We start from the raw sequence: 57,671 nt of genomic DNA on the forward strand, positions 1-57,671 counted from the left end.
GAAAGCCTTCAGGTCATGCCTGAAGGGAATAAGGGATATACCCTTCTTTTTCTATAGATGTGTTACTGTCTTTGGTTAGGCAGCGGCATCTGCCCGCCACGGACAATCCCCCTTGGGCCGACAAGTCTTGAGCCTTTGCTTAACGGACTGACTGACACAGAACTCAACTTTGGCACTAATAATGACTTCTATCATTTGATGTATGTCTTTGATTCGTCCCAAGTTACATCGCAGGTGGTAACTTTGCATTTGTGTGTCCTTGGGCAGCCATACACTTCGGCTTATCGTGTCGAACTTTTCTCGCTATCGCCGGAGTTTTATCAAATACTGAAGTCTATCAATGACATAAACAATAATGATATAGGAGAGCATGGTCTTGCCTTCATCCAACCGACATATACTAATATCTACGGTGGTTACGGATGCGTGGCTGGATACGGATGCGTTAAATCTCAATGGCTGAAATGAAAAGTCTCATTTGCCTCATTTTCAAGCGAGCGTTTTGAATCTGTAAAAAGAGGAAACTTCCGAAATGTTTCTCAAATGTTTCCCAAGAGGAAATGAAAAATCCCGTAAGTTCTTTATATGAAAGGACTTACGGGATTTATATTGTACCCAGACTCGGGGGCGCGAATACTGAATTGGAGCAAATGATAATGTATTTAGAAACGTTCAGAATCATCTATTATCGTTTGATTATCAACATGTTGCGTATATCATAACTTTCAGAGTCGTTCAGCCTTATTTGAAAATATTTGGGAGATATGGAGCAAATATGGAGCAAATTATCTATCTTTGCAACCGTAATCATAACCCCTTATCACAACGACGATTATGACAATTAGATTTCTTATCCGCACATCGGTAAAGTTCAAGCCAACAGATTTGGAATCCAAGGTGCCACTGTCGCTACGCTTCAAGGAAGGCACATCCATCGACAAGTTCCTTGTCACGAAGATCTTGGTCAATCCCAATCTCTGGGACAGCAAGAACCAGCAAATCAAAAGTCGCATGGTCTGCGATGAGGAGATGCGGCAGATGGTCGACACGGAAGTAACCGCCATCCGCCGTTTCTTCGAGGACGCTTACCAGCACGACCGCGACAATATCGACAAGAACTGGCCGAAGCTCATCCTTGACAAGTATTACAATCCATTAAAGTACAAGCAGGAGACCGTAGAGGAAAAGAAAACGCTGCTGTCGCTATACGACTATTACCTTGAGATGCATCCGCTGTCGGACATTCGCATACGGAACAACCGTGTAGTCATGCGCGTGCTGCAGCGTTATGAGCTCTTCGTGCGCCTTACCCATCCGCGTAAGCGGAAGTTCACCTTATATATAGATGACGTTGACCAGACGATGCTTCACGACATCTGGAAGTATGTGAAGAACGAGCATATCTATCGCGACAACTATCCTGAGTTGTTTGAGGCCGCACCAGAGAAGCGACCGTCCAAGCCACGTGGCGAGAACACGCTCATCGACTACTTCTGCAAGATACGCACGTTCTTTCGCTGGTGCTACGACAACGGACTGACACAGAACCGTCCCTTCGATAAGTTTCACCTCGATGAGCCCGTCTATGGCACTCCCGTGTTTATCACCCTTGAGGAAAGGGACAAACTGCTCGATACCGACTTCTCTGATGATGCCCGGCTCGCCCTGCAACGCGACATCTTCGTTTTCCAGACACTCATAGGCTGTCGCGTGAGCGATCTTTATGCACTGACCCGTGACAACATCATCAACGACGCAGTAGAATATATCGCGGGCAAGACGGTTGACGGCAATCCACGGACGATCCGCGTACCACTGAACAGCATCAGTCATGCCATCCTTGACAGATACAAGAACAGAGAGGGAAAAAGTCTGTTCCCATTTACTACACAGCAGGACTATAACGAGGACATCAAGGAGGTATTTAAGCGTGCGGGGCTTGACCGTATGGTAACGATTCTCAACCCTACAACACGCCGGCAGGAGCAGAAGAAACTCTACGAGGTGGCATCGAGCCACATGGCGCGTCGCACTTTTGTAGGTAACCTCTATCTCGAGACCAAGGACAAGGGCTTGGTGGCAACGCTCTCCGGTCACGACCCTAACAGCGATGCCTTCAACCGCTACTGGGCTCCCAACGAAGAAGTGAGGCAAGAGATGATGGAGAAATTGGAGAGGGTAACCGACAAAAAGCCAGTGGAGCCCAATACGACTAAGCAGGCTTTCACCCCCGTTCATCCCGGTTCAATCCTCAAGCGACAGTTGGAATCCCATGGTTACAACACCAGGGACCTCTCCATGCTCATTGGCAGTACACCGGAGGCCCTTGAAAGCATCATCGCAGAGCAAAAGGCGATGACGGACAATATAGCGCAGGGACTTGAAATGGTACTCGGTGTGTCGGCTGGTATGTGGATGAACCTGCAAAGAGCATACGACCAAGCAATAAAATCGGAATGAGACGATAGAGTTAGCCATACCTGGCAATGAAAAGGCACACTTTCTTTTGCCGTTTCGCGTATTTCCATTATTTTTGCAACAGATACATACAGGCAGAACAGACGATTATGATAACGAAGGAAGAATTACGACAGCTCTTGAAGAGCACTGAGACATACCGAATAGAGCGTACAGTGTCCACTGGTAATAAAGACAAGTTCAGTGAGGCTATCTGTGCGTTCTCCAATGATCTGCCCGGCTCTCACAAGAACGGCTATCTGATAATAGGCGCTGAGGACGACGGTGAAATAAAGCCCAGCTTCAAGGTCACGGATGCCTTGCTGAAGAACATAGCTGCCCTTCGCTCGGATGGCAACATACTGCCGATACCGACCATGAGCGTTGACCGCTATGAGTTTCCCGAAGGTGAACTGCTTGTCTGTGAGGTGCAGCCGTCGCCGATGACACCGGTCCGTTATCGTGGTCGTGTGTTTGTGCGTATCGGGCCCCGACGCGACATCGCTTCCGAGGACGAGGAACGAATACTGACAGAGCGACGTACGGCCAACATGGCTACATTCGATGTCACTCCGTGTCTGCGCGCCAAGCTGTCGGATTTGAATGTTGACATGATACGCAATGGCTACCTCCCCAAAGCCGTTGACGCTGACGTGTTGGCTGCTGACAACAGAAGTCTGGAAGAACAGATGGCATCGGTAGGCTTGTACGATATGGACAGTCATTGCCCGACAAACGCTGCTGTGATACTCTTTGCTCACCGTCCGAAACAGTTTATACCCGGTGCATACGTGCAGTACGTGAAGTTTGGCGGCAACGACAAGGCCTCCGACATACTCAATGAGCGTATGTTCACAAGCTGCTTGTTTGACTTGTTGCCCAAGCTCGACACCTTTACGGAGAACAGTGTCGTAACGACGAGGCCGGTGCCAGTGACTGCCTTTCGCGAGGAGCAAGTCGTCAACTATCCGCGGGAAGCTATCAGGGAGCTGCTACTGAATGCTGTCATGCACCGCGACTACAGTTCCAACATGCCGATACGCTATTACGAGTTCAGCGACCGTTTGGAGATAATGAATGCAGGCGGACTATATGGCAAGGCACGCCCCGAGAACTTCCCCCATGTCAACGACTACCGCAATCCCATCATAGCCGAGGCATTGAAGAACCTTGGATATGTGAATATGTTCAACCGTGGCGTGAGCCGCGTGAAGGAGCTGTTCAAGGAAAACGGCAATCCGCCTATAGACTTCAATGTAGACAAGATCACAGTGTTTGAAGTGGTGGTGAAGCCGAACAATGAAGTTAAGAAAGTAAAGGCTGGACATAAGGGGCGTAAGAAACTTATACCGAGCCAAACAGAATTCAACAAGTTGTTGCAATACTGTTCTGTACCAAGAACAATGCCCGAAATACTTGGATTTATGGGATATAGTGACAGAACCAAATTCAGAAACAAGTATCTTAAGCCTTTGCTTGATGAAGGCAAAATAGAAATGACGAACCCAGAACATCCGAGAAGTAGTATACAGAAATATAAAACTGTTTAAACTTAGTGCCGAAATAACTTGGTGCCTGATTTTATTTAGGCACTAAGTTTAAGATCTTGATTTTGTTTCTTAACTAATTATCACTCAATACATTATCCCCGATTTATGCCTTATCCTATCTTGGTCCCTAAATTCTTTTTAGGCACCAAATTAGGGACCAAGTTGAAAAGAACCGATTAACTTTCAACACTCTTATTATCAGTAAATTAGCCTATAATCATCTTAGCCCCTTATCTATAAATGAATTTAGGGACCAAGTTAAGGCGCCAAGATAACTGGCACCAAGTTGGAGCAGCGGCATTGCCAATCACCCTCTTTCCAAGAAAGGTATGGTTGCGGCAACATGTAGCAGTGGACATTGCGGCAACCGGGAGCTTGCTATAGGTATACTCGTTTCCGAATCTTTGTGAACAAGTTTTAATTTAGTGTCTATTTTGTTAATATCTGTTCATTTTGACGCTTTCTCCGAAAATTTATTCCGAGGAAACGGAAAAAACATCCTAACTTTGCGGCTGTAAGGGGTCAAGACAAGCCCGACCATTTGCACATTATTGTCTTTTGGAGTCATTAGGCTCCGTTCATTTTAAAAATGTGCATATGGCAAGAGATCGAGTTTACATCACATCAACCTTATCATGGGTGCGGGCAAGACCGCCACCATGAAATTTGAACTATGGGCATACCGAACACAATGGGAGTGCCCACAAATGTCAGACTACTACTTACCACCTATTGCATGGCACATAAGTCCATGCAGCAGGATAATCCTAACTATCAATACCATATATTTCTTTATGAATACACCTGCCAATTTCAAAAACACAAGTCATGCCGGCGAGCGTGACTACGAAGCCTTACTACTGGCCCACGGCCTTGTCGATACTATTGAGAAACACAACGGCAACGTCCAGTTCATCATCTCCGCCAAGGGTGTGGAGACCCTTTGCCGTCTCGGCACGGCAGTACTGGCGATGATATCCTCTGCCCCAGGTCAGCAGGCACCGTCTGCCAACACGAAGGAAAAGCAAGACAGCGAAAAACTCGTCTCCAAGGGCGAGGTGAAGCGCATGCTCAAGGTTTGTGACACAACTCTTTGGACGTGGGCCAAGCGTAACTATCTTGTACCGGTGAAGATAGGCAGCCGTGTCAACTATCGGCTCAGCGATGTGAAACGAATCATGGAGGGATAGGATATGAATGATATGAGCAATCCCACATCCTGGCAGAAAGCCAGTCTGATAGGTGCTGAATTGCAAAGTGCCGAGCAGACCAGTGCAGGCGTTCCCACATCCGTAGGCATGCTCTCCATCAAGAGTGCCAACCGCACGCTGACGGAGGCAAGCATGACGGCGAATCCCAAGCAGCTCTACGGTGAGTTTTGGTTTGAGCATGAGATAGGCTGTCTCTTTGCAGACAGCAATGTCGGCAAGAGCATCCTTGCCATACAGATTGCCGAAGACATCGCCAAGACGGGTGAGACGGTACTCTATTTCGACTTCGAGTTGTCGGAGAAGCAGTTCCAGCTCCGTTTCACCGATGAGCAGGGCAACCTCCATCACTTCCCGTCCACACTCTACCGCGTGCAGCCCGACATGAATCTCATTGCGTCTATAGACGAACCTTTCGAAGACGCATTGATGAGGAACATCGAGAATGCCGCGGTGGAGACAAAAGCGAGAATACTCATCATCGACAACATCTCTATTCTCTGCATGCAGATGGAGAAAGGCGAGGACTCCGCGGCACTGGTACAGCGGCTGCGGACATTGAAAAACAAATACGGCTTCTCTATCCTTATCATCGCTCATACACCCAAGCGCAACATGAGCATGCCAATCACCCAGAACGACCTCGCGGGCAGCAAGAAACTGTTCAACTTTATCGACAGTTGCTTTGCCATCGGACTCAGTGCGCAGGGCGGCAATATGCGTTACGTCAAGCAGGTTAAGGTGCGCAACTGCGAGATGCGGTACGGTGGCGACAACGTGATGGTCTGCCATATTGAGAAAGTCGGCACTATGGTGCAGTTCATCAACATGGGAACGGCACCAGAGCACGACCACCTCCGGATGGTCAACCGTGAAGAGCAGGTACAGGAGGCACGACTGCTCTCGGCATCGGGACTCTCGCTTCGCGATATTGCCAGCCGCATGGGTGTCTCCAAGTCCACCGTGGATCGTATGCTGCGTGAGGTCAGTGGCGTCCCAGACGGACAGACAGGACAAGTGGGACAGACGGGACAGGACGGACTGTCCCAAGTGTCCCAACCGTCCCATCTGTCCAATGGGACAGCCGGTGGAAATGCCATAACCTGTAAGACGAATGATGATGGCACAGCATAATGACAGTATAGAGCCGATGTTTGTTCCTTTCGACTACGTCGTCAACTCATTCAGCCGAGAGAACAACTTCTTCCGCTTCTTGCGCACCGAGTGCCATGTCAGCGAGGATGACCTGATACGGCTGCAGTGCCGCTACCTCATCGGCTCCGCTAAAGACGGCAGCATCATCTACTGGCAACTGGACTTCAACGGCAATGCCCGTTCGGGTAAGATCATGCAATATGATGCCACAACGGGGCATAGGGTGAAGACCGCCCATGCTGTCAACTGGGTACACTCCAAACTCATTCAGACGGGAAAGCTGACCGGAGACTTTGTCCTGAGCCAGTGCCTCTTCGGGGAGCACATCCTCCACAGCGACCCTATAGATAATGTGGTGGCCATAGTGGAGTCGGAAAAGAGTGCTCTGCTCGGCTCGCTGGTCTATCCCCGATATACGTGGCTGGCAACGGGAGGGAAATGTAATCTGACCCCGCATAAGACAAGTGCGCTTGTCAACCGCACCGTCATTCTACTCCCCGACGTGGATGCCTATGATGAGTGGAAGGAGCGTGCAAGACTTCTTTTCTTGCCCAAGCGCGTCATTGTTTCCGACCTTCTCCAAAGGATTGCCACTGATGATGAGCGTGAGAAGAAGATCGACATTGGTGACTGGCTCATTGACTTCTTGAAGGCAAGAGCCTCTGAGAAAGGTGTGGACACTGACAAGACAAGGCCTCCTTAGCATCTTCTGGGAAAGCCTCGCAGAGCTACCCTGCCCCAGCAGGGTTATAGCACACTATGACCCTAAAGGGACATGTGTGCAAGGGAACACATTTCCCTTGACCCTTTCGGGGGCGTTGCCCCTCGACCCCATTTTAAGAAGTATGACTATCCTAACCATTTCAACCATTTCTATACTATGGAAAAAACAAGTATCAACATCCAACCTATGAAAGCAGGCAGTGAGCGTCACAACCTGCGCCACAAGGAACTGAGTTACATCCGCAAGGACCTTTCCCATTTGAACGAGTCGTGGTTTGATCCACGCTACGAGGGAAAGAGTATGAATGAAGTCCGCGAAGACATAGCACATCGTTACAAGACCGCCGTCGGACAGAAGATGCAGAAGACCGCCCAACCGCTTCGTGAGGCTGTCGTCGTCATTGGAGACTCCACCACCATGGAGCAGCTGCGACAACTCGCCACGGCCATGGAACGGCAGTTCGGCATCAAAACCATGCAGATCCATATCCATTGTGATGAGGGACACAGCACTGCTCATCCGTCACAGAAAGGCGAAGAATGGAAGCCGAATCTTCATGCCCATATGTGTCTCGACTGGACAAAGCCCAACGGCAAGAGCCTTGCGCTGAACCAGCTCCACATGTCGCAGTTGCAGACTATGACTGCTGAAATCCTCGGCATGGAGCGTGGCGTCAGTTCCGATGTCAAACATCTCAATGCCGTACAATACAAGAACAAGAAAGAGGCGGAGCGCAGTCTTGCCTTGCAACAGCAGAACGAGAACCTGCAGGCGGAGATAGCGCAGTGTCAGGAGAGCAACGACCAGCTACGCTCTGAGAATGAGGAGTTGCTACAGAAAGCGGACCTCATCCGCAAGACAGTTGCTGAGCTCCAGTCGGAAGTCAGGAAGCTCAAGATTACGAAGAAAGGCAAGCAGGCCATGCTCATGGGACTCAACAAGGTCACCGACATCTTTGGCAAGTCCGACCTGCTCTTGGAGAAAGAGAAACTGCAAGGCAAGGTCAAAGAGGCTGAGGATACGCTTGCGCTTTGGCAGGGGAAGGTGGAGAAACTGAAGACCGATCTTGCACGGCGCACCGCCGAACGCGACAAAGCTTTGCAGGAGCTTGCGGAATGCAAGGAGCAGCTTGCTAAGGAACAGGAGGAGAACTATCGTCAATTCCTCTATATAAATAATGTGTCTTCCGAGTTGAGACAGATGAAGCGTGAGAAAAGTGCGCAGGAACGTGCCAAGCAGCCTCGAATGTATGGCATTCCCTCTGTCGTTGATATGAGCAAGTTCAACATCATGGAGGCATACCAAGCTCCTCCCAGTCTGTTCATTGGCATCGAGGGGTACGGTCGCATATCGAAGCGTGCTGAGCCTGAGGACGTTCGTGCCTGGCGTGCAGACGAGATTTCTAAGGAGGAGCTCATCGCCAAATATTTCTCACGAGAGATAGAAGTTGCTCTCACCCGTCGGCTTTCTCGGTTGAAAGGTGCCCGTCTGACGGCAGAGGTGAAGAATATCGAGAACACCATGTTTTTCCGCCTGCCCAGCATTCTCCGCATCCCTTGTTCGCAGAACATCCCGGCAGGCTCCACCTGTGGCGAGAACCCGAATGTCCGTCACCGCAGCCGTGAGGAGCTCCTCCGTGAGCTTGTCGACCAAGGTTATAACGTCAACCAGTATAAGCTATAACAAATGTTACAACTCACACAATCACATTCTCATAGAATGGATTGTGTGAGTCGTCTAATCCTTTGTCTATTCAAGTTAGTTGCACAATAGCCAACCAAGTAGTGCTATGAATGGCGACATTGCAATTACAAGCAGAACCATGCAGCCGCTAGATGCTGCAGGAGGAGTGACACTGGGATCCAACTGTTGAATTTTAGATCTGTATTGTTCCGCTATAGAATTTTGAGGCTGAAGGATATTTCCTCTTGCCATCGAGTAAGCACTACTTGAATTGCGATTGCAGTCAATGCCTTGTGACCATGCCTTGATAATCAAGTCCTTGTATAAGGAACTATCAAAATTGGCGTATATTTCATCACCTATAGTATACGCTATCTTTCCACATGCATATAAGGTATTTGCACTTTCGTCAGCTTGACCTTGGACAGACATGAATTGCTGGAAGTGGTTTAAGGCGGCATTGTAAAGCATTTGAGCCAACGATAATGTTCTGATCGCAACTTCAACAACAGCTTTCTGCTGTTCATTAGCGTCCTTTACATTAGCCTTTATGAGTTCAAATACAGGTTTGATGCAATTATTAACATTGTCCGCTTCTCCAAATATCTGACCAATCTTACATGACATAGCCTTAAAGTATACCGTGTAGAAGTTCGCTTCCCAGCTATTAGGGTCTTTTACGAGTATCATCTCGTAATATTTCGCGGCATTTTCACTGTTGTTAGAATCTTTAGCTCGTCTTGCTATTTGATATAGATTTGCGAGTTCATCAGATGAATCTACTTTGACAGTTCCTTGAATTGTCAGTTTCTTTGCTTCTTCCAATCTTACTTTGGAGCCACAGTATGAGCAGAATCCTTCTGCCCTGCTATCGTCCAGTTGTATGGAAGCTCCACAATTAGGACATTTTACATTTACTAAGCTCATTTTATTTAAGTTTTAATTATTCGGTATTGGTGGTGGTACAGAACCACTGCTTGTTGAAGTCGTAAATTCAGCAAAAGTTGACAATTGAGCCCATGTACTCATCCCCTTTTTCCATGCTAATATGCTTAAGACAGAATTATCTTGATCTATTGCACTTTGAATTTGAGTTGCTGTATATGGCCCTTGTTGCTTTCCATTTATAGCCAAATAATATTCGATTTTAATTGGTATTGGCGGCGGTTCGTTACTTGAGTCGGAATTTGGAATGAACTGACTAGCCATTTGCTTACCCATATTCATGGACGCTCCCATTCCTAATCCAGCATTAATGAATGCGGCTCCTGCTCCGCTTTCATTCTCGGCAGCCTTATCCATTACGTCAAAAGAACGTTCCATCTTATAGTTCTCTTTGCCAGCAATCTTCAACCGTGCAGACAGATTCTTAGCCTTCTTTATTTCGTTTAGGCTCGGGTCATTCTCTGGAATGTTAATTGAGATGAAATTAAATAGCAAGAGATCTAACCCATAATCTTGGAAATAAGGTTTAAGAACGCTTTCACTATAGTTGGATAGTTCACTGATATGTGTAGGTATGTCAAGAACCGACACTTTATCTGATGTAATTTTAGATGCAATTACCTCTGTTAGTTTTGACAACAATATACCACGGAAGTAAGCTTGCAACTGGTATTCTTTGAAATCCGACCTGTTGCCCACCAAACCATAAACGAATTGCTCGGGGTTGCTGACCTTGAAGCCATATTGACCATATGCTCGTACAGGTACTATAATATCATACTTTGGATCCTCTAACAAAATCGGAGTCTCTGTTCCCCACTTGAGATTAAGGCGATTTAGCGTACTAACAAACCAAACATCCGCTTGCCAAGGTGAGTCTCCACCAAATGGTAAATTGATTATCTTGTTCAGAAGTGGGAGGTTGTTCGTTTTGAGAGTATAAGTACCTTCCGTGAATTTGTCGCAAACCTTACCTCCTTTTACGAAAAATGCCACCTGACCAGGGTAGACAACCAATTGAGATCCCCATCGCAAATCACAAGAAGGGAACTTGTGCACGATGACCCCGTCTTGTTGTTCGTATTTTACAATATCTATTATTGCCATTGGCTTCATGTTTTTAATCTATTCAACAGCAAATTTAGGAAAAATTTAGCAATAAAGAAAAAAATGTTGCAGAAAAAAATTTGGATTATCGTAAATTTTCAATTAGAAGATAGGCTCTTATCGCATTGCAAAGCTATTTCTATTAGACTGGCTTGTTTAGATGCATAAGGGCTTTTTTATTTCTTCTTCACGTAGATGCACCTTGGGTATCGCCCCAGCACGAACAGCGTGACGGGGCATATCCATACGCTTCGATGGAAGCTTCTGAAGCTAGTTACGTTATAATCCGTTCCATAGAAGAGGTTGCTGTAGGTCTTGGTCAAGAGACCATAACCTGAGAGGGAAAGGGGATGCTGGCTTGCAACGACCTCAACGCGAACGGTCTGTTTGCCATCCGCCAAGTAGCTGCACAACTTGTCGGCACCACCGACCATCGCAAGGTTGTGGTGCGCGAACGGCCAATCAGGGAAGTCCACATACCATACTCCATCGTCCTCATGGTAGAATATTAAGTCGTGCTTACTCCGTCGAATTATCGCATTTCGGAGCAAGTGCCAAATCAACTTTATTACATGAAGAACCATCATCATTGCATCTTGCCGTACTCTATTTCCTTGTCAAGGAAATCATAGACATAACCGGGAGCCTGAAAATAGAGGCCGGAGCGCGGGTCGGACAATTTCTCGTATGTCTCAGAGTTATAGAGCGTGTCCAAAGCATCGGTCATTGGCATCTTTCTCCGCTCCATAAGCAAGACAGTGAGGTCGCGAGTCATCCCTTCTAACATATAATCAAAGTCAGTCATAGTTTTCTTAGATATTTGATTGCCTTCTCAGTGCCGAAGAAATACTGAAAAGTAATACCTTTCATATATTTCAAATTCTCGAGAAACGTTTCCAGTGTGATTTCCTTGTCAAAGTATTTACGCACCTGTACACCGACCTTGTCGTTGGCTATGGGGCCAATGACAACATCGTAGTCGTGAACGCTTTCTCCGGTTTTTGATTGTCTGTTAGCGAAGATGAATTCTGCCCAATCCTTTGAGTAGCTATCAAACCTCCTTACCTTCAGCGTTCCATCCGTTAACAGTCGCTCGTCAAAGTCATAGACATTGACAACTGGATTGCCGCCAATTTGATAAGCCTTATACTCCGCAAGCCTTTGCGCCTGTAGCCTGTCGGCACTGAGGTAGAAGCCACGTCCAAAATCTTTGTTCGGTTTAGACTTGGCAATGTCAATTTCCTTTATCTCCACTGTCGAACCGTGATATAGCTTCATACCAATGCCCCTCCGTGGCGATGGCAGAAAGCGGTTAGGTCGTCAGTGACGTCTTTGAAGCTCAGCGTATGCATGACGTCGTAGAATTTGTCGAGCATATCCATCCCCTGAAACCGTTTGAGATAGCGATATGCTTCAACATGCGATAGTCCGTGGCGCTTGCCGAATTCGCTGATAGCGGCTATCACATACTCTACCTTGTCACTGATGTCTGCTTTATCCATAGTTGCTTATTTTTCGACAAAGATAAAGGAATATTTTCAAAGAAGCAAAAGTAATGGCGAAAAACGAATGAAAACGAATGAGAACGACCATTATCGAACGGCACTATATGCAGTCAAATTCAATAGAAATGGAGCAAATATGGAGCAAATCGGGAAAAGAAAAATCGCTAAAGTCTTTGTTTATAAGGCTTTAGCGATTATCATGATGTAATAAAAGTACCCAGACTCGGGCTCGAACCGAGATGCCTTGCGGCACTGGTGTTTGAGACCAGCGCGTCTACCTATTCCGCCATCTGGGCATGCGCGTAAGAATACGCAATGATGTAAATAGTGAGTGCAAAGGTACAACATTCTTGGAGAAAATCCAAATTTTTTAGGTTAAAAGTTTAAAGGAACTACAGAAGGAAGAATCGGAAAAGCAAAGAAAAAGGAATTTTTCTTTGCTATTTCACTCGTTTGCAGTATCTTTGCAATGTATAAACAACTAATATGACAGATATTTGCTGCATCGGGCATATCACCCGCGATAAGATCATCACGCCGGAGAGCACCGTCTATATGGCCGGTGGCACCTCTTTTTATATGTCTTACGGCATTAGCCGTCTGCCGAAGATGGTGAGCTATGAACTGGTGACAAAAGTGGGGAAAGGTCAGTTTCCGGAGGTAGAGAAGCTGCGTCAGGCAGGCATTGACGTACGTTGCTATGACAGTCGCCATACGGTGTATTTTGAAAACAAGTATGGTGCTAATTCCGACAACCGTACGCAGCGTGTGCTGGCCAAGGCGGATCCATTCACCCTGGAGGAGATGAAGCCGTTGGAGGCGAAGGTGTTTCATCTAGGCAGTTTGTTGGCCGATGACTTTTCGCCTGAGGTAGTGGAGTATCTCTCTACCAAGGGTCAGGTGAGCATCGATGTGCAAGGCTATCTGCGCGAAGTGTCAGGCGAGCAGGTGCGTGCTGTGGACTGGAAGGACAAGGAGCGCATCCTGGCCTGTACTGACATTCTGAAGCTCAACGAGCATGAGATGGAGGTGATCACGCATTCCAGAAATCCACGAACGGTGGCCTTACAGTTGGCAGACATGGGTGTGAAGGAGGTGATCATCACGCTGGGCAGCTATGGCTCGCTGATCTATTGTGAGGGGCGATTCTATGAGGTGCCGGCCTACAAACCTCAGGTGCTCGTCGACGCGACAGGCTGTGGTGACACCTATTCCACGGGTTATCTGTGGATGCGCTTGCAGGGTGCGAGTTGCGAGGAGGCTGGTCGCTTCGCTGCTGCTATGTGTACGCTCAAACTGGAGCATAGCGGTCCATTTGACAAGACCCTGGCTGATATCCACCGCGTCATGCGTCGGAAGTGATGAGGGCGTAGAAGGTGACGTTCGACTATCGTTTCATGAATTGTTGATAAAACTGACAAAAAACATCCATTTTCCAGGCGATTTTCTCGACCAAAGGGTTGTTTGCTCTCAATTTCGTGATTTTTGGAAGTATTTCTGTAACAAGCTGATATTCAGACGATTACCATCTTTGGCTATATTTTCTTCATTTTGGCTCTATCGAAATCGGAAAGATTCATGGCAAAAACAATGGCTTTTTCTTGTAAAAGTACCGTTTTTGTGCTGTCATCTCAGTAGTTTGACGAAAAATTCTCTAGAGAATTTTCCATCAAAACACAGTTTTCTCATCGAGAAACAACTGAGATGACCAAGAGAAATCACTGATTTCATCCATAAAAGCCACATTTTTGTCGTCGAGTAGCTACTTTTTCATTCATCCGAGAACGATACGCATCCATTTTCATCTCATGGTTTCTCTAGAATGAAGTTTAATCCTGATGCACTTTTGTCAATAAATATACTCAAGCAAATCACAACATTCATCCAACTACCATACGATCTCTTGGCATTCGTAAGGCTTTTGTAGTCGAAGAAAAACCAACTATCTCACGCTGAGCAGCCCGTAAGCGCCAGTAGTGACGACTGGAAAGCGTGTCATCTTCTTGCCCCCACTGCCGGAAGCGATAATGCCGCCGTTGTTGAGATCATAAGTTCTGTGGCAGTTGGAGCAGGACGCAATACCCGCACTGTTCACCTTGAGCGGATAGCTGCGCAGTGGCAGCGCGTTGGAGTCGAAGCAGTTGGGGCACTCACGGTCGTAGGCGTAGAACGTCTCGGAGAAACCATATCCCACAATGATCGCGCCGTTCAGACCAAGGATGAGTTGTCCGGCCTGCTGCCGTTGCTTATCCTTGGCATCGAAGACAACCTGACTGCTGCTGCCCTGATTGTTGGTAAACACGAAATATTGCGCGCCACTCTTTGAAGTGGTGGTGATGGTGACAAAAATACCGGAAAACGGTGTCATCGCCTCGGCGAGCGTGGCATTGTTGTGGGTCTGATTGTCGAAGTACAGCGCGCAGGGGGCTGTACTGAATTCACTCTCCACATCGCCACAAGCCACGAAGAGAGCAGCAGACAGCAGTCCCGTCATGGCCAGCATAATGATTCTGAATACTTTCTTCATTGCGACTATTCTATATAATAATAATGTGGGGCGAGATTTATTCCCGACCCGCCATCATTGACAGTAATTAGTAAGTGCTCTGCGGCATTAGGGCAGCCATGGTGCCCCACCTACACTAAGGCCACAGGCTTTCCCTTGTTCCGGCACCCAACATGACACATGGTTCCAGCCAACAGTCAACATTCACCATTGGGCTCACTCAACATTCATCATTCTTCATTCAGCAATCTTCTCTCTGCTTCCTCCACCCTCTCGAAGTGGAAGCCGTCGAGCGTGTTGTCCATGAGTTCCTGGATACGGTCGTTGCAGAGATTGCCAATGGAACCCTCATGCGTGTGATGGATGTGGTGGTCGGCCTTGAACGTCCCAGCCTCGATCTCCAACCCCACCTTCTTATAAGCGTCGCGGAACGGCATGCCATTAGCGGCCAGCCGGTTCACCTCCTCCACGGAGAAAATAGGATCGTACATCGGGTTGTCGAGGATATGCCGGTTCACCTCTATCTTGTTGATGATATAGGCCGCCATGCTCAGGCAGTCCTTCAGCTCGTCGAAGGCAGGCAGGAACACCTCCTTGATGATCTGCAGATCGCGGAAATAGCCCACGGGCAGATTGTTCATGATGAGCATGATCTGCTGCGGCAGGCTTTGTATCTTGTTGCTCTTGGCACGGATGAGCTCAAAGACATCGGGGTTTTTCTTGTGCGGCATGATACTCGATCCCGTGGTACACTCCTTGGGCAGATGCACGAAACCAAAGTTCTGGCAGTTCATCAAGCAAGCGTCGAATGCCATCTTGGCTAGCGTGCCGGCCACCGTAGCAAGGGCGAAGGCCACATTGCGCTCCATCTTTCCACGTCCCATCTGCGCATAGACCACGTTATAGTCCATCGAGTCGAAGCCCAGCAACTCTGTCGTCATCGTGCGATTCAACGGGAAGGAAGAGCCATAGCCCGCTGCCGAGCCGAGAGGATTGCGGTTGGTCATCTTATAGGCCGCCTGCAGGAAGAGCATGTCGTCGGCAAGGCTCTCGGCATAAGCACCAAACCACAGGCCAAAGCTCGAAGGCATGGCGATCTGCAGATGGGTGTAGCCGGGCATGAGCACGTCCTTGTATTCGTTGCTCTTCTGGATGAGTTCGTCAAACAGACTCTTCACCTCGTCAACGACCTCCATCAGCTCATGGCGCGTGAAAAGCTTTAGGTCGACGAGCACCTGGTCGTTGCGTGAGCGGCCCGAATGGATCTTCTTGCCCAGGTCGCCGAGCTTGCGTGTGAGCATCAGCTCCACCTGGGAGTGCACATCCTCCACGCCGTCCTCGATGACAAACTCGCCTTGCTCGCACGTGCGATAGATGTTTTTCAGTTCAGCGAGCAGTTTTGTCAGCTCGTCTTTTTCCAGCAGACCGATGCTCTCAAGCATGGTGATATGTGCCATCGAGCCGAGCACGTCGTACTTAGCGAGGTACATATCCATCTCGCGGTCGCGTCCCACGGTGAACCGCTCTATTTCTTTGTTGACTTCAAATCCTTTCTCCCACAGTTTATTGGCCATAATACGAATTTAGTATGATGAATTTAGAATGATGAATATTGAATAATGCAAATGATGAACCAGAGTGATGAATGAAGCGTAATGAATGAAGAGTGACGAATCAAAACAATGTTGAGTGATGAATATCAACATTCACCACTCAACATTCATTATTCATACTGTATCATTTGCAGCGCGTCGGCGATCTTCTCGATACCTTCCTGCAACGGTTTTTTCACCATGCCGCTGATAAAGGGGTTGAGATCCGCCTTAATGGTGAGCTTCATCTTGCACGTGGTGTCTGTCACGGGCAGCAGCTGAATCCAGAAGTTGAAGGGCAGCGGACTCTCCTGTGTCTCGAACTTTATCGTCTTCGGTGCCTCACGCTCCACGATGACGAGCTTCACTGTGCCCATCTGCGTGCTGACCGAGATGCTGTCGGCATCAAACGACAAATCCTTGATCTTGTCCTCAGGCAGGCGGTCGCGCACTCGGTCGATATTGCTCAGATCGCTCAGCATCGCATAAACCGATGCCTGTGGATAGCCGATCTGTCGGATCGTGCTTTCTATCTTTGTACTCATATTATATATGTGCGTATAGATAAGGTATGTCTCAACTTATTTCTTCCAATTGGCGGGATCCTTGCGCCACTCATGCAGTGTGGCGATGTCCTCAGCCTTGATATAACCCGTTTCCTCAGCCTTCTCCACGACGTGCTCATAGTCGGTCAGCGTGACGAGCTTCACCTTGGCATCCTCAAACGCCTTTTGGGCAATCGGGAATCCGTAGGTGTAGCTGGCTACCATGCCCACCACATCGAAACCGGCCTGGCGCAGTGCGGCAACAGCCTTCAACGAACTGCCGCCCGTGGAGATGAGATCTTCCACGACGACCACTTTGGAGCCCTCGGGCAGCGTGCCTTCGATGAGGTTGCCCATGCCGTGGTCCTTGGGTTTCGAACGGACGTAGCAGAAAGGAAGGTTCAGCTCGTCGGCCACCAACGCCCCCTGGGCGATGGCTCCCGTAGCCACGCCGGCCACAGCGGTAGCCTCGGAGAAGTGCTCCAGCACAGCATGAGCCAACTCCAATTTCACGAAGCTGCGCAAGTCGGGATAGGACAGCGTCTTGCGGTTGTCGCAATAGAAAGGCGACTTCCAACCCGATGCCCATGTAAACGGATCGTTGGGCTGAAGTTTAATGGCTTTGATCTTCAGCAGTTTCTCTGCAAATACTTTCTGTAAGTTATCCATAGTTGATTTTGTTTATGCTTGTAACAGTTGACGCTACAAAGTTAATGAAAAAAAGGCAAAAGGCATACTTGTCACCTTGTTTTTCTTTGTCATTTGGAAAAATATCCGTAACTTTGCACGCGAGTTTTATAATATGTTTCATCAATGTGGAAGAATTTGGCTGCTTGCAACCACACTAAAAAATGCTAAAACTGCAAAATCACCCTCAGATTTTACGGTTACTTGGCGTTATTCCACGCTTAAAAAGTAATGGAAAAATGAGTTATCTATTTTCTTCAGAATCCGTTTCGGAAGGACATCCCGACAAGGTGGCCGACCAGATTTCCGATGCCATCCTCGACCAGTTCCTGGCCTATGACCCTAAGGCTCACTGCGCCGTGGAGTCGTTTGTCACCACCGGACAGGTAGTGATCATGGGCGAGGTGCACTCCAACGCCTACATCGACCTGCAAGCCATGGCGCGCAAAGCCATCAAGCGCATCGGATACAGCAAAGCCGAGTATCAGTTCGACTACAACTCCTGCGGCATCCTCACGGCAATCCATGAGCAGAGCGGCGACATCAATCAGGGCGTCAGCCGCGAGAAAGAGGAAGAGCAGGGCGCCGGCGACCAGGGCATGATGTTTGGATATGCCTCCAATGAGACCGACAACTACATGCCCGCCACCCTCGACCTGTCGCATCTGATCATGTACACCTTGGCACAGATACGCAAGGAAGGCAAGGTGATGACCTATCTGCGTCCCGATGCCAAGAGTCAGGTGACCATGGAATACAACGAGCAGAACGAGCCCGTGCGCATCGACACCATTGTGGTCTCGACACAGCACGACCCGTTTGTCGAGCCTAAGGACGACAGCCGCAAGGCTCAGAAAGAGGCTGACGAGCAGATGCTTGCCAAGATCCGCGAGGATGTCATCAACATCCTCATCCCTCGCGTCAAGGAAGCCGCCGGCGACAAACTGCGCCGACTCTTCGACAACAGTCTGGCCAACGCTGCCGAGACAGAGGCCAACGCCAGCGAACGTGAGCGCAAGCTGATGCACGACGGCATCAAATACTACGTCAACCCGACGGGCAAGTTTGTCATCGGCGGTCCTCACGGCGACACCGGACTGACCGGACGCAAGATTATCGTCGACACCTACGGAGGACGCGGCGCACACGGCGGCGGTGCCTTCTCGGGCAAGGATCCCAGCAAGGTAGACCGCAGCGCAGCATACGCCGCCCGCTATATCGCCAAGAACATGGTGGCTGCCGGTGTGGCCGACGAGATGCTTGTGCAGTTGGCCTATGCCATCGGTGTGGCTGAGCCCGTGAGCGTCTATGTCAACACCTACGGCCGCAGCCATGTCAGCCTGAGCGACAGTGAGATCGCACGCAAAGTGAAAGACCTCTTCGACCTGCGCCCCAAAGCCATCGAGGACACGCTCAACCTGCGCCAACCGATCTATTTCGAGACTGCTGCCTACGGCCACATGGGACGCCAGTGCCAGAAAGTCAAGAAAACTTTTGAAAGCCTCTATCACGAGAAAAAGACGATGGAGGTGGAGCTCTTCACCTGGGAAAAGCTCGACCAGGTAGAGCGCATCCGCAAGGCCTTCGGCTTATAATATCGCAGGGGCGGGGACTTCGCCAATGCTCTGCTCCTGCCACTCCACACAAGGACGGCCTCCGGGCCGTCTCTTGTATTTTTGATTAGCAAATGATACAGCAAAGCGATTCTACGGCAGTTGCCACACCCGTGCAAACCAAGCAGCACACTGCCACAAACCACAAGAGTGGCTACCGATCTCCATGGGATATCATCAAGACATTGCCCGCCACGGCAACGCCTTGGCAACAGGACTCGGCCATCAGGGCTAACTATAAGTTTCCACAAGTCGACTGGGCTCACTACCACAATCCACTGCGCACGCCGACCACCAAGCCCACAGGCTTCGGAAAGATGAACCTCAACCGGCCGCTGTACTACAGTCATTCGCTCGTACAGCCCGACTCCATCTATCGTCCGGAGTACGCTACTTACCGGCAGGGAGTGGCGGGAGATCCCGTGCCCTACTCCATCGCCAGCGACAACCTCATCTCTTCGGTGCTCATCGCCTGCTTTGTCTTTGCCCTCATCGCCATCGCCAAGTCCGGAGGTTTCATCCGCCGACAATTCAAGAACTTCTTCTATACACAACGCGAAGGCACCACCGAGATCACCGAGACCAGTAGCGAGCTGCGCTTCCAGCTATTCTTGCTGTTGCAGACCTGCCTGCTCTTCTCGTTGGTATTTTTCTTCTATACCGGCAATTATGCCGGTACCTCCTTCACCGTGCCGCAATACCTTACGGTAGGCATCTACACAGGCATACTCCTTCTCTACTTCGGCGTCAAGGCTCTGCTCTACGCTTTTGTGAACTGGATCTTCTTTGATAAGAAAAAAAACGAACAATGGAACAAGAGTATGCTCTTCCTTTCTTCGGTCGAAGGTATCGCTCTTTTCCCGATGGTCATGCTGTCGGTCTACTTCAACTTATCGCTGCAAACAACCATAGTTTACACCTCTGTTGTCGTCATTTTAGTTAAATTGTTGGCCTTCTATAAGTCCTACTTGATATTTTTCCGCAAAACGAGCGTTGTTGTGCAAAGTTTTTTGTACTTTTGTGCACTTGAACTCATGCCACTGGGCTCCCTGTGGGGTGTACTGGTGTTGACGGATAATTATTTAAAAATAAACTTTTAGGACACAATGATTAAGAAGATCATGATTTCCCTGCCTAAACCGGCGGGCGAGAAATCCCCGTATTACGATATCGAGAAAGAATTCGGGGTAGAGATCGTCTTTCGCCCTTTCATCAAAGTAGAAGGGCTCACTGCTAAGGAATTTCGCCAGCAGAAAGTAAGCATTCTTTCACATACGGCCATCGTCTTCACCTCACGGCATGCCATTGACTTCTTTTTTCAATTAGCCAACGAGCTTCGGCTTACCATTCCGGAAGACATGAAATATTTCTGCGTCACCGAGACGATATCTCTCTATATACAGAAATACGTGCAGTATCGCAAGAGAAAGGTGTTCTTTGGAAACACCGGAAAGATCGATGATCTCATCCCCGTGATGATGAAGCACAAGCAGGAGAAATATCTCGTGCCGCTGAGCAGCGTACACAACGACGACATCAAGAATATGCTCGATGCCAAGGGACTCAACCACACCGAATGTGTCATGTACCGCACGTTGAGCAACAACTTCACCCCCGAAGAGGTGAAGAACTTCGACTGCGACATGCTGATCTTCTCAACTCCTACCGGCGTAAACTATCTTACACAGTCTTTCCCCAACGTCAAGGAAGGCTCACTCAAGCTCGGTGCCTTCGGACCTGCCACAGGAAAAGCCATCGAAAAAGCTGGACTACCCGTCTCGCTCATGGCGGGCACCAAGGAATATCCATCGATGATTGCCGCTCTCAAAGCTTTCCTGAAAAAAGAGAACGGCGAGGACTAATCACACACATGACACAGTTTAGACCGACACTTGGCAAGAGTGAGCGCATCTATCACCGAAAAGACATAGACGCACTCTTCAAGGAGGGCAACAGCCACTCGATGTCTGCCTTTCCGATCCGAGCTGTGTACATGCTGATTCCTACCACAGACAGCGACGAACAGCAGGACGAAAGGCCGCAACGACCACAGGCCAAGTTCCTCATCAGCGTGCCCAAGCACTGCTTCAGAAGAGCCGTGAAACGCAACCGCATCAAGCGACTCGTCAGAGAGGCTTACCGCCACAACAAAAGCCTTGTCGCGCAGTGGCCGCTCGCCATCGCTTTCATCTGGATGGACAGAAGGATGCCTGACGCTGCTACGGTCAACAAAAGCGTGGTCAACCTTCTCGCGCGCATTCACGAGAAGATGGCCGGCACCAATAAGGAACAGCCAACTCCTAACTCTTTGAGTAGCAACGAATGAAGAAACTGTTGCTTTTCGTCTCACATGGCCTGGCATGGCTGCTGGTGCAGCCAATCGTGTTCTACCAAAAGTTCATCACGCCCTACACGCCACCTTCGTGCCGCTTCACGCCGACATGTTCGGAATATGCGCGTCAGGCAATCCTTAAGCACGGCCCCGTCAAGGGACTGCTCCTGGCCATCTGGCGCATCCTGCGCTGTAATCCATGGGGAGGCAGCGGCTACGACCCGGTGCCATAATTCCCCCTTCATCTGTTGTTGATGACATCATCGGCTCTATGAGCCCTAAACATATAAAAATGAAAAACTTCGTAGAAGAACTGAAATGGCGCGGCATGCTCGCCCAAATCATGCCGGGCACTGAAGAGTATCTCAATACTCATCTCGTTTCGGCATATCTGGGTACCGACCCTACTGCCGACTCTCTGCATATCGGACACCTTTGCGGCATCATGATGCTGCGTCACCTGCAGCGCTGCGGACACAAGCCTTATCTGCTCGTCGGCGGTGCCACGGGTATGATCGGTGATCCTTCGGGAAAGAGCCAGGAGCGCAACCTCCTCGACCAGGACACGCTCTATCACAATCAGGAAGCCATCAAGAAGCAGGTCAGCAAGTTCCTCGACTTCGACGGTACGGAGCCCAACAAAGCAGAACTGGTCAACAACTACGACTGGATGAAGGACTATAAGTTCCTCGACTTCGTGCGTGACATCGGCAAACACATCACCGTCAACTATATGATGGCTAAGGACAGCGTGCAGAAACGTCTCAACGGCGAGGCTCGCGACGGTCTGTCTTTCACCGAGTTCACCTATCAGTTGCTCCAAGGCTACGACTTCCTCTATCAGTATGAGCACTATGGTGTGCGTCTGCAGCTCGGCGGCAACGACCAGTGGGGCAACATGACCACCGGCACAGAGCTCATCCGCCGCACGCTCGGCAACGATGCCGAAGCCTTCTGCCTCACCTGCCCACTCATCACCAAAGCCGACGGAAAGAAGTTCGGCAAGACCGAGAGCGGAAACGTCTGGCTCGACCGCAACCGCACCACTCCGTACGCTTTCTATCAGTTCTGGCTCAACGTCAGCGACGAAGACGCCGAACGCTATATCAAGATCTTCACCGACCTCGATAAGGAGACCGTCGACGCGCTCATCGCTGAGCACCGTCAGGATCCAGGCCGCCGTGTGCTGCAAAAACGACTCGCCGCTGAGGTCACCACGATGGTACACTCCAAAGAGGACCTCGACATGGCCATCGCCGCCAGCAACATTCTCTTCGGTAAGGCCACCAAAGACCAGCTCACTCAGCTCGACGAGGCTACGCTCGTAGATGTCTTCAAGGATGTACCTCACTACGAACTCGGCAAGGACCAGCTCGGACAAAAAGCCATCGACCTGTTCTGCCAGGACGGTTGGGACATCTTCCCCAGCAAGGGCGAGATGCGAAAGATGGTCAAGGGCAATGGCGTGAGCCTGAACAAGGAGAAACTTACCGCCTTCGACCAGCCCGTCACTGCCGAAGATCTCATCGACGGCAAGTACCTGCTCGTGCAGCGCGGCAAGAAGAACTATTACCTCATCACGGTGAAGTAATTCTCAGGCTGTTTCCGGAATAAGACTCCGGCAATTCCGAACAAAGATATAAACGGCAACCTTCCGTAGGAACGGTTGCCGTTTTTTTATGCTATTCGTGTCGCTTTCTCATAAAAAAGATGTACTTTTGTAGTGAAACTATCCCATCAACCCTACATAACATCTAAATCTCATGCTGAAACGCTACACCTTATTATTATATAGCCTACTGACAGTCTTCCTCGTGCTGGTTGCCGACAACGGCCTGCTCCACACTCCCGCTGAGGGATTGTCGGCCAGTACCACCAACAGCATCATACAGGACAACTACGGCTACATCTGGATCGGAACGGAATATGGACTCAACCGCTACGACGGCTACCACTTTTCGGTGTATCATGCCGCAAAGTCAGACACGACATCCTTGCCCAGCAACGAGATCACGGCACTCTTTCTCAGCCGCGACAAGCAGTTGTGGGTGGGATGCAGCAAAGGACTGGCCAGATACGACGCACGGCACAATCGCTTTGTCCGGTATCGTTTTCCCGACACAATACAGCCTCGTGTGGAGTCGATCGTGGAAACGGCCAATGGTCAACTGCTTCTCGGCACAGCAGGATACGGACTCTTTGCCATCGACAAGATTCAGAACAAGGCCATAAGGCTTAAAGCCTTCTCACGAGGGCAGGACGACGAGTTTGCCAGCAAACTCTTCCTTGACCACCAAGGCGTGCTTTGGCGGTGCAGCCACAACAACATGATCAGCCGCTGGACGCTCAACGGACTTCATCCGCGCCGCGTGACCGACTTCCGTAGCGACGTCGGTCCGGTGATGAGCTATATACAGCGACCGCATGGCGTGCTGATGATCTGCATGTATGGCATACTCTACTACGACGAGCCCACGGCAAGCCTTTCACACGCCGGTTCTGGCGTTACGATATTCGACAAGCAAGTATCTGTGCGCAAAGGCATTGCCGACAGGCAGGGCAATCTCTTTATCGGCAGTTCTGGTCATGGGCTTTTTGTCATCAGAAAAGGAAGCTCCAAACTCGAGAGTGTCACCGATGACAATTCTCAGTTCAATCTCTCTGCAGCCAACGTCAATGACATTTACCAAGACCGCGACGGAAATCTATGGGTGAGTTGCTACAAGAAAGGCATCTATCTCATCAGCCACAAAGCCACACCTTTCCGTGCCGTCTCCTTTGCGAATAAGGGCGTACGCTTAGGCAGCAGCGTGTCCTCTATTGCTGCTGATGGTAAGGGTGGCGTCTGGTGTGTCGTACAGAAAGCAGGCATCTACCACTTTTCTGCCGACGGCACTGTCAGTGGCAGAATCAGCGCACCGGAGAGTCCCAACACACTATGGAGATCTGCTGACGGTCACTACTGGCTCGGCACTGAAAACGCACTGTGGAGCTATGACCCCAATACCGGTGCCCGCTCCTGCAAACTACAGGTGCAGGGCTGGGGAATCAATGCCATCGCTGATGCCGGTCGCGGAATCTTAGCGGTGAGCAACTTCGGAAAAGGACTACTGCTTTACAATCCCACCACAGATCACCTTCGGCAATATTCAATGGCTCAAAACGCCAAAGGTCATCCCTCGTTGGTCAACGACTGGGTGAGAACAATGCTAAAGGACCATCAAGGTCTCTTATGGATTGGCACAGCAGACGGTCTGGCTTGCATGGATCCTGTGACTGGCTCCTTCTCTGTCTTGGGCTGGCAATGTCAGCTACGGGGAATTCAGGTCTACGCACTTTGTGAGAACCGTCGCAAAGACATCCTCGTGGGTACCACCGAGGGGCTCTTCGTCTACGATCGCCAACACCGGACGACAAGACGAATGCCCGACGACACAGCCCTGCGCAACGTCACCGTCTATGGCATCGTGGAGGATCATAGCGGTGACCTATGGCTGAGTACCACCGACGGCATCTGGCAATATGACCACCGGCGACACCGCTTCATCGGGCACATCCACGGCAATGGCCTCGCCTCGGCAGAGTATATTCCGGGCGCTGCCATACATAGTGACAACGATGACATTTGCTTTGCTACCAGCGACGGACTGACGATGTTCACACCGCAGCACGTGCGTCACAACACCATCCGGCTCAGAACCGTGTCCGTCACCCGCCTGACTGTCAACGGCGAAGAGCGAGCCTTGCCTTTTGGGAAACTGAAGCTCAGCCACAACGAAAACAATCTCTCCTTCGACTTCAGCCTTTTCAACTACACCGACGCTGCCGACATCATCTATCAATATCGCATCAATGACCAACAGCCATGGATGTCGTTGGAAGCAGGAGTGAACCGTCTGACATTGGGCGAAATGAAGCCCGGCACCTATCACATAGAAGCCCGCGCTGTGTACAACGGTCAGATGTCTACGCCCAAAGAGGTCATCACCGTGGTCATACGCCAGCCGTGGTATGCCACGCTTTGGGCTTTTCTTGTCTATGCGCTTGTTGCCGTGGGCATCGTAGTAGCTGTTCTGTACTATGTCGAGCGCAAGCGGACCATAGACCTTGAAGATCAGAAGATGCAGTTTCTCATCAATGCCACACACGACATCCGCTCTCCGCTCACGCTCATCCTTGCCCCCTTGGCCAAACTGCGACAGACGTTGAGTGGCACTCCTTCGGAAAACGATGTCAACACTATCGACCGCAACGCCAAGAGACTGCTGCTACTCGTCAATCAAATCCTGGATGAGCGGAAGCTTGACAAGAACCAGATGCAACTGCAATACGCCGATACCGACATGGTGGCAGCGATACAGGGTGTCTGTGCCATGTTTCAGTACAACGCCCGTGAAAGGCATATCGCCCTCAACTTTGAGCACGCTGACAAGGAACTGTGGCTCTCCGTCGATCCGCAGAATTTCGAGAAGGTGCTCATCAACCTGCTGTCCAACGCATTTAAATACACACCCGATGGCGGAGAGATCTGCTTCCGTCTCACCCACGACGAGACTTCTGTCGTCGTCAACTTGCTTGACACCGGTTGCGGATTCAGCGGCCAGGAGGCACGTCATGTCTTCGAGCGTTTCTATCAAGGCCGCAACCATCCCGGCAAACACCTGTCCGGCACCGGCATCGGCCTCAACCTCTGCCAGTCTATCGTCAAGATGCACGGCGGCACGATCCTCGCAGCCAACCGGCAGGACGGGCGCAGCGGTGCCTGCATGACCGTCACGCTGCCATATATTCAAGGCGCAGCAAAGCCTCAGCATCCGCAAGCCTCTCCACGTCAGCAGGCCAATCGTGGTTGTCGCGTGATGCTTGTCGACGATGATACAGAGCTGACGCAATACATCGCCAACGAGCTTGGCAAATGGTATCGCTTCGACGTCTTTGCCAACGGGCGCGACGCACTGCAGGCGTTGCTGACTGACAAGCATTACGACGTGGTCATCTCCGACATCATCATGCCCGTGATGGATGGAATAGAACTGCTGAAACGCATCAAGGGCAATCCACAGATCAACGACGTGCCCGTGGTGATGCTCACCTCCAAAGGCGAGACCGTCGACCGGCTGCAAGGTATCTCTTCGGGTGCCGACGCCTATATGGAGAAGCCTTTCAGCATGGAAGAGCTCCATGCTGTCATTGACAATCTCGTCGACAACGTCAGAAGGCTCAAAGGCAAATACTCTGGAACACGTGACCAAGTCGAGAATATCAAGCGCACACCTACCACAGGCAACAATGAGCAACTCATGGACCGTGTCATGCAATCGGTCAATAACCACCTCACTGATCCGGAATACAGTGTGGAGACGCTCACCGCCGACGTAGGCATCAGCCGTGCGCAGCTCCACCGCAAAATGAAGGAGCTGACAGGCATCTCCACTGCCGAGTTTATCCGCAACATCAGAATGCAGCGGGCGGCAGAATTGATTGAGGAGGGAAAAATCAATATCACACAGATCGCTTATGACTGCGGTTTCAACAGTCAGTCGCATTTCTCCACCGTCTTCCGCAAGCATTTTGGGATCACCCCCAGCCAATATGCCGCTCAGCACACGTCTGAAACAAACAGAAACGAGCATGAAACAAAACTGAACCCATGAAAATCTAAAAACTTTTAACTTTGCGTCCATGGCAATCCACAGCAAACAAATGAAACGCTACATAAAGCTGATCATAGCCTAATACGCTTATAACATCAACCTAAACTATAAAAGGACCATGGAACACAAAAGTTTTCAAGCTATCAAGGCACTCGCTGCCTTGGGGATCATCTCGGCGATCCCAATGGTCGCGTCGGCACAGAACCGCACAGTCCACGGCGTTGTAACAGACGCTGAAGGGCCTGTGATAGGTGCTACCGTGAAAATAAAGGGCACGGGCACGGGTACCGTGACAGACCTCGACGGCAAGTACAAGTGGGCTTATAAGGGCGTCTGCGACGGTATCGACGGAGAGGATCTCGGACTGAAATATGGCGGTGAGGACTACAAGGCTTACTACGAGAAACAAAACGTGTCGAGCACGGTATCGGAATAAGCGATTGAGCGCAACATAGCAGATGCCGGTCACACTCCCTGTGGCCGGCATTTCTTTTTGTGAATTCTCAATTCTGTCATTCTTGCTTCTTTGAACTTGCTTCTGTCCCCATCCATTTGTCGTTGATGCAGAAAGAAGCGGTGATCGTATCAGGCGATTTTGCGCTGAGAGTGCGAAAGTCATCAAAATATAACTTAATTTATTTTCGTATCAGCCCAAATCTGTGTAATTTTGCGGCTGTTATGAAGGTTGCAGATTACATCATCAGAATGTGGAAGCACGTTGCGCTGCTTGCCGTGTGTCTCTGCATGGTGGTTGCCGCCCATGCACAGGGCGACATCGACCATCCGGGCCATGTCAATCCCGAGGACATGCAGGTGGATATGGACAACCCTACCTTCGTGCCGATGGTGAAGGTGGGCAAGGTGCTTATGGGGCGTGACTCCATCCAGTATGTGGAACTCAACAATGTGTGGGTGTTCACTCAGCCCGTTTTCAAGAACGCGCAGGAGCGTGCTGCTTTCAACCGCCTGGTTTACAACGTGAAGAAAGTGCTCCCCATTGCCAAGGAAGTCAACCGCATCATCATCGAGACCGGCGATTACCTCGAGACGCTGCCCAACAAGAAGGCCAAGGACGAGCACATGAAGCGCGTAGAGGCGGCCATCAAGAAGGAGTATACGCCACGCATGAAGAAGCTCACCTACAGCCAGGGTAAGCTGCTCATCAAGCTCGTCTATCGCGAATGCAACAGTTCCAGCTACGACCTCATCAAGGCCTTTCTCGGTCCCGTGCGTGCCGGCTTCTACCAAGCCTTCGCCTGGGTGTTTGGCGCCAGCCTGAAAAAGGACTATGAGCCCAAGGGCGTCGACCGCCTCACGGAGCGTGTCGTGCTCCTCGTGGAGGCGGGACAGCTGTAGAATTAGCTTTACAAAAGTCTGTCATGTTTCTCTTTCATTCTAGAGCGAGCAATGAAGGCTTTTAATCGGAAAAGGCTTGTGTAATCCCCACAAAAACATGGAAATTTCGACAAAACAGTGGAATGACCTTGTCAAAACACTGAGATGACCTTGTCAAAACACTGAGATGATGAGGTCAAAACACTGAGATGACAAGGTCATCTCAGTGTTTTGACAGCGTAAAAAAAGACATTTGGCGATGACATCAAATGTCAACAAATTACAAGTGCTTGTCTTTTAGTGTTTTATAAAAAATCTCCAGAATCGCGATTTTCCAATCAGAGTAGTGTCTGCTCGAAAAAATCGCATTCTCAGAGGCCGAAAATTGTCAGAAAGCAAGACAAATCAGAGCGTGACAAGCGCTTCTTTTGGCAGTCTGACAATGTTGTCGTGAGAAAGTCGTCGTGGTTATTTCTATTTTCTTCCTCCAAGTTTTGCTTATCTGAAAGGAAAAGGTTATATTTGCAACAACGATAAGCAGCAAGACGATGAACAACGATTTCAAGCGCATTCCCTACGGCATCTCAGATTTTAAGCAGGTGCGGAAGGAAAACAAATATCTGGTGGACAAGAGTATGTACTTCGAGCGGATGGAACGGGCAGGCAACTTTCTTTTCCTTGTCCGTCCGCGCCGCTTCGGCAAGAGTTTGTTTCTGAACATGCTCGAAGCCTACTACGATATCAATGAGAAGGACAACTTCCAAGAGTTGTTCAAGGGAATGTATGCCGCTGAACATCCGACGGAGTACCGCAACAAGTACCAGGTGATGCATCTCGACTTCTCTTGCGTGGGTAGCGACATTGATAATCTGAGTAGCAACTTCAATAACTATCTGACTGGTCAATGCGAGTCTTTTATTAGAAAATACGCATATCTCTATCCGAAAGGCTGTGAAGACGAGGTACTTCGTGGAAAGACAGGCATAGACATGCTCAACCGTCTTAACAATGTTGCAAGAGATTCTGGTTGCAGTCTCTACCTGATCGTTGACGAATATGACAACTTCACCAATAATGTTCTTAATGTGAAGGGGCAACAGGCTTACCACGACCTCACCCACGGAACAGGCTTCTACCGCGACGTGTTCAAGCTATTCAAGCCGATGTTCGACCGCATCATCATGCTCGGCGTCGCTCCCATCACGCTCGACGACCTGACGAGTGGCTACAACATCGCGCTGAACATGACCATCGACTCGCGCTTCAACCAGATGCTCGGCTTCTCAGAGGAAGATGTGCGACAGATGATCCGCTATTACAAAGACGCAGGTGCCATCAAGCCGGAAGTTACTGAGGACAGTATCATCGCTGATATTAAGCCATGGTACGACAACTATTGTTTTGCCAAGGACAGTTTTGGTCGTGAGCCCAGCATGTTCAACAGCGACATGGTGTGCTACTATATGAGTACACTTGTCGATACAGGACACAAGCCGGAAGAAATGGTCGACCCGAATACGAAGACTGACTACAAGAAACTGCGCAACCTTATCGAGATCGGCAACATGACCGAGGAGCGTCGGCAAACCATCTACGACATCATGCACACGGGTTACACCTATTCGACGATCAACAGCTACTTCCCCGCAGAGAGCATTACCGACGAAGACAACTTCGTCAGTTTGCTCTTCTATTATGGCATGCTCACCATTCGTGGCACCTTAGGCGCTATGCTGAAGTTGGGTATTCCGAACAACAATGTGCGCAAACAGTATTACAACTATCTGATTCAGGCTTTCCAGCAGATTTATCCTATTGCAGTCTCGCAGCTCAACGTTCCATTTTATCAGGCTGCTTTGGAAGGCAACTGGCGACCGATGATGGACTACATCCTCAAGGCTTACCACGACACTACCGCCGTGCGACAGCTTATCGAAGGCGAGCGCAACCTGCAAGGTTTCATGAATGCGTTCCTCTCGCTTGACCCTTATTACCTTGTAGCTCCCGAGATGGAGTTCTCTCATGGCTATTGCGACTTCTTCCTGTTGCCCAACTACACGGTTTACCCGATGGTTGCCCACAGCTATATCCTGGAGTTGAAGTATCTCAAGACTGACACTACCGAGGCTGAGACTGCCCAACAGTGGACCGAGGCCGTCGCGCAGATCAAGACCTACGCCGCCGACCACAAGCTGCAGACTATGCTCCACGGCACACAGCTCCACCTCATCGTCGTGCAGATCAAAGGCTACGATGTGGTGAAGATGGAGGAAATAAGATAAAGGTAAAAAAGTAAAGAGGTAAAAGCGTAAAGAGATAGGGACTAAGAGTAATCATAAAGAGAAACAGTGAAGAAGAGAATAAACATAGGAGTCGTGCTGTTGGTGCTGATGACACTTGTGGGTTGCGCAGGCAAACCCAAGGCCATTCGTTCTGCACAGGACTTACCGGGCAGTAAGATCGGTGTGCAGTTGGGTACTACCTCCGACACGAAGGTATCGAAGATGGAGCACGACAAGGCTGGCACGCAGGTAGAGCGCTTCACCAAAACGGCCGATGCCATACAGGCACTCTTGCAGGGCAAGGTCAACTGCGTGGTGGAGGACGATCAGCCCGCCAAGGCTTTCGTGGTGCAAAACGACGGACTGGCTATCCTGCCTCACGCCTACAGCACGGAGCCTTATGCTTTCTGTGTGGCGCATGGACGGCGCGACCTCGTGCGCAGCATCAACCATGCACTGCAGCTGTTGCGCAACGACGGCACGCTCGACACCATTGTCAACCGCCATCTGCGTCAGAAGATGAGCATTGCCTACCAGCCGAAGGCCATCGGGCGGCCCAACGGTCGGCTCGTCGTGGCCACCAACGCTACCTTTCAACCCTATGAGTATTACGACAACGGGCGCGTGGTGGGTATCGACATCGACATCATGCAGGCCGTGGCCGACGTGCTCGGCATGACGCTGCAAGTGGAGGATATGAACTTCGATGCGGTGGTCACCTCGGTACAGACCGGAAAAGCCGATGTCGGTGCAGCCGCTCTTACCGTCACACCCGACCGTCTGCGCAACGTCAGCTTCACCGACGCTTATGCCCGTAGTCGTCAGGTCATCATCGTGAAAACCTCACATCACGAGGCGCACTCACAGAGCCTTGCGCAAAAGTTCCGGCAGGACTTCCTCGTCGAAGGCCGCTATCTCTATCTGCTGCAAGGCCTTGGCAACACGCTCGTCATCACGCTCTTCGCCATACTCATCTCGCTCTGCCTCGGCTCGCTCATTGCTATCGTGCGCACCACCCACGACCGCACCGGCCGCTACGCCGTGCTCAATGCCCTGTGCAAGCTGTATCTCGTCATCATCCGCGGCACGCCGACGATGGTGCAACTCCTTATTATATACTATGTCATCTTTGCCGCTGCCGACGTGAGTAAGGTGCTCGTCGCCATCGTAGCCTTTGGCATCAACTCTTCGGCTTATCTGGCTGAGGTGGTGCGCAGCGGCATCATGTCCATCGACCGCGGACAGAGCGAGGCCGGGCGCTCGCTGGGACTGAGCTATAGCCAAACTCTGCGGCTGATCATCCTGCCACAAGCCTTCAAAAACGTGCTGCCCGCCATCGGCAACGAGCTCATCACCCTGCTCAAGGAAACGTCCATCAGCGGTTATATCGGCTTGGTAGACCTCACCAAGGGCAGCGACATCATCCGCAGCATCACCTATGATGCCATCCTCCCTCTGGGGGTGGTAGCCATCATCTACCTTGCCATTGTGCTCAGCCTGTCATCGGCAGTGGGTGTGCTGGAAAAGAAACTTCGTAAAAATGAAAGATAAGACGCTCATCACCATCGACCATCTCTGCAAGGCCTTTGGCGACCATGTAGTGCTGCGCGACATCAGCACCACCATCCGCGAGGGCGAAGTCGTCGCCATCATTGGACCCTCGGGCTGTGGCAAGTCCACCTTTCTCCGCAGTCTCAACCTGCTGGAGCGTCCCACCTCCGGTCACATTCTCTTTGAGGGTACTGACATCACGTCGCCGGAAATCAACATCAACAAGATGCGGGAACGTATCGGTATGGTGTTTCAGCAGTTCAATCTCTTTCCCAATATGACCATTCGCCGCAACATCATGCTGGCTCCCGTGACGTTGGGAAAGCTATCCCGGCAGGAAGCCTCCGCCACTGCTGACCGTCTGCTCCTGCGTGTGGGACTTGCCGACAAGGCTGATGCCTGGCCCGACAGCCTCTCGGGAGGACAGCGGCAGCGTGTCGCCATCGCTCGGGCGTTGGCGATGAATCCCGACGTGATGCTGTTCGACGAGCCCACGTCGGCCCTTGACCCCGAGATGGTGGGCGAGGTGCTCCAGATCATGCGCGACTTGGCTCATAGTGGCATGACCATGGTGGTGGTCACTCACGAGATGAGTTTTGCCCGCGATGTAGCCTCGCGTGTGCTCTTCTTCAATGGTGGCATTATCGAGGAAGAGGGAAAGCCCGAGGACATCTTCTGCCATCCACGGTCGGAAAGACTTAAAAGTTTCCTCAAACGATAGTAGGCCTGGCGATATCGATAAGCCTTTTCTCACGGCAGGACGGTCTGTTTCTCACGGATCACACAAGTTTCACGAATGTCAGATCTTCGGACTTACGGAGTACTTGCGCAGGCTTTCATCTAAGAGATGTTGTCAAAATATCGGTTATTATGGAGATTTCCCTTGCATTTTGAACCGCTAAATAAATTTATTTTGTACCTTTGTCACGGATTTGACAAATAGTACTTCGTATAAGTATCAGAGAGATGACAGAGATATTTTCAGCCGACGGGTGGCTCAACACCGCAATCACTAATATAAATAATGTGTTGTGGACCTACATTCTTGTAGCGGTTCTCATCGTTTGTGCCGTACTGTTCACGATTAAGACACGTGGTGTGCAGTTCCGTATGATCGGCGAGATGATACGTCTGTTGGGCGACTCTACAAAGAAAACTCATGAGAAACATGTCTCATCGTTCGAAGCTTTCGCCGTCTCCATAGCTTCCCGTGTGGGTACCGGCAACCTCGCCGGCGTGGCTACAGCCATTGCCGTAGGCGGACCAGGTGCCATCTTTTGGATGTGGGTGATCGCCCTGCTCGGTTCAGCAACCGCCTTCGTGGAGTCTACGCTGGCCCAACTCTATAAGCGCAAGACCGAGGGAAGCTATATCGGCGGCCCCGCCTACTATATGATGTTTGGCTTGCACAAACGCTGGATGGCACGTCTCTACGCTGTGCTGATCACCATCACCTTCTGCATGGCTTACATCTCCATACAAAGCAACACCATCTGCGGAGCCATGCAAGGAGCCTGTGGCATACAACCCTGGGTGATGGGACTCATTCTTGTGACGCTTTCCACAGCCTGCGTCTTTGGCGGTATCAACCGCATCGCAAAGGTCAGCAGCATCTTCGTGCCCGTGATGGCTGTGCTCTATATCCTCTTGGCACTGGTCATCCTGGCCGTGAACATTCAGCTTGTGCCGCGTATGTTCGCCCTTATCATTGAGAATGCTTTTGGCTTCCGGCAGTTCACCGGTGGTACCTTTGGCGCCATGATGATGACGGGTATCAAGCGCGGACTGTTCTCCAACGAGGCCGGTGAAGGCTCTGCTGCCTGTGCGGCCAGCATTGCAGATGTCAGCCATCCCGTCAAGCAAGGACTGGTGCAGGCGCTCAGCGTCTTCACCGACACCCTGCTCATTTGCAGTTGCACAGCCTTTATCATTCTGCTCAGCGGTGTGTACACCGACAACAGCCTCAATGGCATTCAGCTCACTCAGACCGCCTTGCAGCACGAGATAGGCTCTGTCGGTCCCACGTTTGTTGCCGTAGCTATCTTCATGTTTGCCTTCTCGTCGATCATCGGCAACTACACCTATGGCGAGATGAACGTGAAGTTTCTCACTGCCGACCATCGCTGGCTGACCTTCGTGCGGGTGATGAACGGCATTGTCATGGTGCTCTTCGGCGCTTTGGCCAGTCTCGATTTGGTATGGAACCTTGGCGACTTCTTTATGGGCTGCATCACGCTGTGCAACCTTTTTGCCATCGTCAAGCTCCATCCTCACGCCGTCTTCCTGTTGAAAGACTATATCCGGCAGAAGCGCACAGGCATCAAGAGCCCCACATTTCATAAGACCCAAATGCCAGAGATCGCCGATGAACTCAGTGCATGGTAGAACCCTCGAAGTGCAAAAAAGCAAGCTACTAACCTGCATTTCTCTATCAAATGAAAGAAAAACGGCTTTAAATCCATATTTTTATAGCAAAAATTTGCATGTTTGCATTTTTTGATATAACTTTGCGATTGTATTAAAAAATGCGTAAGAAGATTGTTCGTATACTTATTACGTTCTTAAGTAGAAGTATTACATTTTGATATGAAGAGATGAAAAACATAGTAATCGGAGTGTAGCAAATGGTTCTATATATAACAAGAATGTAAAAGTAAAGAGAGAACTCGTTTACAAGGAAGTAATTCGTATTTTATAACTTTTATTAAAATTCAAAGAGAGAGAGTCTATGAAGAAAAGGATGAGCATGATCCTTGCCTGTCTGTTCCTCTTTGTTGGTATGGCATTGGCCCAAACGAAGATTACGGGCACAGTCATATCGCAGGAAGACGGTGAGCCGATCATCGGAGCCTCTGTCATGGTAGACGGGGGAAGTAAAGTCGGAACAGTCACAGACACCGACGGACATTTTACGCTATCAGTGCCAGCGGGAAAGAAGCTGGTGATCAGCTACATTGGCATGAAGAGCCAGACAGTAGCTGCCAAACCCAACATGAAAGTTACACTTCAGTCCGACGACCGTACTTTGGGAGAAGTCGTGGTCACAGGTATGACCACGCAGGACAAGCGCCTCTTCTCCGGTGCGGCCACGAAGATCAGTGCCTCTGATGCCAAGATCGACGGTATGGCCGACATCAGCCGCTCGCTTGAAGGTCGTGCTGCCGGTGTGAGCGTGCAGAACGTCAGTGGCACCTTTGGTACAGCACCGAAGATCCGCGTGCGTGGTGCCACCTCTATCTATGGCTCCAGCAAGCCGCTGTGGGTTGTCGACGGTGTCATCATGGAGGACGTGACCGATGTCTCTGCCGATGAGCTCTCCTCGGGTAATGCCGAAACGCTGATCTCTTCTGCAATCGCAGGACTCAACGCCGACGATATAGAGAGCTTCCAGATCCTGAAAGACGGTTCAGCTACCTCTATCTACGGTGCACGCGCCATGGCAGGCGTCATCGTCATCACCACCAAGAAAGGTAAGGCCGGACAGAGTCACATCAACTACACCGGCGAGTTCACTATGCGCCTCAAGCCCAGCTACAGCACGTTCAACATCATGAACTCGCAGGATCAGATGGAGGTCTATCAGGAGCTCTATCAGAAAGGTTATCTCAACTACGCCGAGATTGCCAACGCGCAGAATGGTGGTGTGTATAAGAAGATGTATGACCTCATCACCACTTACAACCCTACCACGGGACAGTTCGGCTTGCCCAACACCGACATTGCCAAGGCCAACTACCTGCGCGACGCCGAATACAGAAACACCAACTGGTTCGACAAGCTTTTCTCCAACGCCATCATGCAGAACCACTCTGTGAGCGTGTCTACCGGTACGGAGAAGTCGCAGAGCTATGTCTCGCTCTCCGCCATGTACGATCCGGGATGGAACAAGCAGAGCAAGGTACAACGCTACACCGTCAACCAGAACACGACCTACAACATATCCAAGAAGCTGAGTGTCAACCTCATCGGCAACGCCTCTTACCGTAAGCAGCGCGCACCGGGCACGTTGGGTTCACAGGTTGATGCGGTATCGGGTGAGGTACGTCGTGACTTCGACATCAATCCCTACTCCTACGCCCTCAATACCTCGCGTGCGCTCGATCCCAACGAATATTACACCCGCAGCTATGCCGACTTCAACATCTTCCATGAGCTTGAGTCTAACTACATGGACCTCAAGGTGAGTGACTTCCGTGTGTCTGCCAGCATCGACTACAAGCCCATCACAAAGCTCAAGTTCACTTTCCTGGCTGCTATGAAGGGTACATCTACCTCGCAGGAGCACATGATCCACGACGACTCCAACGAGGCTATGAGCTACCGCGCTATGGGCAACAGCACTATCCGCAACAACAACCCTCTGCTCTATCGTGACCCTGACGATATCTACGCCCTGAAAATCAGCATTCTGCCAAACGGTGGTATCTACAACCGCACTGACAACGACATGTTTGGTTGGGACACACGTCTCTCTATGAGCTACAACGACGTGTTCCACAACGACCATATCGTCAACTTCTATGGTGGTATGGAGACCAACTCAGTGAACCGTCGCACCACCTGGTTCCGTGGATACGGCTTGCAGTATTCTCTTGGTGAGGTGGCCAACTACGCTTACCAAGCCTTCAAGATGGGTGAGGAGCAGAACACCGACTACTACACGCTGAGCAACCGCTTCACGCGCTCGGCTGCCTTCTTCGGCACCGCCACCTATTCTTATCAGGGCAAATACACCCTCACCGGCACGGCCCGCTACGAGGGTACCAACTACTTAGGCAAGGCCACTTCTGCCCGTTGGATGCCTACGTGGAATGTCTCGGGTGTGTGGAACGCCCACGAGGAGAAGTTCTTCCAGCCTCTCAAGCCAGCTTTCTCGCACGCTACGCTCCGTCTGAGCTACTCGCTCACCGGCGACCGTCCCAGCGTGACCAATGCTTACGCTATCTACAAAGCTAATACGCCCTGGCGCCCGTTCACGTCTGTGCGCGAGTCGGGCATCTATATCAGCAGCCTGGCCAATACAGACCTGACCTACGAGAAGAAGCACGAGTTCAACTTAGGTGTTGACCTGGGCTTTCTCGACAACCGCATCAACCTGACGACCGACATCTACTGGCGTCGCAACTTCGACCTTATCGGTCTGGCCAACACAGAGGGTGTAGGCGGTGAGATCCAGCGCTACGGCAATATTGCCAACATGAAGTCGAACGGTGTCGAGATCTCACTCTCTACCACCAACATCAAGACCAAGGACTTCAGCTGGACCACGAACCTCATCTACTCTCACTCCCACAATGAGGTGACCAAACTCAATACCTCAAGCCGTGTCATCGACCTCGTCTCTGGCACCGGCTTCACGATGAAGGGCTACCCCGTGCGTTCCCTCTTCTCCATTCCCTTCCGCGGTCTGAACAATGAAGGTCTTCCCACCTTCCTCGACCAGGACGGCAACGTCACCACGACGGGCATCTACTTTCAGGAGTCTGATCCTGACAAGCTCAAGTTCCTCAAGTATGAGGGCAGTGCTGATCCTACTGATGTAGGTTCGTTGGGCAACGTGTTCCGCTACAAGGGCTTCTCGCTCAACCTCTTCATCACTTATTCCTTCGGCAATGTGGTGCGTCTCGACCCCGTATTCTCCAACAAGTACGACGACCTGAAGTCCACGCCTAAGGAGTTCCGCAACCGTTGGGAGGTGTCAGGCGATGAAGCTAAGACCAACATCCCCGTCATTGCCAGTGCCGTGCAGAACCGCAACGACACCAATCTGAAGTATGCCTACAACGCATACAACTACTCCGACGCACGCATCGCCAAGGGTGACTTCATCCGCATGAAGGAGATTGCATTAGGCTACGAGTTCCCCAAAAACTGGATCAGCCACTGGGGACTGAGCAACCTCTCGCTTAAACTACAGGCCACTAACCTCTTCTTGATCTATGCTGACAAGAAGCTCAACGGCCAGGATCCGGAGTTCTTCAATACCGGTGGTGTGGCAGTGCCTGTGCCAAAGCAGTTCACGCTCACACTCAGAATGGGTCTCTAACAAACAGATATTAAATATCAGAAAATGAAAGTAATGAAATTAAAATATACGGTTCTGGCCTTGGCGATGGGCTCGGTGGCACTCTCCTCGTGCAACGACTTCCTCGACAAGATGCCCGACAACAGAACCACCATCAATACCGAGGAAAAGGTCGTTCAGCTCCTTACCTCTGCCTATCCGCAAAACTCCAACATATTCGTAAACGAGTATATGTCGGACAATGTGGACGACAACGGTGTGAACAACCCCTACACTAATCGTTTCGCCGACCAGGTCTACGCCTGGCAAGACGTGACCGAGAGCGACAACGAGTCGCCCGAGAGCTTCTATCAGGCCTGCTACAGAGCCATCGCCAGTGCCAATGCCGCCCTGCAGGCCATCGACGAGGCAGGCGGTGCCACAACCGACAAACTGCGTCAGGCACGTGCCGAGGCTCTGCTCTGCCGCGCCTACAACCACTTCCTGCTCGTCAACATGTTCTCCATGGCCTACAACGACCAGACCAGCACAAAGGACCTGGGCATGCCCTACATCGAGAAGCCCGAGGAGAAGGTCGGCGTGACCTACGAGCGCGGCACCGTGGCCGAGGACTATAAGAAAATAGACCATGACCTACAGGCTGCCCTGCCCGATGTGGGCGATGCCAACTACACCGTGCCCAAGTACCATTTCAACCAGCAGGCTGCCTATGCCTTCGCCACCCGCTTCTACCTCTTCTACAACAAGTGGGAAAAGGCTGTGGAGTACGCCAACCGCGTCTTGGGCACTAACGCCGGTGCCTCGTTGCGCGACTATAACGACCTGGCCAACATGACACAGACCGAAGAGGCCGTTCAGCAACGCTACATCGACGCCTCGGTGAACGCCAACCTCATGCTCCAGACTGCCTACTCGCGTATCGGTCTGGCATTCGGGGCTTATTATACCTTGGGCAAATATTCGCACGGTGCCTATGTCTCCACCCATGAGGACGGCTACGCCAAAAACATCTGGGGCTCGCCAAGCCTGGAGAAGTTCCCGATCCGGCGCTACAGTGGAACCAACCTCAACAAGTATATCTATTGGCGCACGCCCTATCTCTTCGAGTACAAGGACCTGCAGGCACAGACCGGTTACCACCGTACCGTCTACCCAGCTTTCACCACCGACGAGGTGCTGCTCGAGAGAGCCGAGGCCTACACCCTGCTCAAGCAGTACGATAAGGCAGCTGCCGACCTGAATACATGGATGCACAACTTCGTGAACACCTCGATGACACTCACGCCGGAGAATATCTCTGAGTTCTACAAAGCCCAAGACTACTGCTACTCTGATGCCGACGGCATAAAGTCGGGTCTGAAGAAGCACCTCAACCCCGTCTTCTCTATCGACGCCGAGGGCTCTACACAGGAGAACATGCTGCAGTGCGTGCTGGGCTTCAAGCGCATCGAGACTCTGCAGCTCGGCCTCCGCTGGTTCGACATCAAGCGCTACCGCATCGTCATCCCGCGCCGTCAGCTCAACGCTGCGGGCGTGCCTGCCAAGCTCACCGACGTGCTCACCACCGACGATCCGCGACGTGCCGTGCAGTTGCCCACCAAGGTCATTTCTGCCGGAATGACGCCTAACCCGCGCAATACTAAGTAGGAACAGACATTAACAAAAGAACAATCATGAAAAAATATATTCTTTGCCTCTCCTTTCTCGCCACAGCAGGTCTCATGCTGAGTTCCTGCTCAGACGACGACCTCTCCGACAAGAGCGTCATCGTGACCAGCGAGACAGAGCAGACACAGTTTGACAAATGGCTCGAGGCCAACTTTGTCAATCCATACAACATACAGTTCAAGTACCGCTATGAGCACAACGAGAGCGACATGAACTACTACAACGTGCCCGCCGACTATAAGCAGGCCGTGGAGCTGGCTCATATCGTAAAATACACGTGCGTGGAGGCCTACGACGAGGTGGCTGGCGTAAACTTCACCCGCAACTACTTCCCAAAGGAGTTCTTCTGCACAGGCACCTGGGAGTTCCGCAACAACGGTACCTTCATTCTTGGAACGGCCGAGGGCGGCAAGAAGATCTTCCTGGCCGGCGTGAACTACCTTGACCAGTACAAGGACAATATCAACACGCTCAACCACTTCTATCTCAAGACGATCCACCACGAGTTCACCCATATCCTCAACCAGACCAAGGACTTTCCGCGCAGCTATCAGCAGGTCACGGGGTCGGGCTATGTGGCCGACAGCTGGAGTGAGTCGCCCTACAACGAAAACTATCTCGAACGCGGCTTCATCTCTTCCTACTCGCAGCACTCTGCCACAGAAGACTTCGCGGAGATGCTCTCCATGTACATCACCAACACGCCCGCACAGTGGAACAAGTGGATGGAGGAGGCTGGAACCGATGGCGCACGCCTCCTTCAGCAGAAACTCGACATCGTGCGTACCTACATGAAGGACAGCTGGAACATCGACATCGACCAGCTCCGCAACTCGGTGCTTGACCGCGAGACCAAGGTCGCCAGCGGACAGATAGACCTCACAGACCTTACCGTAAAATAACAAGAAAGGAACGACAACATGAAAATAAAATATTCATTCCTGCTTCTGCTTGCGACCATGCCCCTCTTCCTCACTTCCTGTCTTCATGACCAGGAGGACGTTTTCGACGAATCGGCATCCACCCGTATGCAGACTTATCTGAGCAACGCAAAATCGACCCTGACGAGTGCCGAGCACGGCTGGGCCTTCGACTATTATCCAGACCGTAAGCTCTCCATGGGTGGCGTGGCCTACGGCGTGCAGTTCAGTGACACTGCCGCCACGGTGACCTGTGTCCTCGCTCCCGGCAAGAAAGAGACGAGCTACTACCGCATGACCACCGACGACGGGCCGGTGCTCTCGTTTGACACTTACAACACGCTGATGCACTACTTCGCCACTCCATCGTCAAGCCAGTATCAGGCCCACGACGGTGACTTCGAGTTCGTCATCGACAGCGTTGGTTCCGACTGCATCAAGGTGCACGGCAAGCGAAGCCTCAACACAATGTACCTCCGCAAGCTCGACAAGAGCATCGAGCAGTACACAACGGACGCAAAAGCCATGATGGACAATTTCATCCTCTCCGGAGCAACAGGCACCATTGGCGGCACGGAGGTCACGGCAAGCATCGACGTGGACAGCCAGTGGTTCACGTTTGACTGGTCCGACAGCTCGTCGGTCAGCACGGCCTACATCCCTACCGACAAGGGCGTTCGCTTCTATGAGCCCGTCACCATTGCCGGAAAGACGATTACTGAGCTGGCTTATGACGCCAAAACCCTCACGCTCACAGGCACCACTACCGACGGCACCGCTGTGCAGCTGCAGGGTAAACTTCCCGATGGGTACATGCCCTTTGCCGACTACGCCGGCCAGTGGACATTCAAATACGATCAGGGTCAGAAGTCAGTAGATGTCACTCTCACTCCTTCGGAAGACGGACAGAGCTATATCCTCTCCGGACTGGCCAAAAATATCAACCTGACGCTCAACTACGAGAAGTCTACGGGCCGCCTCATCCTCGCCTCACAAGAGGTGGGTACCTACAACGGCAATACCATCATGCTTTGCGCATGGAACATCGCAGGTGGCGGTAAACTCACATGGAGCACGCAGGCAGGTGTCTATCTCACATGGGACGGCAACACCGAACAGCCCACGCTGAGCTTCTCGCCCCTCTCGGAAAGCTTCCAGACCGACTCCTTCATCCTCTGGACCCTCAAGTCTGACGGCTCTTCCGGCGGACAGTTCAACGGTCCGACCGACTATTTGTTCGGTGGCAGCAGTCGCTTGCGATACTTAGTAAACATGGTTAAAAAGTAAACTGTAATGAAAAAGAGTATTATATTATATGTCGTTGCACTTGTCTCCATGGTACTCATGAGCTGTAGCGACGATACCGAAAATCCTTACGCGCACACCCCAACGCTGCAGGTTGTGAGCTCCAATGTGGTGTTCACCGCAAAGGCAGCATCGGGTGATGTCGTGTTCGCAACCACCAATGGCGGAACACTCACCGCAAAGACTAAGTCGCCTTGGGCAAAGGCCACTGTCAACGGCAACACCGTAACGGTCAACGTGGAAGAGAACGACGACTTGAGCGGACGTTCTACACAGCTCACCGTGTACAACGGAACCGACTCTGCCAACGTCACCGTGCAGCAGGAGGGCTTGATCTTTCGGTTGAGCACAGCCTCTATCTCTACAGGTGACAATGCTTCGAGACAGAGCTTCGCTATCACAAAGAATATAGATCCCACGATAGAAGTGTCGCAAGACTGGATCACGACACAGATGACTGACGACTCGCTCATCGTTACCCTGAAGGAGAACGCTACCGGCCATGTCCGTAACGGATACATCTACTATACGGCCGGCACCAAGAGAGACTCCATCAGTGTGACGCAGGCAGACTTCGACAAGGACATTGCCGGCACATGGCTTATCACTTCATCCAACTCAAAGAAAGCTTATCGGGTCACCATCGGTCGCAAGGGCAACAAGTATGCAATGGTCTTGGCTGGTCTTAACTGGACCATCCCCTTGTCCTATAACAAGACGACCAATGCGCTGAGCATTGCTGCAGGCGACTCTATCGGCATGTATAAGGATTATTACATAGGTACCGTCTTCTACGATATGGAGGCCGGATACATCACATGGAGCAAGAGTGTAACGCTTTCCGGCACCTTCGGCCATAACGACGCAGAGGGCTATAGCTTCTTGGAGTTCAAGGATAATGGCTCCTGGGAGGGATATAAGCCCAACAGCTTGCTCCTTTCTGCCTTCACGAGCAGTTCATTCTCCAACAAAACCTACAGCGACACTGATCTGTTGGAGCTCGATAATCCAACCCTTATCAGACTTGACAAATAGCAAAGCTACATAAGTTCTCTATAATTAAATAGGAGGCAAGCACCTTAGATGCTTGCCTCCCTTTTGTCTCACCTGTAAAAGCCGGCGTCTAAACAAGGTTTGTGGATGAGATGCCCATAGCGAAAAAGAGACAAAACGGGGTGCAGGAAACTTTCGTTTATTAAATTGTGTAAAACGCTTGGCGGTTCAAAGAAATAATCTTACCTTTGCACACATAACGCGGCAATAGCTCAGTTGGTAGAGCGCGACCTTGCCAAGGTCGAGGTCGCGGGTCCGAGTCCCGTTTGCCGCTCTTTTTTTTCATTCATACCGTCGCCGCAATGGTGGAATTGGTAGACACGAGGGACTTAAAATCCCTTGACCAGGAATGGTTGTGCGGGTTCGAGTCCCGCTCGCGGCACGTTAATCATTTATATTTATTATGCGCAACCATTTCGTTCTAACCTTATCAGTTTGTTCTATAGTGGCTCTGTCGTCATGTTCTTCCAAACTGGGAAAGCTCTCTGCTGACAACTTCACGGTAGATCCCGACCCCTTGGAGGCATTAGGCGGCCAAGTTCCTGCTACCATCAATGGTAACTTCCCCGTGAAATATATGAAGCCGAAGGCTGTGGTGACAGTGATTCCTGAACTGCGCTACGGCAATGGCCAAGTTGCTCAAGGCAAAGGCGCTACCTTCCAGGGCGAGAAAGTCATGGGCAATGACCAGACCATCTCCTACAAGATGGGCGGTCGCTACACGATGAAGACCGCATTTGACTATGTGCCCGATATGCAGAAGAGTGAAATGTATCTCACCTTCGATGCCCGTATCGGCAAGAAAAAAGTCAATGTACCAGCTGTGAAAGTCGCCAATGGCGTGCTGGCTACAGCAGAGCTCTACAAGCAGACGCTGATGAACGCCGGCGGATGCATTGCACCGGACTCCTTCGAGCGCGTGAAGGCACAGAAATACGAGGCCAGCATCAAGTTCCTCATCAACCAGGCCAATCTTCGCAAGAGTGAGCTGAAAAACAACTCAGTCAAGGAGTTCCTCGCCATGCTGAAGAAAATCAATGCCGACCGCGAGGGGCTGAACCTGAGAAACGTGGAGGTGCAGGCCTATGCATCACCCGACGGTGGCTATTCCTTCAACGACAAACTGGCCAGCAAGCGCCAGAACGCCACTGAGGGATATGTCAAGAAACAGGTCAAGGCTGCCAAGCTCAACACCAAGGACATCGACGCCCACTATACGGCACAGGACTGGGACGGCTTCAAGCGTCTCGTCCAAGCCAGCAACATCCAGGACAAAGACGTGATCCTGCGCGTTCTGGAAATGTATAAGGATCCCGAGGAACGCGAGCGTCAGATCCGCAACATGAGCGAGGGCTTCCGTGAGCTCGCCGACGGCATCCTGCCGGAGCTGCGCCGTAGCCGCCTGATCATCAACTACGAGACAGTGGGAAGAGACGATGAGCAAATCATGCAACAGTATGCTGCCGATCCCTCCCGCCTGTCCCCGGACGAGCTGCTTTATGCCGCTACACTGGAGAGCGACCCTGCCAAGCAGGAAGCCATCTATAAGAAGACGACAGAACTGTATGACAAGGACTACCGCGCCTTCAACAACATGGCTGTCATGGCCTTCAACAAGGGCGATGAGTCCGCGGCCAAGCAGTATATCGAGCAGGCTCAGGCCAGACGCGCCGACGCACCTGAGGCCAACGCCAACCTCGCGCTCATCGATATGAAGCACGGCGACCTCAAGGCTGCCACTGATCATCTGGCTGACGCCATCGACGCCAACGGATTCAATGAGGTGCTGGGCAACCTGAACATTGCCAAAGGCAACTATGCTACCGCCGTGCAGAACTTTGGTAACAGCCATTCCAACAGTGCCGCCTTGGCTCAGCTGCTCAACAAGGACTATGCTGCCGCCGTCGCTACGCTGAAAAACGTGAAGAACCCTGATGCCATGACAGACTACCTGATGGCGCTCGCGCTCAACCGCCAGGGCAACACGGCCACTGCCAAAGACTATCTGCAGCGTGCTTGCCAGAAAGACGCTAAGCTCGCCGCTTATGCAGCCAACGACTTGGAGCTGGTCAACCTGAAGTAATCATTTCGATTTTCATTCACTATCACGATAAGCCTTCGGCCTCAAGTATGGGGGCGAAGGCTTTCTTTGTTATTCATCTATGCAGTTTCATATTCATTATAGCCGTTATGTGTCCGAGAGTCTCTCAGGGGTCCTGCTCTTGCTGACCCTGCTATTGTCGTCCTGCGGTGTCGACGGCAGCCATTTCAAGATAGAGGGGCATCTGTTGAACATCAACCAGAGCGAGTTCTATGTCTATGCCGAGAACGGATCTGTCGACGGGCTCGACACCATACATGTCGAGGGCGGGCGCTTCGCCTACGAAGTGCCCTGCAAGCATCCCACCATTCTCTATCTGGTCTTTCCCAATTACTCCGTCGTGCCGATCTTTGCCCAACCGGGCAAGAGTGTCAGCATCAAGGGAGACGCCTCTCACCTGAAGGAAATCGAGATCAAAGGCACCGACGATAATGAACTCTACACCAAGTTCCGCGAGCAGGTGTCCAAGACCTCACCGCCTGAGGCCAAGCGTGCGGCAGAGGTTTTCATCGGCGATCATCCGGAATCTGTTGTCGGCCTGTGGCTCATCAAGAAGTATTTCATCTCTGACGCACTACCCGACTATCAGACAGCCTTGCGGTTGGCTAAGAAGATGCAGTCCAAACAGACCGACCAGGCTGACCTGTCGCGTATGATCCTCCAGCTGAACTCTATGTCGCATGTAGGCGTAGGCTCTGTCTTGCCGACCTTCTCCGCCTACGACACCAAGGGACGGCTGGTTTCTTCATCGGACTTCTCTTCCGGCCTTGCCGTCATCTGCACATGGGCGTCATGGAGCTATGACAGCATGGATATGCTGCGTACGTTGAAACAGTTGCAGCGTCAGTCAGGCGGACGGCTCAAAGTGGTGTCGCTCTCGGTCGACGCGAGCCGTAGCGACTGCGATGGTGCTCTGCATGCCGACAGCATCTCGTGGTCCAATGTCTGCGACGGCAAGATGTTCGACAGCCAGCCCTTGCGGCAATTAGGCATGATGGGAGTTCCGGACAACATCATCGTGAAAGACAACCGTATTGTCGCCCGCAATCTCATGGGCATGCAGCTCCACGACAAAATCATGGCATTACTGAAATAGAGACAGATTATTGCCGGATGGCAAACATGTCTGTTTTAACAGAAACAGAGGTATCAAAGAAGAGAACAGAACGATGTTGATAAAAACATACAGTGCCGCAGTCAACGGCTTAGAAGTGACGACGGTGACTATCGAAGTGAGTCTGACGCGTGGCGTGATGTATCATCTCACGGGCCTCGGCGACGAGGCTGTGCGCGAGGGGCGCGACCGCATTGCAGCCGCCATGCAGAACAATGGCTACAAATTCCCGCGCGCTGACCTGACCGTGAACCTTGCTCCTGCCGACCTGCGCAAGGAGGGCAGCAGCTTCGACCTGCCGCTGGCCATCGCCATCCTTACGGCATCGGGACAGATGGATGCGCCCGAGCTCGACAGGTATATGATGGTCGGTGAGCTCAGCCTTGATGGTAAGCTGCAACCGGTGAAGGGTGTCCTGCCCATTGCCATCAAGGCGCGGTCAGAACATTTCAAAGGGCTGATCGTCCCCAAGCAAAATGTCCATGAGGCCGCCATCGTCAATCAACTCGATGTCTATGGTCTGGAGACCATGACAGATGTTGCGGCGTTTTTCACAGGCGCCAAGCAGTTTGAACCCACGGTGGTGGACACACGCAAAATCTTCTATGAACAGCAATACAACTTCGACCTCGACTATGCCGACGTGCGTGGACAAGAGAGCGTGAAGCGCGCTTTGGAGGTGGCTGCCGCCGGTGGTCACAACCTCATCATGATCGGGCCGCCGGGATCGGGCAAGAGCATGATGGCGAAGCGCCTGCCGTCTATCCTGCCGCCGCTGACGCTCTCGGAGAGCCTGGAGACCACACAGATCCATTCTGTCGCCGGCACGCTGGGCAAAAGTTCCTCACTTATCTCGCAACGGCCGTTCCGATCTCCTCACCATACGATCTCGGAGGTGGCACTGGTCGGCGGTGGCATGAATCCTATGCCGGGCGAGATCAGTCTGGCACACAATGGTGTGCTCTTCTGCGACGAACTGCCGGAGTTCAATAAACACACGCTGGAAGTGCTGCGCCAGCCACTTGAGGATCGCGTCATCACCATCAGCCGTGCCAAGTACACGGTCACTTATCCGTGCAGTTTCATGTTTGTGGCGTCAATGAACCCCTGTCCTTGCGGCTACTATGGCGATCCGACGCATCACTGTGTGTGCACGCCGGGACAGATACAGAAATATCTTAATAAGATCAGCGGCCCGCTCATGGACCGCATCGACATCCAGTGCGAGATCACGCCGGTACCTTTCAAGGACATCTCCAAGGGAGAACCCGGTGAACCTTCGGCAAAGATCCGTGAGCGAGTGATCAAGGCGCGTGCCATACAAACGGAACGCTTCCGCGAATACCCGACGATCCATTGCAATGCTCAGATGACGGAACGGCTCATCCACCGCTTTGCCGAACCCGACGCGGCAGGCATAGAGCTGTTGCGTACGGCCATGGAGCGTCTCTCACTTTCTGCCCGTGCCTACTCCCGAATTCTGAAAGTAGCCCGCACCATCGCTGACCTTGCGGATAGCGACAGCATACTGCCCGACCATCTCGCCGAGGCTATCGGCTACCGGCAGCTCGACCGCGGTGACTGGGCAGAAAGAGGCATGTAAGCTACCAAGGCAGTACTGATTCTTGAAAAGAAAGCTGCTCAGACCTTATGAGCTGTTTTCCTATAGACTCGGACGATCTGTCCGTCATAGCCGTGCTGGCTCTCCAGCTCTATGCCTTCGGGCAACTGTGGCGCACGCACACCGGCAGCGAGCGTGAAGGGAGCTGTCTCCACGCGTATCTCGTCCCACAACCCACGGTCGAGGAAAGCCTGTAAAGTCTGAGCACCGCCTTCGACAATCAGACTCTGTTTACCCTCGGAATAGAGATATTCGAGCGCGCTGTCGATGCTGTCGAAAGCCCGGAAGCCCTCGGGAACACCCTCACAATGATGCGTCAGCACAAGACGCTCGGGATCGCGACCGGCCCACAGACGTACGTTGAGCCGAGGATGATCGCCATCGAACGTACGGCGACCGACGAGGATGGCATCGTTCTCCGCCCGCAGCTTATGTACAAGCATCTGAGTGAACGGCGACGAAAGAGCGACTTGTCGCCCGCCCTCGCCACTGATGAAGCCATCGGCCGACTGTGCCCATTTCAACAGAATGTAAGGACGATGGTGCGTATTGAACGTGATGAATCGCTTGTTCAACGCCAAACACTTTTTTTCCAACACGCCGACAGTAACCTCAATTCCCGCGTCGCGCAGCTTCTTTACGCCACGTCCCTGCACCTTGGCAAAGGGATCGATGCATCCACAAACCACACGGCGCACATGCTTGCTGATGATCAGGTCGGCACATGGTGGTGTTTTACCCCAGTGACTGCAAGGCTCCAACGATACGTAGACGGTGGCCTCGCCAAGCAGCGCCTCGTCCTCAGGCTTCACGGAAGCGAAGGCGTTGACCTCAGCATGTCCCTCACCGCAGCGTACATGGTAGCCCTCACCGATGATGCGGCCGTCGCTGCTGACGATCACCGCGCCGACCATAGGGTTCGGCTTGGCGTTCTGCCTTCCGTTGGCGGCAAGTTCCAGACAGCGCCGCATGTATTTTTCATCTGTTTCCTTGTTGATTTCCTCAGTGTTCATAGTCCGAAATGCTATTCTTTTATTATCTTTGCACTATGACTTATCAGCAACTATGGCATCAGCTCACGCCTCTCTACGCCGTAGAGGAGGCGCAGGCCATCACCCGACTGGTGTTGGAGACGACCTTTGGCTTCAGCCTCACTGACCTTGTCTGTGGCAAAGTTAGTGAATTATCGGCAGACAACGAAACAAAGCTGCATGAAATATGGCAGCGGCTGGAGGCCGGCGAGCCCGTACAGTATGTGCTTGGCAAGGCCGACTTTTACGGTCGCTCGTTCCGTGTGGCACCCGGCGTGCTCATCCCGCGCCCCGAGACCGAAGGCTTGTGCCGCCTGGTCTTGGACGGCCTGCCCACCGGCACGCATGTTCTTGACATAGGCACCGGATCGGGCTGCATCGCCATCACCGTTGCTTTGGAAGCCACGCAAACCCAAGTGGAAGCCTGGGATATCAGTGAAGAAGCCTTGCGACAAGCGCGAGACAATGCCTTTCGCTTAGGTGCGCAGGTGCTCTTCCGACAAAATGATGTACTCGCGGAGGCAAGAAAAGATGTGCTTACAGAAGCGAGAGGAAACGTGCTTTCCGAAACAAAAGAAAACGTTTTTGCGGAAGCGAGAAAAGGAGAAGAAAGTGAAGAAGTCAGCCTTTACGACTGCATCGTCTCCAACCCGCCTTACATTGCCGACAAGGAGCGCACGACAATGGCGCACAACGTGCTCGACTACGAGCCGTCAACAGCACTCTTCGTGCCCGATGACGACCCACTGCGCTTCTACCGTGCTATCGCAGAGCTGGGGCAAAGACGGCTGCAACCCGGTGGCCGTCTTTGCTTCGAGATCAACCCACTCTATGCCGAGGCACTCCGCAGCCTGCTGGTCTCTTTAGGCTATGAAGCAGTGACAATCCGCGAAGACATCTACGGCAAGCAGCGGCTCGCGACCGCAAGAAAGCAAGGATAAGCTAAAGCATCAATAACGCTGATAGCATCGATAGTGCATATAGTCTCTATAGTTTCTATAGATACTATAGTCTCTATAGCTTCTATAAAATCTATAAAATCTATAAAAGGAAAACGACCATGATCAACGAGGAAACCGCGCGAGCCACGGCAAAGCTCGCCGCCCTCTGTGCCAAAGCCGAGCACTGCACGGGCGAGATGGACAAGAAACTGCGGCAGTGGGGCATCAGCGCCGAAGACCGGCAAACGGTCATCGACTATCTCGTGACCAACCACTATGTCGACGACAGCCGCTATACCGAGGCCTTCGTCGAAGACAAGATACGCTTCAACCAATGGGGACGCCGCAAGATCGAACAGGCGCTCTACGCCAAAGGCGTGTCGGCTGATGTCTACACGCCTGTGCTCGACCGTGTGCCCGACAGCGCTTATCTCGAACAATTGAAACCGTTGCTCCGCGCCAAGTGGCCGTCCATCAAGGCCGGCAGCGACTACGAGCGCAGCATGAAGCTCATCAAGTTTGGCATGGGACGAGGCTATTCGCTCGACCTCATCCGACAGTGCATCGACAGCGTGAGCGAGGAAGATCTCGACGGCGATGGCGAGTTGGATTGACCGTCTGCTCGACTTCGTCTTGCCGCGATTCTGCCCTATCTGTGGGCGTCGGCTGTCTCTCAACGAGCCTCAGCTCTGCTCGTCCTGCCTGCTCGAACTACCATACACGGGATTTCTGGAGCGTCCTTACGACAATCTGATGGTCGACAGGCTCTATGGCAAGATACGGAACTTCGAGCGCGGTGCCTCCTTATTCTATTATATGTATGACGACCGCCGCAACTTCCTCTTTGACTTGAAATACCACGACCGCCCCGAGATGGGACTTTGGCTGGGTGAGGAAGCCGGACAGCAGATGTTGCAGACGGGCTTTCTCGACGGCATCAACGCGATCATACCCGTGCCGCTGGCAAAAACAAGACTGCGGCAACGAGGCTACAACCAAAGCGAGCTTCTCGCACAGGGCATCAGCAAGGTAACCGGCATACCGGTTCTCACTCACGTGGCGCGCCGCACGACGTTTGCCAAGAGTCAGACCCGGCTAAGTACTGCACAACGTTTTGAAAACGTAAAAGACGCCTTCCAGCTCGTTGATGCCGACGTAATCCGTCACCGCCACGTGCTCATCGTCGACGACGTAGTCACCACGGGAGCCACCACCACGGCACTGGCCTCTCAGCTATCTTTGGCAGGCGATGTACGCATCAGCGTCTTCTCGCTGGCTATCGTCAAGCAGCATCACCGGTAAGACAAAGGTAAAATGCTACATACAAAACAGCAAAAAGAAGTCCTATATATATAATAGGTATATCGTTCAACTTTAATATCAACATATCAAGAATTTGAGACTTTGTTAAAGGATAACATCTTCCGTTTAGCCCGAGCTTTGAAACCTAAAACGTCACATAGGGCTCCAGTCGCTTGATCTCTTCCGGCGGGAAGTCCTTGCAGAGTCTCAGATCATTCAGACTATGAATAGGCCCACGCAACCGGCGATAGTCCACAATAGCCTTAGCCTGATAATAGTTGATATAAGGATGGTGCTTCAGCTCGCCCAATGTCAACGTGTTCACATTCATCTTACGCACGCTGCCCAAGGCTATCTTCAGATAAGGGATAGCCGTCTTTGGGAATTCGTCGTCGATCTCCATCAATTGACTTTGTGAGACGAAGCCACCCAAGCGGTCACGATAATTGATGATGCGCCGTGCCCAGTACGAGCCAATTCCCGGCACGCGTTTCAGCAAGTTAGTGTCAGCGAGATTCAGGTTCACGTGTTCCGTTGCGCTGAGTTTATGAGGATAGTCATAGTGCCGTATGGTGTCATTCTCAGTACGTATCGTCCGCGCAGCCCCACCGCCGTATTCGCTCTTCTCATATCCATAATAGTCCGCCGCCGGCTGATAATCGCTTCCGATACGGATATACGGCGCCAGTTCCTCATATTGTTTTTTTGTCAGCCCGTAGAGCCTTGCAAAGTCTTCCTTCCTGCGGAAGACGCCGCCTGCCGCCCGGTATTTATAGATGCTGCGTACCTGCCAGGGCTGTAGTCCCAGCCTCAGCAGTTGGGTGCTGTCGGCAGTGTTTGGGTCAAAGGCAAAGCAGGCATGACGAGACATTGGCCGGGCATAGATGAAATTTCCATTCCGATCTTTTGTCGCCACGGCCGTCGAGTCTGCCGATGCTGTCGTATCCGCACCGTTGCCGCCCACAAGAAACATCAAGACGATGCCTGTCAAGGCCAGTGTCAAAAGAAAGACCATCACCAGTCTGTCGCTATGATTATAGATATAATGCTTGCTCTTCATTCTTACTACCGTTTACTGTTTAACCGCAGCACGGTCTCGCCATGCCGATTCCTGCTTGCAAATATACAATTTTTATCTCTTACATTGTCATTCATAAAGGCAAAAAGATAGAAAGAGAATCAATATCAGCGACAATACTTATTGATTTTGACTGTTCATGCCCTCATTTTGTCTTGTTTCGTTCCTTGCAGCATTTCACTCCCCTCTCCTTGGGAGAGGGGAACGGGGGTGAGGCTTTTGGAGAGGGGTACGGGGTGAGGCTCCACTTTGCAACCCGGTTGCACGCCAAACTTCTTACCTTTGCACCCAGAAACATAATATGAAGAAAGCGATGAACAAGAAACTGCTGAGAATCATTCTGTCTGCCGTGCTCCTGCTGGCTGCATGGCTCGTGACCCGTAATATAGCGATGCCCGTATGGGGACAACTGCTGGTATTCCTCGTTCCCTATCTCACCGTAGGCTACGATGTGCTGGGCGAAGCATGGGAAGGTATCCGCGAGGGCGACCCGTTTGACGAGGACTTCCTCATGGCTGTAGCCACCATCGGCGCTCTGCTCATCGGCTTCCTCCCCGGTGCCGAACCACAGTTTCCCGAGGCTGTCTTCGTGATGCTGTTCTTCCAAGTCGGTGAACTCTTTGAGGACTATGCCGAGGATCGCAGCCGAGAGTCGATCACCAAGCTCATGGATATCCGTCCCGACACCGCCAACGTAGAGCGCGGAGGCCAGGTCACCGTCGTGGCGCCCGCTGACGTGAAGGTCGGCGAGACCATCGTGGTGAAACCCGGCGAGAAGATCCCACTCGACGGCACCGTCATTGAGGGCAGCTCCAGCCTTGACACTGTAGATCTCACCGGCGAGAGCATACCACGCGGCGTAGACGTTGGCGGTGAGGTCATCTCCGGTTGTGTCAACATCTCCGGCGTGCTGCGCATCAAGACCACAAAGAGTTTCGGTGAGTCCACAGCCTCTAAGATCGTAGACCTCGTGGAGAACGCCAGTACCAACAAGTCGCGGAGCGAGACGTTTATCACCCGTTTTGCCCATGTCTACACGCCCATCGTGGTGTTCATGGCGCTTGCCCTGGCCTTCATCCCACCCTTCTTCGCCTCGAGCTATGCCGACGCCTTCGGCACGTGGCTCTATCGTGCGCTGACGTTCTTGGTGGTCAGCTGTCCCTGTGCGCTGGTCATCTCTGTGCCTCTGACATTCTTTGGCGGCATCGGCGGAGCGTCACGTCGCGGCATTCTCATCAAGGGTGGCAATTACATGGACGTCCTTGCGCGCTGCTCCACAGTGGTCTTTGACAAGACCGGCACGCTGACCAAGGGTGTCTTTGCCGTTGATGCCGTTCACCCCGACCGGATGGATGCCAACGAGCTGCTCCATCTCGCCGCCCACGTGGAGCGTTTCTCTACCCACCCCATCGCCGCGGCACTGCGCCAGGCCTACCCCGACGAACACGACAACTGCCGCGTCGAGAACATCGAAGAGGTGGCAGGCTATGGCGTGCAGGCCATGGTCAACGGTCACCGCGTCTGCGTGGGCAATGAGAAGATGATGCGTAAGGTGGGTGCCGAAGTGCACAGTTGCGTGAAATGTCAGGGACACGTGGGTACCGTGGTGCATGTTGCCGTCGACGGAAGCTACGCCGGACATGTCGTCATCTCCGACCAGGTGAAGCCCGACGCCCGTGAGGCGGTGACCAGCCTGAAGCGTCTTGGCGTACAGCGCACGGTGATGCTCACCGGCGATCATGAGCAGGTGGGAATGTTCGTAGCCGACGCGCTCGGTCTCGACGAATATCACGCAGGACTGCTGCCTGCCGACAAGGTGGAGCATGTAGAGCGCCTGCTGCGTGAGAAACCAGCGGGAACAAGTCTTGCTTTTGTCGGTGACGGTATCAACGACGCACCGGTCTTGGCGCGCGCCGACGTAGGCATCGCCATGGGAGCCTTGGGCAGTGACGCTGCCATCGAGGCCGCCGACGTTGTTCTCATGGACGACAAACCGTCGAAGATTGCCGTAGCCATCCGCGTGGCGCGCCACACGCTGCGCATCGCCCGCCAAAACGCTGGCTTCGCCATCGGCGTGAAAGTCGCCATCCTCGTCCTCGCCGCCTTTGGTCTGGCAGGCATGGGTCTCGCCGTCTTCGGTGATGTCGGCGTGATGGTCCTCTGCGTGCTCAATGCCACACGGGCACTTAGATAAGCAGAGGCTTAACATACTTTGCCGATAGGCGGCAAGTCCGTAAGACTGTTCCGCTCTGTCTATTTCTTGAAATAGCGGTTAAGGCAATCCATTGCCTGATTGAACTGCTTTCACGTTGACATGATAGCCAGAAAGCGGACGCAGATGCTTGTCGGTAATTGTCAGCGAGCCGTCGCCCTCTTTCTTCAGAATCACGTCGCCGGGAGCGATAAAAGCATGTATGTTGTAGCTTTCGTTCAAGAGTGTGTTGATGAAGGGCGGACTGACATGGCCGCTCTCCATGCTGTTCCAATAGATCGACGGCACACTGAAGAACATGCCGAAGATGGAATAGCGCGTACCGTTGGAACTGCTAAAATGGTTGTGGTACCACTGATTGTCCATGGCAAACTGCCAGGCCACGGGCATCGTTTCCTTGGTCAGCGTGCGGCCGATCTTCTCATGATGGGTCAGCGCCCAAGGCAGACAGAACACCAAGAACACGGCGAGGTTGATCAGCGCAGCATGAGACAGACACGAGGTGACAACCATGCGCTGTCGGGCTTGTCTTTTCTTGCTATTTCTGCCTCTCAGCGCCCCAGCACCCTTCTGTACTCTTCCAGCATCTGCTCTGCCACACGGTTGCCCTCGAAGCGACGGACATATTCGCTGCCACACTGAGCCACGCGCCGGCGCTCGTCGTCATCGGCGAGCAGTCGGTTGAGGGCCGCCGCCATGGCATCGCTGTCGTCGGGATCTACATAGCTGTTGTCAGGTCCGCCGGCCTCTTCCAGGCACGATCCCGTGGCAGCCACCACAGGCAGTCCACTCTGAGCAGCCTCGATGACGGGCACGCCAAACCCCTCGTAGCGCGAGGGATACACAAACACGTCGGCCATCTGATAGAGCGCAGGCAGGTCGGCATTGGGCACGCCGTGGAGCAGTACGATGCGGTCGTCGACACCATGGTGGGCGGCATACTCCATTACCTCATTGGTGTAGGACGTCTTGCGCCCGATGATGACCAGACATTCACGGCGGGGCAGCTGGGGCAGGGCTTTCACGGCGAGCATCACATTCTTGCGCTCCTCGATGGTGCCGACATTGAGGATATAGTGCTCGGGAAGCGCATAGCGACGCCGCACGGCCGCCCGCTCACCGTCGCCGGCGGTGCGCCGGAAGTCGCTGCTGCAGTTCTGATAGATGACATCAATGCGGTCGGCAGGATAATCGGAGTAGTAGAGGATGTCGCGCTTGGTGCACTCGCTGATGGCGATGATGCGGTCGGCCTCGCGCAGCGTGCGGTAGAACTTGCGGCGATAGAGCATCACGTCGAGCCGATGATAGTATTCGGGATGGCGCAGAAAGATGAGGTCGTGGATGGTCACCACGGTCTTGATGCCCGAGCGACGTATGCCCTGGGGCAGTTCGCCGGTGAGTCCGTGATACAGGTCGATGCCGTCGCGCCGCAGATCCGCCACGATGCCCTTGCCGCGCCAAAGATCTTGAGCCAGTCGCCAGTGCTTGCCCGAATAGGCAAACCGCAACCGCGCAGACGTATGAACCTGACTGCGCAGGTCGGCGCGCCCTTCGTCGGGGGCATAGAGCACGAGTTCGGGACAGTCACTGCTACCGGTCAGTGCATTGACCAGATTGCGTCCATAGCTTCCTAAGCCCGACGCATTGCGCACGATGCGCTTCGCGTCCATTCCTATTTTGATGTTCATGCTACAAAGATAACGATTCTTTCCCAATAAAGTAGTGGGAAGAAAGGAAAAAATAGGGAAGTGTTTTGCTGTTACAAGATAATTGCTTATTTTTGCAAGTACCCAAAGAAAACACATGGAAGAAAGATAAACAACCAAATGCACGCGATGAACAACAAGATATCAGTGGTGATCAACACCTACAACGCCGAGCGACATTTAGCGGAAGTACTCGACAGCGTGAAAGACTTCGACGAGATCGTGGTGTGCGACATGGAGAGCACTGACCACACCCGTGACATCGCGCTCACCCGGGGATGCCGCGTGGTGACGTTTCCCAAACGTGACTATGTTTCAGCAGAGCCTGCCCGCACCTATGCTATCCAGCAAGCTTCCTACCACTGGGTGCTGGTGGTGGATGCTGACGAAGTGGTGCCTTCAGAACTACACGACTATCTCTATCAGCGCATCGCCACTGACGATTGCCCACAAGGACTGTATATCCCACGCCGCAACCGCTTCATGAACAAGTTGAAGAAAGGCACGCCAGGCGATGAGCAGTTGCGCTTCTTCGTCAAAGAAGGGACGGTGTGGCCGCCCTATGTCCATACCTTTCCGCAAGTCAAAGGCCGCGTGGAGCATATTCGTTGGCAACCGGGGCTGAATCTCGTGCACCTGGCGGAGAATTATGTCAGAGACGTGGCTGAAAAAAACAACCGCTATTCCGACAACGAAGTGGAGAAGCGCGCCAACAAGCACTATGGGGTGGCCGCCCTGCTGTTGCGCCCATTGTGGCATTCCTTCCGCGACTATGTTCTCTCCGGCGGGTTCCGCAATGGCATTGCCGGACTGATCCACAGCACACTGATAGGCGAATACCAATTCCTGTTAGTTGCCAAGATCATAGAGCGCGACTTGCTCAATAAGCGAAAAGAAGAAAAAGAAAGCCGCTGATACCAACAACACCCTTATAATATATAGACCGAACAGTGACTTTTTCTTCACATGAGCTGGAAGCCTTCTGACAAGAAGACTTCCCACCCCTATCATTATTTTCGCCTCAACTTTCTTTTCAATTTGGGGATAGGTTTGGAGAACAGCGAGGTCGCATCGATCACACGAATAAACGCTTTAGGACTCACGCGCATGATGCATTGACGAAGATAGTATTTGGTACCAAGACTGACTGGAGAGTACCAGGG

At 52.0% G+C, this 57,671-nt stretch carries 48 protein-coding genes, 3 tRNA genes and 1 pseudogene (1 of these 52 running past the window's edge); 36 read left to right on the forward strand and 16 right to left on the reverse strand.

Features of this window, described 5'->3' with window-relative positions; translation table 11 throughout:
* Positions 1 to 57 precede the first annotated feature (57 nt).
* The 7 genes from NG346_RS14615 (at position 58) to NG346_RS08060 (ending at position 8,777) form a co-directional block, all read left to right on the forward strand.
* On the forward strand, positions 58 to 468 hold the full coding sequence (locus NG346_RS14615) for a DUF4249 family protein (protein WP_396266777.1): 411 nt from the start codon (positions 58 to 60) through the stop codon (positions 466 to 468).
* Positions 469 to 834: 366 nt separating this feature from the next.
* Positions 835 to 2,460 (forward strand): phage integrase SAM-like domain-containing protein, encoded by a 1,626-nt coding sequence (locus tag NG346_RS08035; protein ID WP_154535458.1) that lies wholly within the window; start codon positions 835 to 837, stop codon positions 2,458 to 2,460.
* A 107-nt stretch (positions 2,461 to 2,567) separates the two neighbouring features.
* Entirely contained in the window at positions 2,568 to 4,007 is a 1,440-nt protein-coding gene (locus NG346_RS08040) for an RNA-binding domain-containing protein (RefSeq protein WP_262288582.1), read from the forward strand.
* Between the two features lie 794 nt (positions 4,008 to 4,801).
* The gene (locus NG346_RS08045; protein ID WP_154535460.1) at positions 4,802 to 5,197 is read left to right on the forward strand and encodes a helix-turn-helix domain-containing protein; all 396 of its coding nucleotides are present in this window, start codon (positions 4,802 to 4,804) and stop codon (positions 5,195 to 5,197) included.
* A gap of 3 nt (positions 5,198 to 5,200) precedes the next feature.
* Positions 5,201 to 6,349, forward strand: coding sequence for an AAA family ATPase (locus tag NG346_RS08050; RefSeq protein ID WP_154535461.1), 1,149 nt, complete (start codon positions 5,201 to 5,203; stop codon positions 6,347 to 6,349).
* Positions 6,336 to 7,073: a DUF6371 domain-containing protein gene (locus NG346_RS08055; RefSeq protein WP_154535462.1), complete on the forward strand. Its 738-nt coding sequence runs from the start codon at positions 6,336 to 6,338 to the stop codon at positions 7,071 to 7,073. The genes NG346_RS08050 and NG346_RS08055 overlap by 14 nt, the downstream gene beginning before the upstream one ends.
* Before the next feature lie 177 nt (positions 7,074 to 7,250).
* Positions 7,251 to 8,777, forward strand: a complete 1,527-nt coding sequence (locus tag NG346_RS08060) for a hypothetical protein (RefSeq protein ID WP_262288583.1) — start codon at positions 7,251 to 7,253, stop codon at positions 8,775 to 8,777.
* A 75-nt stretch (positions 8,778 to 8,852) separates the two neighbouring features.
* On the opposite strand, the gene NG346_RS08065 is transcribed toward NG346_RS08060, so the two are convergent.
* The 7 genes from NG346_RS08065 to NG346_RS08095 form a co-directional block, all read right to left on the reverse strand.
* Positions 8,853 to 9,704: a TFIIB-type zinc ribbon-containing protein gene (locus NG346_RS08065; protein ID WP_262280400.1), complete on the reverse strand. Its 852-nt coding sequence runs from the start codon at positions 9,702 to 9,704 to the stop codon at positions 8,853 to 8,855.
* A gap of 12 nt (positions 9,705 to 9,716) precedes the next feature.
* On the reverse strand, positions 9,717 to 10,838 hold the full coding sequence (locus NG346_RS08070) for an SPFH domain-containing protein (protein WP_262280399.1): 1,122 nt from the start codon (positions 10,836 to 10,838) through the stop codon (positions 9,717 to 9,719).
* 167 nt (positions 10,839 to 11,005) lie between these two features.
* Entirely contained in the window at positions 11,006 to 11,419 is a 414-nt protein-coding gene (locus NG346_RS14620) for a DUF6717 family protein (protein ID WP_396266782.1), read from the reverse strand.
* Positions 11,416 to 11,634, reverse strand: a complete 219-nt coding sequence (locus NG346_RS08080; RefSeq protein WP_262280397.1) for a hypothetical protein — start codon at positions 11,632 to 11,634, stop codon at positions 11,416 to 11,418. The genes NG346_RS14620 and NG346_RS08080 overlap by 4 nt, the downstream gene beginning before the upstream one ends.
* A complete protein-coding gene (locus NG346_RS08085; RefSeq protein WP_262280396.1) occupies positions 11,631 to 12,107 on the reverse strand; it encodes a DUF3990 domain-containing protein in 477 nt (158 codons plus the stop codon). The genes NG346_RS08080 and NG346_RS08085 overlap by 4 nt, the downstream gene beginning before the upstream one ends.
* Positions 12,104 to 12,331 carry a DUF3791 domain-containing protein gene (locus NG346_RS08090; protein WP_262280395.1) on the reverse strand — a complete coding sequence of 76 codons (228 nt, stop codon included), beginning with the start codon at positions 12,329 to 12,331 and terminating at the stop codon, positions 12,104 to 12,106. The genes NG346_RS08085 and NG346_RS08090 overlap by 4 nt, the downstream gene beginning before the upstream one ends.
* A gap of 217 nt (positions 12,332 to 12,548) precedes the next feature.
* A tRNA-Leu gene (locus tag NG346_RS08095) sits at positions 12,549 to 12,630 on the reverse strand.
* A gap of 190 nt (positions 12,631 to 12,820) precedes the next feature.
* Between NG346_RS08095 and NG346_RS08100 the strand changes: the two genes are divergently transcribed.
* Complete coding sequence (locus NG346_RS08100; protein WP_262280394.1) at positions 12,821 to 13,696, forward strand: PfkB family carbohydrate kinase; 876 nt, start codon at positions 12,821 to 12,823, stop codon at positions 13,694 to 13,696.
* A 580-nt stretch (positions 13,697 to 14,276) separates the two neighbouring features.
* On the opposite strand, the gene NG346_RS08105 is transcribed toward NG346_RS08100, so the two are convergent.
* From NG346_RS08105 to pyrE, 4 genes are all read right to left on the reverse strand, one after another.
* Positions 14,277 to 14,861 (reverse strand): hypothetical protein, encoded by a 585-nt coding sequence (locus NG346_RS08105; RefSeq protein ID WP_262280393.1) that lies wholly within the window; start codon positions 14,859 to 14,861, stop codon positions 14,277 to 14,279.
* Positions 14,862 to 15,070: 209 nt separating this feature from the next.
* Positions 15,071 to 16,414, reverse strand: coding sequence for an argininosuccinate lyase (gene argH / locus NG346_RS08110; protein ID WP_154533154.1), 1,344 nt, complete (start codon positions 16,412 to 16,414; stop codon positions 15,071 to 15,073).
* Between the two features lie 149 nt (positions 16,415 to 16,563).
* Positions 16,564 to 16,977, reverse strand: coding sequence for an SRPBCC family protein (locus NG346_RS08115; RefSeq protein ID WP_262280392.1), 414 nt, complete (start codon positions 16,975 to 16,977; stop codon positions 16,564 to 16,566).
* Positions 16,978 to 17,013: 36 nt separating this feature from the next.
* Positions 17,014 to 17,646 carry an orotate phosphoribosyltransferase gene (gene pyrE / locus NG346_RS08120; protein ID WP_154533152.1) on the reverse strand — a complete coding sequence of 211 codons (633 nt, stop codon included), beginning with the start codon at positions 17,644 to 17,646 and terminating at the stop codon, positions 17,014 to 17,016.
* Positions 17,647 to 17,903: 257 nt separating this feature from the next.
* Between pyrE and NG346_RS08125 the strand changes: the two genes are divergently transcribed.
* The 23 genes and pseudogenes from NG346_RS08125 to NG346_RS08235 all read left to right on the forward strand — a co-directional run bounded on the left by NG346_RS08125 (position 17,904) and on the right by NG346_RS08235 (position 48,220).
* Positions 17,904 to 19,259: a methionine adenosyltransferase gene (locus tag NG346_RS08125; RefSeq protein ID WP_154533151.1), complete on the forward strand. Its 1,356-nt coding sequence runs from the start codon at positions 17,904 to 17,906 to the stop codon at positions 19,257 to 19,259.
* A 92-nt stretch (positions 19,260 to 19,351) separates the two neighbouring features.
* The gene (locus NG346_RS08130; RefSeq protein WP_154533150.1) at positions 19,352 to 20,377 is read left to right on the forward strand and encodes a DUF4271 domain-containing protein; all 1,026 of its coding nucleotides are present in this window, start codon (positions 19,352 to 19,354) and stop codon (positions 20,375 to 20,377) included.
* A 6-nt stretch (positions 20,378 to 20,383) separates the two neighbouring features.
* Complete coding sequence (locus tag NG346_RS08135) at positions 20,384 to 21,139, forward strand: uroporphyrinogen-III synthase (protein WP_262280391.1); 756 nt, start codon at positions 20,384 to 20,386, stop codon at positions 21,137 to 21,139.
* Positions 21,140 to 21,147: 8 nt separating this feature from the next.
* Positions 21,148 to 21,603 carry a ribonuclease P protein component gene (gene rnpA / locus NG346_RS08140; RefSeq protein WP_262280390.1) on the forward strand — a complete coding sequence of 152 codons (456 nt, stop codon included), beginning with the start codon at positions 21,148 to 21,150 and terminating at the stop codon, positions 21,601 to 21,603.
* The gene (yidD, locus tag NG346_RS08145) at positions 21,600 to 21,842 is read left to right on the forward strand and encodes a membrane protein insertion efficiency factor YidD (protein ID WP_262280389.1); all 243 of its coding nucleotides are present in this window, start codon (positions 21,600 to 21,602) and stop codon (positions 21,840 to 21,842) included. The genes rnpA and yidD overlap by 4 nt, the downstream gene beginning before the upstream one ends.
* A gap of 59 nt (positions 21,843 to 21,901) precedes the next feature.
* Positions 21,902 to 23,200, forward strand: coding sequence for a tyrosine--tRNA ligase (gene tyrS, locus NG346_RS08150; protein ID WP_262280388.1), 1,299 nt, complete (start codon positions 21,902 to 21,904; stop codon positions 23,198 to 23,200).
* 172 nt (positions 23,201 to 23,372) lie between these two features.
* Positions 23,373 to 27,263: a two-component regulator propeller domain-containing protein gene (locus NG346_RS08155; RefSeq protein ID WP_262288585.1), complete on the forward strand. Its 3,891-nt coding sequence runs from the start codon at positions 23,373 to 23,375 to the stop codon at positions 27,261 to 27,263.
* A gap of 184 nt (positions 27,264 to 27,447) precedes the next feature.
* Positions 27,448 to 27,576 (forward strand): annotated as a pseudogene (locus NG346_RS14625) (carboxypeptidase-like regulatory domain-containing protein); the annotation flags it as partial.
* A 431-nt stretch (positions 27,577 to 28,007) separates the two neighbouring features.
* Entirely contained in the window at positions 28,008 to 28,619 is a 612-nt protein-coding gene (locus NG346_RS08165) for a DUF4294 domain-containing protein (protein WP_262288588.1), read from the forward strand.
* 527 nt (positions 28,620 to 29,146) lie between these two features.
* Complete coding sequence (locus tag NG346_RS08170) at positions 29,147 to 30,880, forward strand: ATP-binding protein (protein WP_262280384.1); 1,734 nt, start codon at positions 29,147 to 29,149, stop codon at positions 30,878 to 30,880.
* Positions 30,881 to 30,946: 66 nt separating this feature from the next.
* A complete protein-coding gene (locus tag NG346_RS08175; RefSeq protein WP_262280383.1) occupies positions 30,947 to 32,431 on the forward strand; it encodes an ABC transporter substrate-binding protein/permease in 1,485 nt (494 codons plus the stop codon).
* A complete protein-coding gene (locus tag NG346_RS08180; protein ID WP_262280382.1) occupies positions 32,421 to 33,152 on the forward strand; it encodes an amino acid ABC transporter ATP-binding protein in 732 nt (243 codons plus the stop codon). Before NG346_RS08175 ends, NG346_RS08180 begins: the two co-directional genes overlap by 11 nt.
* A 245-nt stretch (positions 33,153 to 33,397) precedes the next feature.
* Positions 33,398 to 34,816 (forward strand): alanine/glycine:cation symporter family protein, encoded by a 1,419-nt coding sequence (locus NG346_RS08185; protein ID WP_262280381.1) that lies wholly within the window; start codon positions 33,398 to 33,400, stop codon positions 34,814 to 34,816.
* A gap of 343 nt (positions 34,817 to 35,159) precedes the next feature.
* On the forward strand, positions 35,160 to 38,477 hold the full coding sequence (locus NG346_RS08190; protein ID WP_262280380.1) for a SusC/RagA family TonB-linked outer membrane protein: 3,318 nt from the start codon (positions 35,160 to 35,162) through the stop codon (positions 38,475 to 38,477).
* 33 nt (positions 38,478 to 38,510) lie between these two features.
* Positions 38,511 to 40,103 carry a RagB/SusD family nutrient uptake outer membrane protein gene (locus NG346_RS08195; RefSeq protein ID WP_317620789.1) on the forward strand — a complete coding sequence of 531 codons (1,593 nt, stop codon included), beginning with the start codon at positions 38,511 to 38,513 and terminating at the stop codon, positions 40,101 to 40,103.
* 26 nt (positions 40,104 to 40,129) lie between these two features.
* A complete protein-coding gene (locus NG346_RS08200; protein ID WP_262280378.1) occupies positions 40,130 to 41,026 on the forward strand; it encodes a zinc-binding metallopeptidase in 897 nt (298 codons plus the stop codon).
* A gap of 18 nt (positions 41,027 to 41,044) precedes the next feature.
* Entirely contained in the window at positions 41,045 to 42,331 is a 1,287-nt protein-coding gene (locus tag NG346_RS08205) for a DUF4302 domain-containing protein (RefSeq protein ID WP_262280377.1), read from the forward strand.
* A 6-nt stretch (positions 42,332 to 42,337) separates the two neighbouring features.
* Complete coding sequence (locus tag NG346_RS08210; protein ID WP_262280376.1) at positions 42,338 to 43,384, forward strand: BACON domain-containing protein; 1,047 nt, start codon at positions 42,338 to 42,340, stop codon at positions 43,382 to 43,384.
* 219 nt (positions 43,385 to 43,603) lie between these two features.
* Positions 43,604 to 43,676 (forward strand) — tRNA-Gly (locus tag NG346_RS08215).
* Between the two features lie 22 nt (positions 43,677 to 43,698).
* Positions 43,699 to 43,784 (forward strand) — tRNA-Leu (locus NG346_RS08220).
* Between the two features lie 21 nt (positions 43,785 to 43,805).
* A complete protein-coding gene (locus NG346_RS08225) occupies positions 43,806 to 45,485 on the forward strand; it encodes a tetratricopeptide repeat protein (protein ID WP_262280375.1) in 1,680 nt (559 codons plus the stop codon).
* 79 nt (positions 45,486 to 45,564) lie between these two features.
* Positions 45,565 to 46,599 (forward strand): DUF4369 domain-containing protein, encoded by a 1,035-nt coding sequence (locus tag NG346_RS08230; RefSeq protein WP_262280374.1) that lies wholly within the window; start codon positions 45,565 to 45,567, stop codon positions 46,597 to 46,599.
* 73 nt (positions 46,600 to 46,672) lie between these two features.
* Complete coding sequence (locus tag NG346_RS08235) at positions 46,673 to 48,220, forward strand: YifB family Mg chelatase-like AAA ATPase (protein ID WP_262280373.1); 1,548 nt, start codon at positions 46,673 to 46,675, stop codon at positions 48,218 to 48,220.
* Positions 48,221 to 48,258: 38 nt separating this feature from the next.
* Here the strand turns inward: NG346_RS08235 and ribD are convergent, their stop codons facing one another.
* Positions 48,259 to 49,251, reverse strand: a complete 993-nt coding sequence (gene ribD, locus NG346_RS08240) for a bifunctional diaminohydroxyphosphoribosylaminopyrimidine deaminase/5-amino-6-(5-phosphoribosylamino)uracil reductase RibD (RefSeq protein ID WP_262280372.1) — start codon at positions 49,249 to 49,251, stop codon at positions 48,259 to 48,261.
* Between the two features lie 35 nt (positions 49,252 to 49,286).
* On the opposite strand from ribD, the gene prmC reads away from it, so the two are divergent.
* From prmC to NG346_RS08255, 3 genes are all read left to right on the forward strand, one after another.
* Complete coding sequence (gene prmC, locus NG346_RS08245; protein ID WP_262280371.1) at positions 49,287 to 50,210, forward strand: peptide chain release factor N(5)-glutamine methyltransferase; 924 nt, start codon at positions 49,287 to 49,289, stop codon at positions 50,208 to 50,210.
* 119 nt (positions 50,211 to 50,329) lie between these two features.
* The gene (locus tag NG346_RS08250; protein ID WP_262280370.1) at positions 50,330 to 50,824 is read left to right on the forward strand and encodes a regulatory protein RecX; all 495 of its coding nucleotides are present in this window, start codon (positions 50,330 to 50,332) and stop codon (positions 50,822 to 50,824) included.
* Complete coding sequence (locus tag NG346_RS08255) at positions 50,808 to 51,512, forward strand: ComF family protein (RefSeq protein WP_262288586.1); 705 nt, start codon at positions 50,808 to 50,810, stop codon at positions 51,510 to 51,512. The genes NG346_RS08250 and NG346_RS08255 overlap by 17 nt, the downstream gene beginning before the upstream one ends.
* Before the next feature lie 145 nt (positions 51,513 to 51,657).
* Here NG346_RS08255 and NG346_RS08260 read toward each other — a convergent pair whose 3' ends face one another.
* Entirely contained in the window at positions 51,658 to 52,572 is a 915-nt protein-coding gene (locus NG346_RS08260; RefSeq protein ID WP_262280368.1) for a helix-hairpin-helix domain-containing protein, read from the reverse strand.
* 331 nt (positions 52,573 to 52,903) lie between these two features.
* Here NG346_RS08260 and NG346_RS08265 point away from each other — a divergent pair, with 331 nt between their 5' ends.
* Entirely contained in the window at positions 52,904 to 54,784 is a 1,881-nt protein-coding gene (locus NG346_RS08265; protein ID WP_262280367.1) for a heavy metal translocating P-type ATPase, read from the forward strand.
* Between the two features lie 78 nt (positions 54,785 to 54,862).
* On the opposite strand, the gene NG346_RS08270 is transcribed toward NG346_RS08265, so the two are convergent.
* Entirely contained in the window at positions 54,863 to 55,315 is a 453-nt protein-coding gene (locus NG346_RS08270; protein ID WP_262280366.1) for a hypothetical protein, read from the reverse strand.
* A 38-nt stretch (positions 55,316 to 55,353) separates the two neighbouring features.
* On the reverse strand, positions 55,354 to 56,490 hold the full coding sequence (locus tag NG346_RS08275) for a glycosyltransferase family 4 protein (RefSeq protein WP_262280365.1): 1,137 nt from the start codon (positions 56,488 to 56,490) through the stop codon (positions 55,354 to 55,356).
* Positions 56,491 to 56,637: 147 nt separating this feature from the next.
* Here NG346_RS08275 and NG346_RS08280 point away from each other — a divergent pair, with 147 nt between their 5' ends.
* Positions 56,638 to 57,423: a glycosyltransferase family 2 protein gene (locus NG346_RS08280; protein ID WP_262280364.1), complete on the forward strand. Its 786-nt coding sequence runs from the start codon at positions 56,638 to 56,640 to the stop codon at positions 57,421 to 57,423.
* A gap of 95 nt (positions 57,424 to 57,518) precedes the next feature.
* On the opposite strand, the gene NG346_RS08285 is transcribed toward NG346_RS08280, so the two are convergent.
* Positions 57,519 to 57,671: the final stretch of a glycosyltransferase family 2 protein gene (locus tag NG346_RS08285; RefSeq protein ID WP_262280363.1), read on the reverse strand. 870 nt of this gene lie beyond the right edge of the window; 153 of the gene's 1,023 nt are visible here — the last part of the coding sequence; its start codon lies off the right edge, out of view; it ends in the stop codon at positions 57,519 to 57,521.

It is taken from the genome of Hallella absiana (genome assembly GCF_025457485.1).
Taxonomy (GTDB): domain Bacteria; phylum Bacteroidota; class Bacteroidia; order Bacteroidales; family Bacteroidaceae; genus Prevotella; species Prevotella absiana.

Bases quoted from the DNA above. Each gene is read 5' to 3' on its own strand.
- NG346_RS14615 (WP_396266777.1), top strand. From the start codon at position 58: ATGTGTTACTGTCTTTGGTTAGGCAGCGGCATCTGCCCGCCACGGACA.
- NG346_RS08035 (WP_154535458.1), top strand. From the start codon at position 835: ATGACAATTAGATTTCTTATCCGCACATCGGTAAAGTTCAAGCCAACA.
- NG346_RS08040 (WP_262288582.1), top strand. From the start codon at position 2,568: ATGATAACGAAGGAAGAATTACGACAGCTCTTGAAGAGCACTGAGACA.
- NG346_RS08045 (WP_154535460.1), top strand. From the start codon at position 4,802: ATGAATACACCTGCCAATTTCAAAAACACAAGTCATGCCGGCGAGCGT.
- NG346_RS08050 (WP_154535461.1), top strand. From the start codon at position 5,201: ATGAATGATATGAGCAATCCCACATCCTGGCAGAAAGCCAGTCTGATA.
- NG346_RS08055 (WP_154535462.1), top strand. From the start codon at position 6,336: ATGGCACAGCATAATGACAGTATAGAGCCGATGTTTGTTCCTTTCGAC.
- NG346_RS08060 (WP_262288583.1), top strand. From the start codon at position 7,251: ATGGAAAAAACAAGTATCAACATCCAACCTATGAAAGCAGGCAGTGAG.
- NG346_RS08065 (WP_262280400.1), bottom strand. From the start codon at position 9,704: ATGAGCTTAGTAAATGTAAAATGTCCTAATTGTGGAGCTTCCATACAA.
- NG346_RS08070 (WP_262280399.1), bottom strand. From the start codon at position 10,838: ATGAAGCCAATGGCAATAATAGATATTGTAAAATACGAACAACAAGAC.
- NG346_RS14620 (WP_396266782.1), bottom strand. From the start codon at position 11,419: ATGATGATGGTTCTTCATGTAATAAAGTTGATTTGGCACTTGCTCCGA.
- NG346_RS08080 (WP_262280397.1), bottom strand. From the start codon at position 11,634: ATGACTGACTTTGATTATATGTTAGAAGGGATGACTCGCGACCTCACT.
- NG346_RS08085 (WP_262280396.1), bottom strand. From the start codon at position 12,107: ATGAAGCTATATCACGGTTCGACAGTGGAGATAAAGGAAATTGACATT.
- NG346_RS08090 (WP_262280395.1), bottom strand. From the start codon at position 12,331: ATGGATAAAGCAGACATCAGTGACAAGGTAGAGTATGTGATAGCCGCT.
- NG346_RS08100 (WP_262280394.1), top strand. From the start codon at position 12,821: ATGACAGATATTTGCTGCATCGGGCATATCACCCGCGATAAGATCATC.
- NG346_RS08105 (WP_262280393.1), bottom strand. From the start codon at position 14,861: ATGAAGAAAGTATTCAGAATCATTATGCTGGCCATGACGGGACTGCTG.
- argH (WP_154533154.1), bottom strand. From the start codon at position 16,414: ATGGCCAATAAACTGTGGGAGAAAGGATTTGAAGTCAACAAAGAAATA.
- NG346_RS08115 (WP_262280392.1), bottom strand. From the start codon at position 16,977: ATGAGTACAAAGATAGAAAGCACGATCCGACAGATCGGCTATCCACAG.
- pyrE (WP_154533152.1), bottom strand. From the start codon at position 17,646: ATGGATAACTTACAGAAAGTATTTGCAGAGAAACTGCTGAAGATCAAA.
- NG346_RS08125 (WP_154533151.1), top strand. From the start codon at position 17,904: ATGAGTTATCTATTTTCTTCAGAATCCGTTTCGGAAGGACATCCCGAC.
- NG346_RS08130 (WP_154533150.1), top strand. From the start codon at position 19,352: ATGATACAGCAAAGCGATTCTACGGCAGTTGCCACACCCGTGCAAACC.
- NG346_RS08135 (WP_262280391.1), top strand. From the start codon at position 20,384: ATGATTAAGAAGATCATGATTTCCCTGCCTAAACCGGCGGGCGAGAAA.
- rnpA (WP_262280390.1), top strand. From the start codon at position 21,148: ATGACACAGTTTAGACCGACACTTGGCAAGAGTGAGCGCATCTATCAC.
- yidD (WP_262280389.1), top strand. From the start codon at position 21,600: ATGAAGAAACTGTTGCTTTTCGTCTCACATGGCCTGGCATGGCTGCTG.
- tyrS (WP_262280388.1), top strand. From the start codon at position 21,902: ATGAAAAACTTCGTAGAAGAACTGAAATGGCGCGGCATGCTCGCCCAA.
- NG346_RS08155 (WP_262288585.1), top strand. From the start codon at position 23,373: ATGCTGAAACGCTACACCTTATTATTATATAGCCTACTGACAGTCTTC.
- NG346_RS08165 (WP_262288588.1), top strand. From the start codon at position 28,008: ATGGTGGTTGCCGCCCATGCACAGGGCGACATCGACCATCCGGGCCAT.
- NG346_RS08170 (WP_262280384.1), top strand. From the start codon at position 29,147: ATGAACAACGATTTCAAGCGCATTCCCTACGGCATCTCAGATTTTAAG.
- NG346_RS08180 (WP_262280382.1), top strand. From the start codon at position 32,421: ATGAAAGATAAGACGCTCATCACCATCGACCATCTCTGCAAGGCCTTT.
- NG346_RS08185 (WP_262280381.1), top strand. From the start codon at position 33,398: ATGACAGAGATATTTTCAGCCGACGGGTGGCTCAACACCGCAATCACT.
- NG346_RS08190 (WP_262280380.1), top strand. From the start codon at position 35,160: ATGAAGAAAAGGATGAGCATGATCCTTGCCTGTCTGTTCCTCTTTGTT.
- NG346_RS08195 (WP_317620789.1), top strand. From the start codon at position 38,511: ATGAAATTAAAATATACGGTTCTGGCCTTGGCGATGGGCTCGGTGGCA.
- NG346_RS08200 (WP_262280378.1), top strand. From the start codon at position 40,130: ATGAAAAAATATATTCTTTGCCTCTCCTTTCTCGCCACAGCAGGTCTC.
- NG346_RS08205 (WP_262280377.1), top strand. From the start codon at position 41,045: ATGAAAATAAAATATTCATTCCTGCTTCTGCTTGCGACCATGCCCCTC.
- NG346_RS08210 (WP_262280376.1), top strand. From the start codon at position 42,338: ATGAAAAAGAGTATTATATTATATGTCGTTGCACTTGTCTCCATGGTA.
- NG346_RS08225 (WP_262280375.1), top strand. From the start codon at position 43,806: ATGCGCAACCATTTCGTTCTAACCTTATCAGTTTGTTCTATAGTGGCT.
- NG346_RS08230 (WP_262280374.1), top strand. From the start codon at position 45,565: ATGCAGTTTCATATTCATTATAGCCGTTATGTGTCCGAGAGTCTCTCA.
- NG346_RS08235 (WP_262280373.1), top strand. From the start codon at position 46,673: ATGTTGATAAAAACATACAGTGCCGCAGTCAACGGCTTAGAAGTGACG.
- ribD (WP_262280372.1), bottom strand. From the start codon at position 49,251: ATGAACACTGAGGAAATCAACAAGGAAACAGATGAAAAATACATGCGG.
- prmC (WP_262280371.1), top strand. From the start codon at position 49,287: ATGACTTATCAGCAACTATGGCATCAGCTCACGCCTCTCTACGCCGTA.
- NG346_RS08250 (WP_262280370.1), top strand. From the start codon at position 50,330: ATGATCAACGAGGAAACCGCGCGAGCCACGGCAAAGCTCGCCGCCCTC.
- NG346_RS08255 (WP_262288586.1), top strand. From the start codon at position 50,808: ATGGCGAGTTGGATTGACCGTCTGCTCGACTTCGTCTTGCCGCGATTC.
- NG346_RS08260 (WP_262280368.1), bottom strand. From the start codon at position 52,572: ATGAAGAGCAAGCATTATATCTATAATCATAGCGACAGACTGGTGATG.
- NG346_RS08265 (WP_262280367.1), top strand. From the start codon at position 52,904: ATGAACAAGAAACTGCTGAGAATCATTCTGTCTGCCGTGCTCCTGCTG.
- NG346_RS08270 (WP_262280366.1), bottom strand. From the start codon at position 55,315: ATGGTTGTCACCTCGTGTCTGTCTCATGCTGCGCTGATCAACCTCGCC.
- NG346_RS08275 (WP_262280365.1), bottom strand. From the start codon at position 56,490: ATGAACATCAAAATAGGAATGGACGCGAAGCGCATCGTGCGCAATGCG.
- NG346_RS08280 (WP_262280364.1), top strand. From the start codon at position 56,638: ATGAACAACAAGATATCAGTGGTGATCAACACCTACAACGCCGAGCGA.